The 53,761-nt window shown below is 69.8% G+C and carries 67 protein-coding genes (1 of these 67 cut by a window edge); 32 read left to right on the top strand and 35 right to left on the bottom strand.

Going from position 1 to position 53,761, the window contains the following annotated elements:
- The 9 genes from ABD705_RS06225 to ABD705_RS06185 form a co-directional block, all read right to left on the bottom strand.
- On the bottom strand, positions 1–444 hold the 5' portion of the coding sequence (locus ABD705_RS06225; protein ID WP_344781645.1) for a methyltransferase family protein. The gene continues 27 nt to the left of window position 1, outside the view; the window shows 444 of its 471 coding nt (coding positions 1–444); the start codon lies at positions 442–444; the stop codon falls past the left edge of the window.
- Between the two features lie 17 nt (positions 445–461).
- The gene (locus ABD705_RS06220) at positions 462–848 is read right to left on the bottom strand and encodes a VOC family protein (protein ID WP_344781643.1); all 387 of its coding nucleotides are present in this window, start codon (positions 846–848) and stop codon (positions 462–464) included.
- A gap of 185 nt (positions 849–1,033) precedes the next feature.
- On the bottom strand, positions 1,034–1,861 hold the full coding sequence (locus ABD705_RS06215) for a DNA-formamidopyrimidine glycosylase family protein (protein WP_344781641.1): 828 nt from the start codon (positions 1,859–1,861) through the stop codon (positions 1,034–1,036).
- Between the two features lie 34 nt (positions 1,862–1,895).
- Entirely contained in the window at positions 1,896–2,210 is a 315-nt protein-coding gene (locus tag ABD705_RS06210; protein WP_344781639.1) for a YchJ family protein, read from the bottom strand.
- 5 nt (positions 2,211–2,215) lie between these two features.
- Positions 2,216–2,887 carry an alpha/beta fold hydrolase gene (locus ABD705_RS06205; protein WP_344781637.1) on the bottom strand — a complete coding sequence of 224 codons (672 nt, stop codon included), beginning with the start codon at positions 2,885–2,887 and terminating at the stop codon, positions 2,216–2,218.
- A 579-nt stretch (positions 2,888–3,466) separates the two neighbouring features.
- Positions 3,467–3,787, bottom strand: a complete 321-nt coding sequence (locus tag ABD705_RS06200; protein ID WP_344781635.1) for a HigA family addiction module antitoxin — start codon at positions 3,785–3,787, stop codon at positions 3,467–3,469.
- Positions 3,762–3,953 (bottom strand): type II toxin-antitoxin system RelE/ParE family toxin, encoded by a 192-nt coding sequence (locus ABD705_RS06195; RefSeq protein WP_344781633.1) that lies wholly within the window; start codon positions 3,951–3,953, stop codon positions 3,762–3,764. Before ABD705_RS06195 ends, ABD705_RS06200 begins: the two co-directional genes overlap by 26 nt.
- Positions 3,954–3,957: 4 nt before the next feature.
- Positions 3,958–5,031 carry a redox-regulated ATPase YchF gene (gene ychF / locus ABD705_RS06190; protein ID WP_344781631.1) on the bottom strand — a complete coding sequence of 358 codons (1,074 nt, stop codon included), beginning with the start codon at positions 5,029–5,031 and terminating at the stop codon, positions 3,958–3,960.
- A gap of 41 nt (positions 5,032–5,072) precedes the next feature.
- Entirely contained in the window at positions 5,073–5,819 is a 747-nt protein-coding gene (locus tag ABD705_RS06185) for a class I SAM-dependent methyltransferase (RefSeq protein WP_344781629.1), read from the bottom strand.
- Between the two features lie 138 nt (positions 5,820–5,957).
- On the opposite strand from ABD705_RS06185, the gene ABD705_RS06180 reads away from it, so the two are divergent.
- On the top strand, positions 5,958–6,563 hold the full coding sequence (locus tag ABD705_RS06180) for an exonuclease domain-containing protein (protein ID WP_344781627.1): 606 nt from the start codon (positions 5,958–5,960) through the stop codon (positions 6,561–6,563).
- Between the two features lie 11 nt (positions 6,564–6,574).
- Here the strand turns inward: ABD705_RS06180 and ABD705_RS06175 are convergent, their stop codons facing one another.
- The gene (locus tag ABD705_RS06175; RefSeq protein ID WP_344781625.1) at positions 6,575–7,201 is read right to left on the bottom strand and encodes a LysE family transporter; all 627 of its coding nucleotides are present in this window, start codon (positions 7,199–7,201) and stop codon (positions 6,575–6,577) included.
- Positions 7,202–7,279: 78 nt separating this feature from the next.
- Here ABD705_RS06175 and ABD705_RS06170 point away from each other — a divergent pair, with 78 nt between their 5' ends.
- Positions 7,280–8,560, top strand: coding sequence for a DNA recombination protein RmuC (locus ABD705_RS06170; protein ID WP_344781623.1), 1,281 nt, complete (start codon positions 7,280–7,282; stop codon positions 8,558–8,560).
- Here the strand turns inward: ABD705_RS06170 and ABD705_RS06165 are convergent.
- Positions 8,541–8,783, bottom strand: a complete 243-nt coding sequence (locus tag ABD705_RS06165) for a UDP-N-acetylmuramyl pentapeptide phosphotransferase (RefSeq protein WP_344781621.1) — start codon at positions 8,781–8,783, stop codon at positions 8,541–8,543. The two genes, ABD705_RS06170 and ABD705_RS06165, sit on opposite strands and share 20 nt — an antisense overlap.
- A gap of 153 nt (positions 8,784–8,936) precedes the next feature.
- On the bottom strand, positions 8,937–9,878 hold the full coding sequence (gene glpX / locus ABD705_RS06160; RefSeq protein ID WP_344782017.1) for a class II fructose-bisphosphatase: 942 nt from the start codon (positions 9,876–9,878) through the stop codon (positions 8,937–8,939).
- A 302-nt stretch (positions 9,879–10,180) separates the two neighbouring features.
- Between glpX and fbaA the strand changes: the two genes are divergently transcribed.
- Positions 10,181–11,209, top strand: coding sequence for a class II fructose-bisphosphate aldolase (gene fbaA, locus ABD705_RS06155; RefSeq protein ID WP_344781619.1), 1,029 nt, complete (start codon positions 10,181–10,183; stop codon positions 11,207–11,209).
- Between the two features lie 51 nt (positions 11,210–11,260).
- Here the strand turns inward: fbaA and ABD705_RS06150 are convergent, their stop codons facing one another.
- The 3 genes from ABD705_RS06150 to ABD705_RS06140 are packed head-to-tail and all read right to left on the bottom strand — an operon-like array spanning position 11,261 to position 13,329.
- Positions 11,261–11,719 (bottom strand): COG4315 family predicted lipoprotein, encoded by a 459-nt coding sequence (locus tag ABD705_RS06150; protein WP_344781617.1) that lies wholly within the window; start codon positions 11,717–11,719, stop codon positions 11,261–11,263.
- A gap of 15 nt (positions 11,720–11,734) precedes the next feature.
- Positions 11,735–12,274: a DUF6264 family protein gene (locus ABD705_RS06145; RefSeq protein WP_344781615.1), complete on the bottom strand. Its 540-nt coding sequence runs from the start codon at positions 12,272–12,274 to the stop codon at positions 11,735–11,737.
- Complete coding sequence (locus tag ABD705_RS06140; RefSeq protein WP_344782015.1) at positions 12,271–13,329, bottom strand: 4-hydroxy-3-methylbut-2-enyl diphosphate reductase; 1,059 nt, start codon at positions 13,327–13,329, stop codon at positions 12,271–12,273. The genes ABD705_RS06145 and ABD705_RS06140 overlap by 4 nt, the downstream gene beginning before the upstream one ends.
- A gap of 79 nt (positions 13,330–13,408) precedes the next feature.
- Here ABD705_RS06140 and xseA point away from each other — a divergent pair, with 79 nt between their 5' ends.
- The 7 genes from xseA to ABD705_RS06105 are packed head-to-tail and all read left to right on the top strand — an operon-like array spanning position 13,409 to position 19,880.
- Positions 13,409–14,707, top strand: a complete 1,299-nt coding sequence (gene xseA / locus ABD705_RS06135) for an exodeoxyribonuclease VII large subunit (RefSeq protein WP_344781613.1) — start codon at positions 13,409–13,411, stop codon at positions 14,705–14,707.
- 3 nt (positions 14,708–14,710) lie between these two features.
- Positions 14,711–14,941: an exodeoxyribonuclease VII small subunit gene (locus ABD705_RS06130; protein ID WP_344781611.1), complete on the top strand. Its 231-nt coding sequence runs from the start codon at positions 14,711–14,713 to the stop codon at positions 14,939–14,941.
- Complete coding sequence (locus ABD705_RS06125) at positions 14,941–15,582, top strand: DUF4245 family protein (RefSeq protein WP_344781609.1); 642 nt, start codon at positions 14,941–14,943, stop codon at positions 15,580–15,582. The genes ABD705_RS06130 and ABD705_RS06125 overlap by 1 nt, the downstream gene beginning before the upstream one ends.
- Positions 15,579–16,232 carry a carbonic anhydrase gene (locus tag ABD705_RS06120; RefSeq protein WP_344781607.1) on the top strand — a complete coding sequence of 218 codons (654 nt, stop codon included), beginning with the start codon at positions 15,579–15,581 and terminating at the stop codon, positions 16,230–16,232. Before ABD705_RS06125 ends, ABD705_RS06120 begins: the two co-directional genes overlap by 4 nt.
- Before the next feature lie 32 nt (positions 16,233–16,264).
- Positions 16,265–17,659, top strand: coding sequence for a class II fumarate hydratase (locus tag ABD705_RS06115; protein WP_344781605.1), 1,395 nt, complete (start codon positions 16,265–16,267; stop codon positions 17,657–17,659).
- A gap of 41 nt (positions 17,660–17,700) precedes the next feature.
- Positions 17,701–19,227, top strand: coding sequence for a sensor histidine kinase (locus ABD705_RS06110; RefSeq protein ID WP_344781603.1), 1,527 nt, complete (start codon positions 17,701–17,703; stop codon positions 19,225–19,227).
- Positions 19,224–19,880, top strand: coding sequence for a response regulator transcription factor (locus tag ABD705_RS06105; protein ID WP_344781601.1), 657 nt, complete (start codon positions 19,224–19,226; stop codon positions 19,878–19,880). Before ABD705_RS06110 ends, ABD705_RS06105 begins: the two co-directional genes overlap by 4 nt.
- Positions 19,881–19,944: 64 nt before the next feature.
- Here the strand turns inward: ABD705_RS06105 and ABD705_RS06100 are convergent, their stop codons facing one another.
- From ABD705_RS06100 to ABD705_RS06085, 4 genes are all read right to left on the bottom strand, one after another.
- Positions 19,945–20,571 carry a hypothetical protein gene (locus tag ABD705_RS06100; protein WP_344781599.1) on the bottom strand — a complete coding sequence of 209 codons (627 nt, stop codon included), beginning with the start codon at positions 20,569–20,571 and terminating at the stop codon, positions 19,945–19,947.
- 126 nt (positions 20,572–20,697) lie between these two features.
- The gene (gene phoH2, locus ABD705_RS06095) at positions 20,698–22,014 is read right to left on the bottom strand and encodes an RNA 5'-3' helicase PhoH2 (RefSeq protein WP_344782013.1); all 1,317 of its coding nucleotides are present in this window, start codon (positions 22,012–22,014) and stop codon (positions 20,698–20,700) included.
- Positions 22,015–22,236: 222 nt separating this feature from the next.
- Positions 22,237–23,361 (bottom strand): aminotransferase class V-fold PLP-dependent enzyme, encoded by a 1,125-nt coding sequence (locus ABD705_RS06090; protein WP_344781597.1) that lies wholly within the window; start codon positions 23,359–23,361, stop codon positions 22,237–22,239.
- A gap of 45 nt (positions 23,362–23,406) precedes the next feature.
- Positions 23,407–24,189, bottom strand: a complete 783-nt coding sequence (locus tag ABD705_RS06085; protein WP_344781595.1) for an isoprenyl transferase — start codon at positions 24,187–24,189, stop codon at positions 23,407–23,409.
- A 146-nt stretch (positions 24,190–24,335) separates the two neighbouring features.
- On the opposite strand from ABD705_RS06085, the gene trhA reads away from it, so the two are divergent.
- Complete coding sequence (gene trhA, locus ABD705_RS06080) at positions 24,336–25,028, top strand: PAQR family membrane homeostasis protein TrhA (RefSeq protein WP_344782011.1); 693 nt, start codon at positions 24,336–24,338, stop codon at positions 25,026–25,028.
- An 11-nt stretch (positions 25,029–25,039) separates the two neighbouring features.
- Here the strand turns inward: trhA and ABD705_RS06075 are convergent, their stop codons facing one another.
- A complete protein-coding gene (locus tag ABD705_RS06075) occupies positions 25,040–25,351 on the bottom strand; it encodes a hypothetical protein (protein WP_344781593.1) in 312 nt (103 codons plus the stop codon).
- Positions 25,352–25,416: 65 nt separating this feature from the next.
- On the opposite strand from ABD705_RS06075, the gene ABD705_RS06070 reads away from it, so the two are divergent.
- The gene (locus ABD705_RS06070; RefSeq protein WP_344781592.1) at positions 25,417–25,812 is read left to right on the top strand and encodes a DUF4307 domain-containing protein; all 396 of its coding nucleotides are present in this window, start codon (positions 25,417–25,419) and stop codon (positions 25,810–25,812) included.
- Positions 25,813–25,887: 75 nt separating this feature from the next.
- Complete coding sequence (gene greA / locus ABD705_RS06065; protein ID WP_344781590.1) at positions 25,888–26,376, top strand: transcription elongation factor GreA; 489 nt, start codon at positions 25,888–25,890, stop codon at positions 26,374–26,376.
- A gap of 1 nt (position 26,377) precedes the next feature.
- On the opposite strand, the gene ilvA is transcribed toward greA, so the two are convergent.
- The 10 genes from ilvA to ABD705_RS06020 all read right to left on the bottom strand — a co-directional run bounded on the left by ilvA (position 26,378) and on the right by ABD705_RS06020 (position 36,746).
- Positions 26,378–27,604 (bottom strand): threonine ammonia-lyase, encoded by a 1,227-nt coding sequence (gene ilvA / locus ABD705_RS06060; protein ID WP_344781588.1) that lies wholly within the window; start codon positions 27,602–27,604, stop codon positions 26,378–26,380.
- On the bottom strand, positions 27,601–28,788 hold the full coding sequence (locus tag ABD705_RS06055; protein WP_344781586.1) for an AI-2E family transporter: 1,188 nt from the start codon (positions 28,786–28,788) through the stop codon (positions 27,601–27,603). Before ABD705_RS06055 ends, ilvA begins: the two co-directional genes overlap by 4 nt.
- Before the next feature lie 31 nt (positions 28,789–28,819).
- Positions 28,820–29,713, bottom strand: coding sequence for a M48 family metalloprotease (locus tag ABD705_RS06050; protein WP_344781584.1), 894 nt, complete (start codon positions 29,711–29,713; stop codon positions 28,820–28,822).
- 25 nt (positions 29,714–29,738) lie between these two features.
- Positions 29,739–30,305, bottom strand: a complete 567-nt coding sequence (locus tag ABD705_RS06045) for a LemA family protein (RefSeq protein ID WP_344781581.1) — start codon at positions 30,303–30,305, stop codon at positions 29,739–29,741.
- A gap of 83 nt (positions 30,306–30,388) precedes the next feature.
- The gene (locus ABD705_RS06040) at positions 30,389–31,702 is read right to left on the bottom strand and encodes a D-arabinono-1,4-lactone oxidase (protein WP_344781579.1); all 1,314 of its coding nucleotides are present in this window, start codon (positions 31,700–31,702) and stop codon (positions 30,389–30,391) included.
- A complete protein-coding gene (locus tag ABD705_RS06035) occupies positions 31,699–32,937 on the bottom strand; it encodes an alanine racemase (protein ID WP_344781577.1) in 1,239 nt (412 codons plus the stop codon). Before ABD705_RS06035 ends, ABD705_RS06040 begins: the two co-directional genes overlap by 4 nt.
- A gap of 39 nt (positions 32,938–32,976) precedes the next feature.
- Complete coding sequence (locus ABD705_RS06030) at positions 32,977–33,480, bottom strand: FHA domain-containing protein (RefSeq protein ID WP_344781575.1); 504 nt, start codon at positions 33,478–33,480, stop codon at positions 32,977–32,979.
- Positions 33,481–33,484: 4 nt separating this feature from the next.
- The gene (locus ABD705_RS16075) at positions 33,485–33,793 is read right to left on the bottom strand and encodes a universal stress protein (protein WP_425562036.1); all 309 of its coding nucleotides are present in this window, start codon (positions 33,791–33,793) and stop codon (positions 33,485–33,487) included.
- A 114-nt stretch (positions 33,794–33,907) separates the two neighbouring features.
- Complete coding sequence (locus ABD705_RS06025) at positions 33,908–34,927, bottom strand: SDR family oxidoreductase (RefSeq protein WP_344781573.1); 1,020 nt, start codon at positions 34,925–34,927, stop codon at positions 33,908–33,910.
- 46 nt (positions 34,928–34,973) lie between these two features.
- Entirely contained in the window at positions 34,974–36,746 is a 1,773-nt protein-coding gene (locus ABD705_RS06020) for a glycoside hydrolase family 15 protein (RefSeq protein WP_344781571.1), read from the bottom strand.
- 147 nt (positions 36,747–36,893) lie between these two features.
- Between ABD705_RS06020 and ABD705_RS06015 the strand changes: the two genes are divergently transcribed.
- From ABD705_RS06015 to ABD705_RS05985, 7 genes are read left to right on the top strand one after another with little or no spacing between them, the layout of a single operon-like run.
- Positions 36,894–37,361, top strand: a complete 468-nt coding sequence (locus tag ABD705_RS06015; protein WP_344781570.1) for a hypothetical protein — start codon at positions 36,894–36,896, stop codon at positions 37,359–37,361.
- Complete coding sequence (locus ABD705_RS06010) at positions 37,358–38,014, top strand: gluconate 2-dehydrogenase subunit 3 family protein (RefSeq protein ID WP_344781568.1); 657 nt, start codon at positions 37,358–37,360, stop codon at positions 38,012–38,014. The genes ABD705_RS06015 and ABD705_RS06010 overlap by 4 nt, the downstream gene beginning before the upstream one ends.
- Positions 38,015–38,022: 8 nt before the next feature.
- Positions 38,023–39,663: a GMC family oxidoreductase gene (locus tag ABD705_RS06005; protein WP_344781566.1), complete on the top strand. Its 1,641-nt coding sequence runs from the start codon at positions 38,023–38,025 to the stop codon at positions 39,661–39,663.
- A 13-nt stretch (positions 39,664–39,676) separates the two neighbouring features.
- A complete protein-coding gene (locus ABD705_RS06000) occupies positions 39,677–41,503 on the top strand; it encodes a thiamine pyrophosphate-requiring protein (protein WP_344781564.1) in 1,827 nt (608 codons plus the stop codon).
- Between the two features lie 25 nt (positions 41,504–41,528).
- Positions 41,529–42,962 (top strand): sugar porter family MFS transporter, encoded by a 1,434-nt coding sequence (locus tag ABD705_RS05995; RefSeq protein WP_344781562.1) that lies wholly within the window; start codon positions 41,529–41,531, stop codon positions 42,960–42,962.
- Positions 42,934–44,037, top strand: coding sequence for an enolase C-terminal domain-like protein (locus ABD705_RS05990; RefSeq protein ID WP_344781560.1), 1,104 nt, complete (start codon positions 42,934–42,936; stop codon positions 44,035–44,037). The genes ABD705_RS05995 and ABD705_RS05990 overlap by 29 nt, the downstream gene beginning before the upstream one ends.
- 16 nt (positions 44,038–44,053) lie before the next feature.
- Complete coding sequence (locus tag ABD705_RS05985) at positions 44,054–44,314, top strand: hypothetical protein (RefSeq protein ID WP_344781558.1); 261 nt, start codon at positions 44,054–44,056, stop codon at positions 44,312–44,314.
- Here ABD705_RS05985 and ABD705_RS05980 read toward each other — a convergent pair.
- The gene (locus ABD705_RS05980) at positions 44,308–44,577 is read right to left on the bottom strand and encodes a DUF7218 family protein (protein ID WP_344781556.1); all 270 of its coding nucleotides are present in this window, start codon (positions 44,575–44,577) and stop codon (positions 44,308–44,310) included. The two genes, ABD705_RS05985 and ABD705_RS05980, sit on opposite strands and share 7 nt — an antisense overlap.
- Before the next feature lie 284 nt (positions 44,578–44,861).
- Between ABD705_RS05980 and ABD705_RS05975 the strand changes: the two genes are divergently transcribed.
- From ABD705_RS05975 to ABD705_RS05945, 7 genes are all read left to right on the top strand, one after another.
- Positions 44,862–45,035 carry a CsbD family protein gene (locus tag ABD705_RS05975; protein ID WP_344781554.1) on the top strand — a complete coding sequence of 58 codons (174 nt, stop codon included), beginning with the start codon at positions 44,862–44,864 and terminating at the stop codon, positions 45,033–45,035.
- Positions 45,036–45,102: 67 nt separating this feature from the next.
- Positions 45,103–45,300: a hypothetical protein gene (locus tag ABD705_RS05970; RefSeq protein ID WP_344781552.1), complete on the top strand. Its 198-nt coding sequence runs from the start codon at positions 45,103–45,105 to the stop codon at positions 45,298–45,300.
- 119 nt (positions 45,301–45,419) lie between these two features.
- A complete protein-coding gene (locus ABD705_RS05965) occupies positions 45,420–45,983 on the top strand; it encodes a Dps family protein (protein ID WP_344781550.1) in 564 nt (187 codons plus the stop codon).
- Between the two features lie 188 nt (positions 45,984–46,171).
- Positions 46,172–46,432 (top strand): hypothetical protein, encoded by a 261-nt coding sequence (locus ABD705_RS05960; RefSeq protein ID WP_344781548.1) that lies wholly within the window; start codon positions 46,172–46,174, stop codon positions 46,430–46,432.
- A 6-nt stretch (positions 46,433–46,438) separates the two neighbouring features.
- A complete protein-coding gene (locus tag ABD705_RS05955) occupies positions 46,439–47,413 on the top strand; it encodes a DNA topoisomerase IB (RefSeq protein ID WP_344781546.1) in 975 nt (324 codons plus the stop codon).
- A 25-nt stretch (positions 47,414–47,438) separates the two neighbouring features.
- The gene (locus ABD705_RS05950) at positions 47,439–48,089 is read left to right on the top strand and encodes a response regulator transcription factor (RefSeq protein ID WP_344781544.1); all 651 of its coding nucleotides are present in this window, start codon (positions 47,439–47,441) and stop codon (positions 48,087–48,089) included.
- Between the two features lie 131 nt (positions 48,090–48,220).
- Positions 48,221–48,514 (top strand): hypothetical protein, encoded by a 294-nt coding sequence (locus tag ABD705_RS05945; RefSeq protein WP_344781542.1) that lies wholly within the window; start codon positions 48,221–48,223, stop codon positions 48,512–48,514.
- A 16-nt stretch (positions 48,515–48,530) separates the two neighbouring features.
- Here the strand turns inward: ABD705_RS05945 and ABD705_RS05940 are convergent, their stop codons facing one another.
- Positions 48,531–49,415: an SDR family oxidoreductase gene (locus tag ABD705_RS05940; protein ID WP_344782009.1), complete on the bottom strand. Its 885-nt coding sequence runs from the start codon at positions 49,413–49,415 to the stop codon at positions 48,531–48,533.
- A 203-nt stretch (positions 49,416–49,618) separates the two neighbouring features.
- The gene (locus tag ABD705_RS05935; protein ID WP_344782007.1) at positions 49,619–49,699 is read right to left on the bottom strand and encodes a DUF6766 family protein; all 81 of its coding nucleotides are present in this window, start codon (positions 49,697–49,699) and stop codon (positions 49,619–49,621) included.
- 299 nt (positions 49,700–49,998) lie between these two features.
- Here ABD705_RS05935 and ABD705_RS05930 point away from each other — a divergent pair, with 299 nt between their 5' ends.
- Complete coding sequence (locus ABD705_RS05930) at positions 49,999–50,163, top strand: hypothetical protein (protein ID WP_344781540.1); 165 nt, start codon at positions 49,999–50,001, stop codon at positions 50,161–50,163.
- An 81-nt stretch (positions 50,164–50,244) separates the two neighbouring features.
- On the opposite strand, the gene ABD705_RS05925 is transcribed toward ABD705_RS05930, so the two are convergent.
- The gene (locus tag ABD705_RS05925; protein ID WP_344781538.1) at positions 50,245–50,772 is read right to left on the bottom strand and encodes a DUF6328 family protein; all 528 of its coding nucleotides are present in this window, start codon (positions 50,770–50,772) and stop codon (positions 50,245–50,247) included.
- A 62-nt stretch (positions 50,773–50,834) separates the two neighbouring features.
- Positions 50,835–51,182, bottom strand: coding sequence for a DUF7882 family protein (locus tag ABD705_RS05920; protein ID WP_344782005.1), 348 nt, complete (start codon positions 51,180–51,182; stop codon positions 50,835–50,837).
- A gap of 209 nt (positions 51,183–51,391) precedes the next feature.
- On the opposite strand from ABD705_RS05920, the gene ABD705_RS05915 reads away from it, so the two are divergent.
- From ABD705_RS05915 to ABD705_RS05900, 4 genes are all read left to right on the top strand, one after another.
- Positions 51,392–51,748 carry a DUF7882 family protein gene (locus ABD705_RS05915; protein ID WP_344781536.1) on the top strand — a complete coding sequence of 119 codons (357 nt, stop codon included), beginning with the start codon at positions 51,392–51,394 and terminating at the stop codon, positions 51,746–51,748.
- Between the two features lie 95 nt (positions 51,749–51,843).
- Positions 51,844–52,170 (top strand): DUF7882 family protein, encoded by a 327-nt coding sequence (locus tag ABD705_RS05910; RefSeq protein ID WP_344781534.1) that lies wholly within the window; start codon positions 51,844–51,846, stop codon positions 52,168–52,170.
- A 244-nt stretch (positions 52,171–52,414) separates the two neighbouring features.
- Entirely contained in the window at positions 52,415–52,654 is a 240-nt protein-coding gene (locus ABD705_RS05905) for a hypothetical protein (protein ID WP_344781532.1), read from the top strand.
- A gap of 208 nt (positions 52,655–52,862) precedes the next feature.
- On the top strand, positions 52,863–53,594 hold the full coding sequence (locus ABD705_RS05900) for a hypothetical protein (RefSeq protein ID WP_344781531.1): 732 nt from the start codon (positions 52,863–52,865) through the stop codon (positions 53,592–53,594).
- The last annotated feature ends 167 nt before the right edge of the window (positions 53,595–53,761 follow it).

Raw genomic sequence — 53,761 nt, 5'->3', positions numbered from 1 at the left:
CGGCACGGCCCGGCGATACGCGTCGTAGCGCTTGCCGAAGCGGTGACGCAGCGCCTGCTCCTCGCGCGCGACCTGCGTGCGGTCGATGACGGCGACGAACCCCGCCGCCGGCACCAGCATCGCGAGCGAGCGCCGCAGCACGGCGTGGGCCACGAGCATCCCGGTCAACGCGAGGTAGACCGGGTTGCGGGTGAGGGCGAACGGCCCGTCGGCGACCAGCACCCGGGTGCGCTCGGGATGATCGGGGCTGATCGTGGTGCCGTGGCGGCGCATCGCCGCGACCGACCGGGCAGCGAGGACCGCGCTGCCGCCCGCGATCGCGAACGCAGCCAGACGGGACCCCCTGCTCGGCCGGCAGTGCCTGCCGAGCATGAGCTGCAGTCCTGTGGCCGCGGCCAGCCAGACCGGGGGCGGCGGCGTGGCGCCGACATCCTTGGTTCGCATAGCGTCAGCGTGAGCCCTCAGAGCTGGGCGATCCCGAAGACGTTGCCGTCCGGGTCCCGGAACCAGGCCATCCGGTCCTCGCCCATCTCGGCGATGCCCTTGGCGTTGGTCTTGACCCGACCGGCGTCGAACTGATCGAAGACCACGCCGGCTGCCGTGAGTTCGTCCACGGTCGCTTCCAGATCCTCCACCTCCCACGCGGCGATCGTGCCCTTGGAGGCGCCGGCGTTGGCCGGCGACGGGTAGATGTGAATCTCGCGGCCCGAACCGGCCGGGTAGGTGATGCCGCCGTCGCCGATCGGCCGACCTCCCGTCAGACCGAGCTTGCCCTCGTAGAATTCCTTCGCCTTCTCCATGTCGGACACCGGTATCGCCGGCTCGACCTTGGCGTTCGAAAGACCCATTTCCGCTTCTCCGCTCTTCCCCAGTGGATGACGACCAGACAGATCATCATGCGGCCGAGACTGCGCACCGAAGGCTGCTCGGTGGCGTGCGTTGCCCCAGTCATCGCCCGTCGCGTCGCACACTACCATCCCGGGCGCGACCGCCGACAGGTGCCGTCGGCGCTGATCGCGCCATGGTCACCGGCTCACGTCACAACCACCCCGGGCGTCTGGCAGCTCGGGCAGTACTGCGCGGTCGTGCCGCCGAAGGCGAGATCGTGGATGACGCCCCCGCAGGCCGGGCAGGCCTGCCCGCCGCGCCCGTGCACGACCATCGCGTCGATCTTGGCCTGCTTGAGGGTCTCGATCGGGATGCCGCGGCGCGCGCGGGTCGCGGCACCGAGCACGTCGCGCATCGCGGCGAACAGGCGCGCCCGTTCGCCGTCGGTCAGCAGATCGCCGTGCACGAGGGGCGACAGTCGAGCGCGGTGCAGGATCTCGTCGGAGTAGGCGTTGCCGATGCCGGCGAACGACTCCTGCTCCTGCAGGATCGCCTTCAGCTGCTTGCGCCGGCCGGCCACGGCCCGATCCACGATGTCGCGGGAGAAATCCGGGTCGAGCGGATCCGGGCCGAGCTTGCCGATGGCCGGCACCGCATCGGGGCGGTCTGTGAGCCACACGCCCACCGATACCCAGGAGCCGGCGTCGGTCAGCTCCAGCGTTCCGCAGTCGAAGGTCAGCACGACCAGCGCCGGCGCCACACCGCCGTCCGCCGCCACACCGGCCGCATCCGTCCAGCGCACCCATCCGTGCCGGCCCAGCGAGATCACCACGTGGCCGGACTCGAGCGCGATGTCGAGGTATTTGCCGATCCGGTGCACTCCGGCGATCGAGGCGCCCACCAGGCTCGCCAGCGGTCGGCCGCGCGTCTTCATGGCGCGGAACTCGACGAGATCGACTCCGTGGATGCGGCATCCGGTCACTCGCCGGTCGAGCGTCTCGGCGAGCGACTGCACCTCCGGCGACTCCGGCATGACGCCATCCTGCCATGTTCCGCAGCGGCGCCGGTCACCCGCGGATCTCGCCGTCCAGGTAGAACCAGCGCCCGTCTTGGCGGACGAAGCGGGAGCGCTCGTGCAGGATGCCGATGCCTTCGTCTGCGAAATGGGTGGCCCGGAACTCGACGATGCCGGTATCGTCGCCGGCCCCGCCGTCGACGACGTCGACGATCTGCAGCCCGCGCCACCGGGGGTTGCCGGTCAGGTCGAGCGCGACCGGCCTGGTGGACGGATGCCAGGTGCGCAGCAGCCAGGCGGCGTCGCCGCGGCGGAACGCATCGAACCGCGAGCGCATCAGCTGCTCGGCGGTCTCGGGCTCATCCACGCCGGTCAGTCCCAGTCGAGGTAGTCCTCGATCGCCCAGGCGGCCGCACCCGGGTGGGTGCCGGCGAAGAAGTGCCCGCCCCCATCGACGGCCACCACACTCACCCGGTCGGGCGCCGAGTCGCGCAGGGCCTCGCCGTTGGCCGGAGGGGTGACCGCGTCGTCGCTGCTCTGGATGACGAGCACGGGGACGTGCGGCGCAAGGCCGGCCCACTCCTGCAGCACAGTGGCCGCGAGCGCAGCATCCTGCAGAGCGTCCGCCTGCGCATCGCGTGCACCCTCGAGCGATGCAGGCAGCTCGGCGACTCCCGTCGTCGCGGTCTGCACGCCCAGCAGCAGCACGCCGTCAACCCGGTCGGCGTGATCCAGCGCCACCGTGCGCGCGACGGCGCCGCCGAACGCGTGGCCGCCGATCCACGCGTCGTCGATGCCGAGGTGATCGAGCACGTCGACGACGTCGCGGGCGAGGTCATGCATCGTGAGGGGTGCGTCCGGCGCCGGCCGGCGCGATCCGATGCGCACGACGCGGTGGTCGGCTTCCGTGAGCATCTCGGCGAGGGTCGCAAGGTACGCAGAATTCAGACCCCGCCCCGGAATCAGCACCACTGCCGGTCCCCTGCCCTCGTCGACATAGGGGATGGCACGGCCGCCGGGGTCGAGCACCTGGGTCTGGGCCATCGTCTGTCCTCTCACGAAACGCGTCGCCTTCGACCCTAACGGGTGCCGACGTCGCGACCGACCCCGCCGTGGTGCCGGGCGCCATCGCCGCGACCACAGGAGACGCCGACGGGAGTGCCGTTGCGGATCACACGTTGAACCGGAGCTCCACCGGGTTATGTCAGCGTCAGCGGTCAGTCCACACGATCGGCGAAAGCTGGAAGAAGTGGCGCTCGTGAAGGTCCGGTTTCGACGGCCAGCTCACCGCCCTCCACGACGTACGCCACAACCTTTCCGACCAGTCGACGGTCGGGCCCAGCGCTCAGGAGTTCTTGGTTCATCGGCTACCCCGCTGAGCGCCCGGGGCGACGACGTCAATCCCTATCGCGGCCGCTGCCTGCATCAGCCGAGGATCGTAGCTGAGAATCGCATCCGCGTCGAGGCGAATCGCCGCCTCCAAATGGAGCGCGTCAAGAGTCCGCAGACATGTCGTAGTGCTCCACGCCTGGCGATCGAGTCACGCGTACCCGCAGACCCGTCTCTTCCCACACCTCTCGGACAGCCGCGTCACGCGGACCACGCGACGTGGCAGCAACCCGTTCACGTGACCTCCAGCGGCGTGATCGCCGCGACCTTCTCGCGCAGCGCGCGGCGTTCGCGCCGCAGCTCGTAGTTCGACTGCAGGTTCATCCAGAACTCCTCGGACGTCCCGAAGTAGCGCGCCAAGCGGATCGCCGTGTCGGCCGTGATCCCCCGCTTGCCGTGCACAATCTCATTGATTCGCCGCGGCGGCACCCCGATCGACACTGCCAGCTTGTTCTGCGTGATTCCCAAGCCCTCGATAAAGTCCTCCATCAGGATCTCTCCCGGATGGATCGGCTCGATCAGGTCGGGCTCAGTGGTAGTCGACGAGTTCGACATCTTCCGCACCTCCATCTCGCCAGGCGAAGCAGATCCGCCACTGAGAGTCGACCCGGATACTGTGCTGACCTCGGCAGTCGCCACGCAACTGCTCCCACCGGTTCCCCGGCGGGACACGAAGATCCTCGAGATCCCTGGCCGCGTGAATCAACTCGAGCTTGCGCATAACGCTATACGTTAAATCTGAACTCGACCACATCGCCGTCGTGCATCACGTAGTCCTTGCCCTCCAGGCGCGCCTTGCCGTGCGCGCGGGCCTCGACGATCGACCCGAGCTCCATGAGATCGTCGAACGAGATGACCTCGGCCTTGATGAAGCCCTTCTCGAAGTCGGTGTGGATCACTCCGGCCGCCTGCGGCGCCTTCCAGCCCTTGCCGATCGTCCACGCACGGGCCTCCTTGGGCCCGGCCGTCAGATACGTCTGCAGCCCGAGGGTGTCGAAGCCGATGCGCGCCAGCTGGGCCAGCCCGGACTCCTCCTGCCCCGTGGATGCCAGCAGCTCGGCGGCATCGGCCGGATCGAGGTCGATCAGCTCCGACTCGATCTTGGCGTCCAGGAACACGGCGTGGGCGGGCGCGACCAGCGCCTGAAGCTCCGCCTCGCGCGCGGCATCCGTCAGCACTGCTTCGTCGACGTTGAAGACGAAGATGAACGGCTTGGCCGTCAGCAGCCCGAGTTCGCGGATCGGCTGCAGGTCCAGGCCCGCCGCCGACAGCAGCACGCCGCGCTCCAGGGAGTCCTTGGCCGCGGTCGCCGCCTCGAGCACCGCCGCATCGAGCCGGCGTCCCTTGACCTCTTTCTCATACCGCGGCAGCGCCTTCTCGAGCGTCTGCAGGTCGGCGAGCATGAGCTCCGCGTTGATCGTCTCCAGGTCGCCCTGCGGATTCACGTCACCGTCCACGTGCACGACGTCGGGGTCGGCGAATCCGCGCACGACCTGCGCGATCGCGTCGGCCTCGCGGATGTTTGCCAGGAACTGGTTGCCCAGCCCCTCCCCCTCGCTCGCGCCGCGGACGATGCCGGCGATGTCGACGAACGACACGCTGGCCGGCAGCGTGCGCGCACTGTGGAACAGCTCGGCCAGCCGGTCCAGGCGCTCATCGGGCAGGCTCACGACCCCGATGTTGGGCTCGATCGTCGCGAACGGATAGTTCGCCGCGAGCACCTGGTTGCGGGTCAGTGCGTTGAAGAGGGTGGACTTGCCGACGTTGGGCAGTCCGACGATTCCGATGGTGAGGGCCACGGGCACCCAGTCTACGGGGCGGGATGCCGGGGCCCGCCGCGCTACGGCCGGGCGGCGCGGAACGCCGTCGTCCGGTACGGCAGCTCGATGACGGCGTCGCCGACGGCGCCGATCCGGTCGAAGACGACCTCCAGCTCACGGTCGATGCGCTCCCGCTCGGCGGGTGCGGCGGTGATGATGTAGCTGCGCGAGTGCACCATGTCCCACAGCCGCGCGCGGGTCATCGGACGCGGCCAATCCCAGCTGCGCTGCTCCGGCTGCTCGAAGGGCGCGCGCACCTCGGGCCCGGGACCGGCCATCATGATCTCCGCCGCGCTGCCGTGCATGATCGCCGTCATCTCGGCCACCCACGCCACACGGTTGTCGCGGAGGTTCCAGATCAGGCCGAGCACTCCCTGCGGGCGCAGCACCCGGCCCACTTCGGCGCTCGCCGCAGCCGGCTCGACCCAGTGCCACGCCTGCCCGAACACGACGGCGTCCACCGACCCATCCGGCAGCGGCAGCTTCTCGCCGGTGCCGACGAAGGTCGGCACGCCCGGCACCGCCTGACGCAGCTGCTCGAGCATCGCGGGGTCCGGGTCGATCGCGACCGGCGCAGCGCCTGATTCGGTGAGGACCCGGGTGAGCTTGCCCGTGCCGGCGCCGACATCGGCCACCCGCGGGCGCACGCCGCCGCGCACCGGCTCCAGCATCCACGCCACGGCCTCGGCGGGATACTCCGGCCGCCCGGCGTCGTACACACCGGCGGCGCTGCCGAAGGAACGGGACATCTCATCGCGAGTGGCCATGTCTCGACCCTACGACGTGGCCGAAGCAAGCTGAATGCGCGCCTGGCCACGGTCTGCGCCGGTGCCGGACGGTATCAGCCTGCTTCTGTCACGGCGCGCCTGCCCGCCACGCAGACATCGCGGCGCGAAAGTGGACGCGTGCCACTGGATTTCACCGCGATCGACTTCGAGACCGCGAATTCCAGTTCCGCCTCCGCCTGCGCCGTGGGCCTGGTCCGGGTCCGGGCCGGCCGGGTCGTCGCCCATGCCGGCTGGCTGATCCGTCCGCCGGCCGGTCACGACCGCTTCTTCGACGTCAACATCGGCATCCACGGCATCCACCCAGAGGACGTCGCCGGCGCGAAGGGTTGGAGCGCACAGCTCGACGACATCGCCGCCTTCGCCGGCGCCGACGTGCTGGTCGCGCACAACGCCGGGTTCGACATGGCCGTGCTGCGCCGGGCCTGCCAGGCCACCGGGGACATCTGCCCGCCGTACCGGTACCTGTGCACGCTCCAGCTCGCCCGCCGCGCGTACGCACTGCCCTCGTACCGGTTGCCGGTCGCGGCGGCCGAGGCCGGATTCGGTGATTTCGCCCACCATGAGGCGACGGCCGATGCCGAGGCGTGCGCACACATCGTCATCGACACCGCGCGCCGCGCGGGGGCCGAGGACCTGGATGACCTCGCCCGGCGGCACGGGCTCGCGGTGAAGGTGCTCGACCCCGCCGCCGACGTGCGCGAGCCGGTCTTCACCGCGGCCTGAGCGCGCCGCGCTCAGCGCACGAGCAGCAGGAGCCCCGCGACGGCGATGAACAGTACGCCGAACACGATGTCGAGCCGCTTCTGCCCGCGCGGAGTGCGCACGAAGCGTCGGAAGGGCTCCGCCGCGGCGGCGAAGAAGAACCACATCACGACCACGTCCACGACGATGACGGTGCCGATCAGGATGAGGTACTGCCCGAGCGGCGGCTGATCGAGTCGGATGAACTGCGGCACGAACGCGAGGAAGAAGACGATCGCCTTCGGATTGAGCAGGTTGACCCAGAACCCGCGTCGGATCATCGACGGCGCGCTCTCGCGCCGGCGGGAGGGATCTGCGACGTCGGCCGCGACGACCGGCCGGGTCACGATCATCCGGATGCTGAGGAACACCAGGTAGGCCGCCCCGAGATACCGGATGGTCTCGAACAGCACCTCGGACCGCGCCACGAGCAGGCCGACCCTCGCCGCCACGATCACGACGTGCACGATGAGGGCGAGCTGCTGCCCCATCACTCCCCACAGCGAGCGGCGCCACCCCTCGTTCAGCGCGTTCGACATCGTGTTGATCGCCCCGGCGCCCGGCGTCAGGCTGATCACGACGCACGCGGCGAGAAGGGAGAGCCATACCGTCAACGTCACCGAGTCATCCTATGGGCGCGGCACGCGTCTGCCGTGCGCCGCACGCCCGATGTCGGAGGCCCCGGTCATGCTGAGGACATGGATGCCGCAACCCTGCTGATCGCCGTGCTCGTGCTGGCCACCGGATTCGCCGCCGGGTGGGCGGTCCGCGCCGCCCGCGCCGCGCACGCGCGGGCGGATCTGACCGCACGGACGATCGCCGCCGAGACCGCAGCCCAGGGGCTGCGCGCGCAGCTCGCCCAGCTGCAGGAGCACTACCGCGAGACGGCCGGTCAGTCCCGTGCCGACCAGGCGACGCGCGAGGAGCGCGAGCGGCGCGAGCAGGCGGTGCTGCGCGCCCTCGGGCCGGTGCACGAGACCCTGCAGACGATGCAGCGCAAGGTCGACGAGCTCGAACACGACAGGCACGAGCAGTACGGCGCGCTGAGCGAGCAGCTGCGCCGCACCAACGAGACCGAATCGGCACTCCGTGCCACCGCCGAATCGCTGGCCGGCGCGCTGCGCTCGGGCAGCACCCGGGGGGTATGGGGCGAGACGCAGCTGCGCCGCGTAGTCGAGGCCGCCGGACTCACCCACCACGTGGACTTCGACGTGCAGTCCTCCCTCGAGACCGATGCCGGTGCCGGCCGTCCGGACATGATCATCCGTCTCCCGGGTGCGAAGTCGCTCGCCGTCGACGCCAAGGTCCCGTTGGACGCGTACCTCGAGGCCGCCGCGATCCCGCTGACCGCGACGGGCGATGAGGGCGCCCGGCGACAGGCGCTGCTGCAGCGCCATGTGAAGGCCGTCCGCTCGCACGTGGACGCCCTGGCGAAGAAGACGTACTGGGCGGGGCTCGACTCGAGCCCCGAATTCGTCATCTGCTTCATTCCCAGCGAGTCGCTGCTCGGCGCGGCGCTGGAAGGGGATCCCGCTCTGCTGGAGTACGCGTTCGCAAAACGGGTCGCCCTCGCCTCTCCGGTCAACCTCTGGGCGGTGCTGAAGACCGTGGCCTACACCTGGACGCAGCAGGACGTCTCACAGGAGGCGCGGCGCCTGTTCGACCTCGGCAACGAACTGTACAGCCGCCTGTCCTCGCTGGCGGCCCACGCCGACGATCTGCGCCGTGCGATCGAGCGCACGGTCGACAGCTACAACCGCTTCGCCGGCTCGCTCGAGTCGCGCGTGCTGGTCAGCGCACGCCGCTTTCCCGGAATCGACCAGACCAAGCTGGACGCGCTCGACGAACCCGGCGTGATCGACAAGACCACGAGGCGACTGACCGCTCCAGAGCTGCTCGGCGACTTCGACGAGCACGCCCTTGTCGCGGATGTGGGCGACATGCGCACCCGGATCGCGGTCAGTGACCGCCGGGAATGAAGCTGAGCAACGCGATCACGGCAGAAGAGACGACGACGAAGGCCCCGATCATCCACCAGGCGCTGATCTGCTCGCCGTCTTCATGGCGGACGCGGAACAGCACATCGGGACGGCGGGCGGGGTCCACCTCGATCGGCTTGTGCCCGCCGGTGCGCGAGAGAGCGTCTGCCACGACGGCATGAGCTCCGGTACGCGGGGACAGATCGTGTGCGTCTGCAGCCATGTATGCGTCTCCTCAACGGCCGGGCGCCCTGACGGATCGCTCCGGCCGCGACGATTCTGCCACGACTATCCGGGAATCGGCCGCATTCCGTGCACCCCGTGCGCACCGATCACAGGATTCTCATCTGTCACGTGCGGCCGCTGCCGCGTGTGGTCACAGCCACTTCGAGACGAGGTGCTCCGACGAGATCCGCCGCAGCGTGCCCGATGCGCTGCGCAGCACGACGCTCTCGGTGTAGACGTATCCGCCCTCGCGGCGCACGCCCGCCACGAGCTCGCCGTTGGTGACGCCGGTGGCCACGAACAGCGTGTTGTTGCCGCGCACCAGATCCTCCGCCTCGTAGACGTGGCCGTCCATGCGCAGCCCGGCATCCGCGCCCCGCTGCTTCTCGTCGTCGTCGCGCGGCCACAGCCGGCCCTGGATGTGCCCGCCCAGCGCCTTGATGGCGCACGCCGTGACGATGCCCTCGGGGCTGCCGCCCACGCCCACGCACATGTCGGTGGGCGCGCCGTGCCGGGCCGCATTGATGCCGCCGGCCACGTCGCCGTCGCTCATCAGCCGGGTGCCGGCACCGGCTTCGCGGATCTCGTCGATGAGCTTCTCGTGCCGGGGGCGGTGCAGCACCGAGACGACGATCTCGTCGACGGGCTTGCCCAGCGCCTTCGCCAGCAGCCGGATGTTCTCGCCGATGGGCAGCCGGATGTCGACGATGCCGACGCCGGCGGGTCCGGTGACGAGCTTGTCCATGTAGAACACGCTGGAGGCGTCCAGCATGGTGCCGTGATCGGACACCGCGATCACCGACAGCGCGTTGTTGCGGCCCGCCGCCGTCAGCGAGGTGCCGTCGATCGGGTCGACGGCGATGTCGTACTGCTGACCGTGGCCGTTGCCGACGTGCTCGCCGTTGTACAGCATCGGCGCGTTGTCCTTCTCGCCTTCGCCGATGACGATCGTGCCGTCGAACTCGACCGTGGTCAAAAACGCCCGCATGGCGTCGACGGCCGCGCCGTCTGCCGCTTCCTTCTGCCCGCGACCGATGAACGGCACCGCGCGGATCGCCGCCGCCTCGGTGGCACGCACCAGCTCCAAGGCCATGTTGCGGTCCGGCCGCAGCGGAGCCGCTCGGGTGCCCTCCTGCGAGGCTGCGGGCGTGCTCACGTCTGTTGCAGGAGTGATCATGAGGTCACGATAGCGCCCCGCCCGGCAGGAATCAGGCCGATTCCCAGCGAATTCCGCCGAAGAAACAGCGGTTCTTTCGTCCGTGTCATCCCGACGGCTCCCCCGACGTGCTGCCGGGCCGGAATGACCCGTGCACGCTTCGCTAGAGTTGAAGGCGAAGCACCCTCGACTCCACCCCCCCCCCGCCACGACTTCACCACGACCAAGGAGCGCACGCCATGCCCGTCGCCACCCCCGATCAGTACGCCGACATGCTCGACCGCGCCAAGAGCGGCGGCTTCGCCTACCCGGCCATCAATGCCTCGAGCTCGCAGAGCATCAACGGCATCCTGCAGGGTCTGACCGAGGCCGGCTCGGACGGCATCATCCAGGTCACCACCGGCGGGGCCGACTACTTCGCCGGCCATACCGTGACCGGCCGCGCCTCCGGCGCGCTCGCGTTCGCGAAGTATGCCACCGAGGTCGCCAAGAACTATCCGATCACGATCGCGCTGCACACCGACCACTGCCCCAAGCCGGCACTGGCCGACTTCGTGCTGCCGTTGATCGAGGCATCCGAAGAAGAGGTCAAGGCCGGACGCAACCCGATCTTCCAGTCGCACATGTGGGACGGCTCGGCGGTGCCGCTGGCCGAGAACCTCGAGATCGCGAAGGATCTGCTCCCCCGGCTGAAGAACATCAACGCGATCCTCGAGGTCGAGATCGGCGTCGTCGGCGGCGAAGAGGACGGTGTGAAGCACGAAGGCACCAACGACGCGCTCTACACGACCACCGGTGACGTCGCGAAGGCCGTCGAGGCGCTGGGCCTGGGCGAGGCGGGCCGGTGGATCGCCGCGCTCACCTTCGGCAACGTGCACGGCGTGTACAAGCCCGGCAACGTCAAGCTGCGGCCCGAGCTGCTCGGCGAGATCCAGGCGGGCATCGCCCAGCGCTTCGGCACCGGTCCGCTGCCGCTGGAGCTCGTCTTCCACGGCGGGTCCGGCTCGTCCGACGAAGAGATCGCCACTGCCGTGGCCAACGGCGTCGTGAAGATGAACATCGACACCGACACGCAGTACGCCTTCACCCGCTCGGTCGCCGGTTACATGTTCGAGAACTATGCGGGCGTGCTCAAGCTGGACGGCGAGGTCGGCAACAAGAAGCAGTACGACCCGCGCGCATGGGGCAAGATCGCCGAGACCGCCCTGGCCGCCCGGGTGGTCGAGGCCACTAAGCAGCTCGGCTCATTCGGCAAGAGCCAGTCCTGACCGGTCGCCCGGGCCGGATGTCCCGACCGGGGCGTCCTGCCGGGCGCGGCGTCAGCGGCCGATCTCGGTGACCCGCTCGCCGTTCGGCGACAGCAGCCACCAGACGCCGCCGGCGCCCTGACCCTTGATCGTGTCGGCGACGACGTCGCCGTCGAAGGTGTACAGCGGCCAGCCATTGAACGTCACCTGGTAGTGACCGCCGGACAGCGGGATCTCGCCGACCGTGCCGGACAGGCCCGCGCCGCCGGGCGAGGTCGACGTGGTCGTCACCGCCGGCCAGCTGGCCAGGCACGCGCTGTCGCAGACGCTCTCACCCGAGTTCTGGGTGTCTTTCGCATAGAGGTACACCGCGTGACCGTCGGCGTCGGCCACCACGTCGCCGGCGGTCGAATGCATCACCTTCAGCACGACCTGCGGCCCGGTGGGTGCAGCGCATCCCGACAGCAGCGCGCCCGCGCCCAGGACGGATGTGGCCAGGGCGAGCGCGGTCAGCGCGCGAGGGATCCGCATGGTTCCAGTCTGCCCCTAGTGCGCCTGCAGATAGCCCACGAAGGCCGGATCGTTCATCAGCGGCACCGCGACGCAGATGACGACGCCGATGTAGCTGACCACGGCGCCCACCACCGGTATCCACCAGGACCTTCGCCCGTGGCGGATCGCCCGGACCGACAGCAGCAGCGTGCCCAGATAGCCGACGACCATGACGACGGCCGCGGCGATGCCCCATGCGTGGGCGGCCGCAGTGTCGGTGAAGTGCCCGGGCACCCCCATCATCGTGTAGGTCGTGCCCACCACCTCGGCGAGGTTGACGAACGACATCACCGACAGCAGCACGTTGACGCCGCCATAGGCGAGCAGCGCGATCGTCACGATCCGATCGACCGGATGCCGCGATGCGGCGGCGCGGGCGGGCCTCATCCCCGATGCCGGCGGCGGCGCTGCGGGCGCCGGCCCGACCGGCGGCGCCGGCGACGCGGGCTCCCGGATGCGGGCGCGCTGCTCTTCGGCCGACGCGTATTCGCCGTACTGGGGCCGCGGGCGACCGTTCGGCTGCGGTGCGCTCATCGACGACCTCCTCGGCCCGAGACGCCGTCGGCGTCGTCGCGCAGCTGCTTGGGCAGTGCGAACACCAGATCCTCCTGGGCGGTGTGCACTTCTTCGACATCGCGGTAGCCGGCCTCGGCGAGCTGGGCGAGCACTTCGCGCACCAGCACCTCGGGCACGGATGCCCCGCTGGTCACGCCCACGGTGGTGACGCCGTCCAGCCACTCCTGCCGGATCTCGTCGGCGTAGTCCACGCGCTGCGCCGCCCGGGCGCCGCCCGCGCGCGCCACCTCGACCAGGCGCATGCTGTTCGATGAGTTCGCCGAGCCGACGACGATCACCAGGTCGGCATCGGCCGCGACCTTCTTGATCGCCACCTGCCGGTTCTGCGTCGCGTAGCAGATGTCGTCGGTGGGCGGGTCCGCCAGCAGCGGGAAGCGCTCGCGCAGCCGGCGCACCGTCTGCATGGTCTCATCCACCGACAGCGTCGTCTGCGACAGCCACACCACGTTGGCGGGGTCCCGCACCTGCACGGTATCGGCCGCCGCCGGCGAGTCCACCACGGTGACATGCTCAGGGGCCTCACCCGTGATGCCTTCGATCTCTTCGTGCCGGGCATGGCCGATCAGCAGGATCTCGCGGCCGCCACGGGCGAACCGCACCGCCTCGCGGTGCACCTTGGTCACCAGCGGGCAGGTCGCGTCGATCGCCTGCAGGCCCCGATCCGCCGCCGCCTGCACGACCGCCGGGGCGACTCCGTGCGCGCTGAAGACGACGTGGGCGCCCTCGGGGACCTCGTCGACCTCGTCGACGAACACGGCGCCGGCGGCCTCCAGCTCGGTGACGACATGGACGTTGTGCACGATCTGCTTGCGCACGTACACCGGCGCTCCGAAGCGCTCCAGCGCCTTCTGCACCGCGAGCACCGCCCGGTCCACGCCCGCACAGTACCCGCGCGGCGCGGCCACCAGCACCCGCTTGTGTCCGGACGTCGGGATATCCTGGAGCGGCTCCGCCCGCACCGGTCGCCGCGGCGCCGGCACACGCGGTGTCGGCACCAGCACGGGCACAGCCATGACGGGGTTGCTCACCCCACCGATACTACGGTCGCGACGCTGAAGATGGCCCGGGTGGCGCCGCCGACGGAAGGACACCATGACCACGTTCCGGCCCGAACCGGCCGACCAGGCGCCCCCGCCGGACTCCGTGCACCCGCGTGACTCGAGCAGCCAGGCGCCGACATCGGTGTCGCGGCTGAACGAGACCATCCACGGCTTCGTGCAGCGGTGGGGCGCGGTGTGGGTCGAGGGTGAGCTGACATCGTGGAACGTGCGCGGCGGGGCCGTGTACGGGCGCATGAAGGATGCCGGAGCCGACGCGACGCTGTCGTTCCGGCTGTGGTCCAACGTGCGGGCCCGGCTGCCGGACGACCTGGAGGTCGGTGACCGCGTCATCGCGTGCGTGAAAGCGGACTACTACGCCCGCGGCGGCGACTTCACCTTCACGGTATCGCAGATGCGGCGGGCAGGGCTGGGCGACCAGCTGGAGCGGCTCGAACGGCTGCGCGTGCAGCTGCGCGCGGAGGGCCTGTTCGACCCGGCGCGCAAGAAGCGCCTGCCGTTCCTGCCCCACTGCATCGGCCTGATCACCGGCGAGCGGTCCGACGCCGAGAAGGACGTGCACCGGGGCGCCGAGCTGCGCTGGCCGCAGGTGCGGCTGCGCACCGTGTACGCCGCCGTCCAGGGCGATCGCTGCGTGCCCGAGACGCTGGCCGCCCTGGCGAGCCTGGATGCCGATCCCGACGTGGACGTGATCATCATCGCCCGCGGCGGCGGCGACCCGCAGGCGCTGCTCGGGTTCAGCGACGAACGGCTGCTGCGCGCCGTGGCCGCGGCATCCACCCCCGTCGTCAGCGCGATCGGACACGAGAACGACCGGCCGCTGCTGGACGACGTCGCCGACCTGCGGGCATCCACCCCCACCGATGCCGCCAAGCGGGTGGTGCCGGATGTCGGCGAGCAGCGCGCCCTGGTGGCCCAGCTCAGATCACGCCTGGCCACGCGGCTGACCACCCGCGTCGCGCACGACATCGCCGCGCTCGAGCAGCTGCGCACCCGCCCGGTGCTGCGGGATCCGGACCAGCTGCTGCAGCCGCGCGCGCAGGACGTCTGGCTGCTGACCGCCCGCGGCCGCGACACGGTCGATCGCGCGATGGATGTGCAGTCCCGCCGCGTCGCCGAACTGCGCGCCACCCTCCGGGCGCTCTCCCCCGGCGCGACGCTGGCGCGCGGCTACGCGATCGCTCATCTGGCCGACGGGGTGATCCTGCGCGATGCCGACCAGGCGCCGGCGGGCACGCCGCTGACCGTGACGCTCGCGCGCGGGTCGGTGCGGGCCACGGCGCGGGGCGAGGTCGCCGAATCGGGGCCGGAGGCAACCGGAACTAAGCTGTAGAGCATGACCGAACCGAGCCAGGGCGTCGCCGAGACCGCGTCCCTGACCTTCGAGCAGGCGCGCGACGAGCTCGTGCGCGTGGTGGCCGAACTCGAGCAGGGCGCACCCACGCTGGAGCAATCCCTGGCGCTCTGGGAGCGCGGTGAGGCATTGGCCGCTCGCTGCGAGCAATGGCTGCTCGGCGCCAAACGCCGCCTGGACGACGCCCGCGCGCAGGCCGAGACGGAGGCGTGATGGCCGACCGCCATCGCATCGTCGCCGAACTCGGCAGACCCGAGACGGCGGCCGAGACCAGCGCCCGCAAGGCCGAGTCCTCCCGGGTCTACCGCTCCAGCCAGACCGTGCGGGGCCTCCTGGCCGCGCTGCTGGTCACGCTCGCCGTGGTCGCCGTGGTCGTGCTGATCACGCCGCGGGGCGACTTCAAGTCCGCTCCGGCCATCGACGTGTCCGCCGTCGCGGGCGACGCCGCATCGGCCTATGGCCGCACCGTGATCGTGCCCGAGGTGCCGGCCGGCTGGCGGGTCAACTCAGCAGAGGTCTCGGGTCAGCAGGTGACGACCTGGACCATCGTCTACGCGACCGCCGAAGCCACCGGCTTTCTGCGCGTCGCGCAGGGCTTCGACGCCGACCCGGCCTGGGACGCGCGACTGCTGGCCGGCGCCGGAGCCGACGGCACGGTGCGCATCGACGGCATCGAGTGGACGCGCTATGCGATCTCGAATCCGTCGGCGGCCACCAGCATCGACTATGCGATCGGGACGGTTGCCGGACCTGACCGGATTCTCATCTACGGCGCCACCGACGCGCGCACCGCGGCCGTCGCCGCCGCGGGACTGACCCACCAGATCACCGCCCTCCGGAAGGAAAAGCCATGACCGTACCCCCCTCTCTCACCCCGCAGCAGGCCTGGGATGCGCTCGCTGCCGGAAATGAGCGCTTCGTAGGGGGCACGGTCCAGCATCCGCACCAGGACCCGGCGCGGCGCGACTCGCTGGCCGACGGCCAGCACCCGCACACGGTGTTCTTCGGCTGCTCCGACTCCCGGCCCACCGCCGAGATCATCTTCGATCAGGGCCTGGGCGACATGTTCGTCGTGCGCAACGCCGGCCAGGTGGTCGGTGCTGCCGCTGTCGGCAGCATCGAGTTCGGGGTCGGGATCCTGCAGGCACCGCTGCTGCTGGTGCTCGGGCACGAGTCGTGCGGCGCGGTGCGCGCGGCCATCGACAGCACCCGGGTGGACGCCCCGGCCCTGCCGCCGGCCATCTGGCGGCTGATCGCGACCATCGTGCCCACCGTGCAGCGCGTGATGCGTGCGGACCACACGAGTCCCGACACGGTGGATGCCGCACGCGTCGGCCGCGAGCACGTGCGCGACACCGTCGCCGAACTGCTGGGTTCGTCGGCGATGATCGCGAACGCGGTCGCCGACGGCCGATTGGGGATCGTCGGAGCGGTCTACAATCTCGGCGAGGGCACGGTGGTGCCGCACGTGACCGCAGGCCCGATCACCATCGCCGGACTGTGAAGACCCAGGACCCGTTTTCAAGAGGAGCGAAAGTGACCGACACCGAGTACCGCATCGAACACGACACCATGGGCGAGGTGCGGGTTCCCGCATCCGCGCTGTACGGCGCCCAGACCCAGCGTGCCGTGGAGAACTTCCCGATCTCGGGCTCCGGCCTCGAGCCCGCCCAGATCGCCGCGCTGGCACGCATCAAGAAGGCCGCGGCACTGGCCAACAAGGACCTCGGGGTGTTGCCGGCCGACACCGCCGATGCCATCGCCGCCGCCGCAGACGACGTCGTCTCGGGCCGGTACGACGACCAGTTCCCGGTCGACATCTACCAGACCGGCTCGGGCACGAGCTCGAACATGAACATGAACGAGGTGCTGGCCACCCTCGCAACGCAGCGGCTGGGCACTCCGGTGCACCCGAACGACCACGTGAACGCGTCGCAGTCCTCCAACGACGTGTTCCCGACCTCGGTGCACGTCGCCGTCACCCAGGCCCTCATCGACGATCTGATCCCGGCGCTGGATCACCTCGCGGTCGCCTTCGAGGCCAAGGCCGAGCTGTGGAAGACCGTGGTCAAGTCCGGCCGCACCCACCTGATGGACGCCACCCCGGTGACCCTCGGCCAGGAGTTCGGCGGCTACGGACGCCAGATGCGCCTGGGCATCGAGCGGGTACGCGCGGCGCTCCCCCGCGTCGCCGAAGTGCCGCTGGGCGGCACCGCCGTGGGCACCGGGATCAACACCCCCCTCGGCTTCCCGCAGCAGGTCATCGCGCTGCTGGCGGCCGAGACCGAGCTGCCCATCACCGAGGCCAAGGACCACTTCGAGGCGCAGGCCAACCGCGACGGCCTGGTCGAGGCATCCGGCGCACTGCGCACCATCGCGGTGTCCCTGACCAAGATCAACAACGACCTGCGCTGGATGGGCTCCGGCCCCAACACGGGCCTGGGCGAGCTGCACATCCCCGATCTGCAGCCGGGCTCGTCGATCATGCCGGGCAAGGTCAACCCGGTGATCCCGGAGGCCACCCTCATGGTGTGCGCACGGGTGATCGGCAACGATGCGACCATCGCATGGGCGGGCGCATCCGGCGCCTTCGAGCTGAACGTAGCGATCCCGGTGATGGGCACCGCGCTGCTGGAATCGATCCGGCTGCTGACCAATTCCACGCGCGCCCTGGCGGACAAGGTCGTGGACGGCCTGGAGGCCAACGTCGAGCGCGCGGCTGCCTTCGCCGGAATGTCGCCGTCGATCGTGACACCGCTGAACAAGCTCATCGGCTACGAAGCCGCATCGAAGATCGCCAAGCATGCGATCGCGAAGGGCATCACGATCCGTGACGCCGTCATCGAGCTCGGGTACGTGGAGCGCGGCGAGCTGACCGAGGCGCAGCTGGATGAGAAGCTCGACGTCCTCTCGATGACCCACGCCGGCTGACCCTGTCCCGGCGGGCGCCCACGGCGGGTGATAATTGCCACGTGCACCGCACGCATCGATCGCTCTCCGCCCGCGCCCGGATCCTCGGGGCGATCCTCGCCGTGGCCTGCATCGGACTGTCGATCGTGGGTGGGGTGACCTTCATCGTGCAGCGCGAGCGCGTGCTGACGGCCGTCAGCGAGCGCCTGCAGAACCAGGTCGCGGCACTGCGCACGGTGGCGGGCACCGAAAACCCCGCCACCGGCACGCCATCCTCCGGCACGGCCACGGCCACCGAAGACCTCAGCATCGACGACTATTCGTCGGTCGCCGACTATCTGCACGCGGCTGTGGCGCGCCTGGTGCCCGCACGCAACGAGGGCTCGGTGGCCGCGATCGACGGCGTCGCCCGGTACAAGCCCGAAACCCTCAGCGGATTCGACATCTCCGGCGACACCGCGCTGATCGCGCGTGCGTCGAAAGAGGCACTGCAGGCGGGGACAGCGGTGATGGGCACCGCCACTGCCCGGCACGAATCGCTGCGCTACATCGCCGTTCCCGTGACGATGGCCGGTGACCCCGCGCAGGGCGTCTACATCAGGGCCACCGATCTCGACGAGGAGCTGCAACCGGTCACCGCATCCATGCTCACCTATGCCCTGGCTGCCCTGGCCACACTCGCCGCAATCGGCGGCGTCGGCTGGTTCGTCGCAGGGCGTCTGCTCTCCCCCATCCAAAGCCTGCGGGACACCGCCGATTCGATCACGCTGGCAGATCTGGGCACGCGTGCGCCAGCAGCGGGAAACGACGATATCTCCGATCTCAGCCGCACCGTCAACTCTATGCTCGATCGGCTGGAGGGCTCCGTCGACGTGCAACGGCAGCTGCTGGACGACGTGCGTCATGAGTTGAAGACGCCGATCACGATCGTGCGCGGCCACCTCGAGCTGATGGATGCCGCTGACCCGGCCGACGTGGCCAGCACGCGAGCGCTGGGGATGGCCGAATTGGATCGGATGACGCGCTTGGTCGAGGATATCGATATGCTCGCCACAGTGGAAGGCGGCGAGCATTTCACCATGCTCGAAGTGGACGTGGCGGCGCTCACCCGCCGTGTCGGAGAGTTGGTCGGGGTGATTCCGGGGCATGTCTGGGGCGTGCAGGCGGTCGCTGACGTGCGCGTGCAGGGCGATCCTGATCGCCTGCTGCAGGCGTGGCTGCAACTGGCCGACAACGCGGCCAAATACACGCCCGTCGGTTCGGGCATCGAGTTGGGCAGCATCGCCACGCACGACGAGGTGCGGCTCTGGGTCTGCGACCACGGGCAGGGCATCGAACCGGCCGTGCGTCACCGCATCTTCCGCCGTTTCGACCGCGCCGGCGGCAAGCGCTCAGTGGGCGGCTCGGGCCTCGGTCTGGCGATAGTGGATGCCATCGTGAAGGCGCACAACGGCACCTGCGAAGTCACCGAGACTCCGGGTGGCGGCGCAACCTTCACACTGCGCCTGCCGAGGCGCGACGGCTCGGCCGCACTGCCGCAGCCGGTCCGCGCCGGCGACGTCGTCATGCAGCGAGAGGCCGCCGAATGACCCGCATCCTGATCGCCGAAGATGAGCCCCAGATCGCCGCGTTCATCCGGCGCGGCCTGGAGATGGCCGGCTATGACACGGTGATCGCCGAGGACGGCGAGCAGGCGCTCGAGTCCGCGCAGTCGCCCGATGTCGACTTGCTGCTGCTGGACATCGGGTTGCCGCTGATGGACGGGTTCGAGGTGCTGCGCACCCTGCGCGGCGCGGGCTCGACTCTGCCGGTGATCATGCTGACCGCACGCACCAGCACCCACGACACCGTCGAAGGACTCGAATCCGGTGCCAATGACTACATTCCCAAGCCGTTCACGTTCGAAGAGCTTCTCGCCCGAATCCGCTCCCGGCTCCGTGAGGCCAGACCGCGCGAGGACCATCTGATCTCGGGCCATGGGATCGTCATGGACCTGCTGTCACGGCGTGTGACCGTCGAAGGCGCCGATGTGGAACTGTCCGCGCGCGAGTTCAGCCTCGCCGAGCAGTTCATCCGGCATCCGGGAGAGGTGCTCACCAGAGAGTGGCTGCTGAGAGAAGTGTGGGACCTCACCTTCGACCCGGGCTCGAACGTGGTCGACGTATATGTGCGATATCTCCGCAGCAAGCTCGGGCACGATCGCATCGTGACGGTCCGCGGGTCCGGCTACCGCTGGGAGTGAGCGCAGGCGCCCCCGACGCTGGGGGACGCCGGGGGCGGGGGCGGACACCAATGGTGCCGCCGCCTCAATCGCGGCTGTCTGGGGAACGGCGCGATTGGCTTCTGGGTCCATAATCCGAACGGCGATCGTCCAGCCTGGGGTTGTTCGCGGGCCATTGTGTGTCTTCCTTGGCACGGTCCACGGCACCATCTGCGCCTTCCGCCACCCAGGCCCGCCACTGCGCAATGAGCTCTGCCAGCTTCTCCTTGGTCAGCCGTGAGTCGCCGGGGCGGGGCGGCGTGTAGCGATCCCCCGGGTCTGCCGGTCGGCTCTGCGATGGCCGCGGGGCAGGGGTGATCGATCCGCCGGTCGACGTGCCGGTTTTGGCCGTGTCGCGCGGGGGTGCGGTCGCCGGCGTGTCCGGTGTGGCCCCGGTGTCGGAGGGCGGCACGGGTCGGTCAGGGGCGGGGCGGGGCGGGGCGGGCGTGATCTCTTTCGGCTCAGGTGCGGGGACGGTGACCGGGGCGACCTCCGGCAGCCCTGCGGCGGCGACCTGGGACTGACCCTGCACGACGATCGCCGAACCTGCCAGCGGCGCGCCCGGCCGGTCGGCCAGTGTTGCCGCGCTGCTGAACGCAATGACGGATGCGATCGCTATCACCGATGCGACGGCAGTTCCGCAGCCGACCAGCACCGCCGCCCGTCCGTTCATGACTCTCACTTCCCCCGAGTGACTCGCTCCTCCATCGTGCCGTGAATCGCTGCGAAAGTCGCATCGAGGCGGTGAGACTCTTCTCATCGCGGTCGTGAGGCTCCTCTCATCGCGAGAGGGCTCGCCTCAAGACAGCTCGCCGGACTCCAGCAGGTCGGTCACCAGCGCGGCGATCGCGCTGCGCTCGGACCGCACTAGTGTAACGTGCGCGAACAGGTCGTGGCCCTTGAGCGACTCGATCACCGATGCCACTCCGTCATGTCGCCCGACCCGCAGGTTGTCGCGCTGGCCGACGTCATGCGTGAGCACGACGCGCGAGTTCTGCCCGATCCGGCTGAGCACCGTCAGCAGCACGTTGCGCTCCAGGGACTGCGCCTCATCGACGATCACGAACGCATCGTGCAGTGAGCGCCCGCGGATGTGGGTCAGCGGCAGCACTTCGAGGATGCCCCGGGCCATGACCTCGTCGAGCACGTTGCTCGAGACCACCGAGCCGAGCGTGTCGTATACGGCCTGACCCCAGGGGTTCATCTTCTCCTGCTGGTCGCCGGGCAGATAGCCCAGCTCCTGCCCGCCGACGGCGAACAGCGGCCGGAACACCATGATGCGCCGCTGCTGCTGCCGCTCCAGGACCGACTCCAGGGCCGCGCACAGCGCCAGTGCCGACTTGCCGGTGCCGGCACGTCCGCCCAGCGAGACGATGCCCACGTCGGGGTCGAGCAGCAGGTCGATGGCGATGCGCTGCTCGGCACTGCGCCCGTGCAGGCCGAACACCTCGCGATCCCCGCGCACGAGCTTGTATTCGCCGTCGCCGGTGACCCGGCCCAGCGCCGAGCCCCGCTCCGAGCGGATCACGAGACCGGTGTTCACCGGCAGACCGCGCACCTGGTCGCTGGTGGCGACCTCGCTCTCGTACAGGTCGCTGATGTCGTCGCCGGACACGTCGATCTCGCTCAGCCCGGTCCAGCCCGAGTCCACCGCCTGCTCGGCGCGGTACTCCTCGGCGCTGATGCCCAGCGACGCCGCCTTCACCCGCATCGGCAGGTCCTTGGACACGACGGTGACGTCCTGGCCCTCGTCGAGCAGGTGCCGGGCCACCGCCAGGATGCGGGTGTCGTTGTCGCCCAGGCGCAGACCCGCCGGCAGCACGCTCGCGTCGGTGTTGGCCAGTTCCACGCGCAGCGTGCCGCCCTGCTGCCCGACCGGCACGGCGAAGTCGAGTCGGCCGTGGGCGATGCGCAGCTCATCGAGGTGACGCAGGGCCTGCCGTGCGAAGTACCCGATCTCCGGGTCGTGCCGCTTGCCCTCCAGCTCGGTGATCACGACGACCGGCACCACGACGGAGTGCTCGGCGAATCGGAAGAACGCCCGAGGGTCGCTCAGCAGCACCGAAGTGTCCAGTACGTAGGTGCGCAGATCCTGATCGAGAAGATCCGAGCTCATGTCGCTGCGCTGGTGCTGCTGCTGTGCTGCGTATGTGGTCACAACCCGCTCCCGCCCCGGGACGCGTCCCGGCCGTTTCGAGTCGACCCTTGGCCACGAGTCGCGATCCGATTGGCCGACTCGATCGGACGACTTGTCCGATGCCCCGACCGTACGACGTGCCGGCGGCGCCGCCGCGTCCCGACACGCGGGTCGCGGGTTAACGAATGGTGACGGCTCGGCTCACCATGATCGGGCGGTGGCGAACTCGGCCAGGGCGTCGCCGAGCAGCTGCAGGGTGTCGGCGCCGGTGGCGGCGTGCGCCGCCAGACGGATGTGCCCCGCGCGGGTCGTGAAGGTGACACCGCGGTTGGTCAGCGCCGCCGCCAGCGGCCCGACTTCCGCCGGCGCCGGGGCCAGGGCCACGATCCCGGCACGATGCGCGCGCTCGTGCGGCGTCAGGACGGGCACGTCGTACCGGTCGGCGTAGTAGATCATCTCGTCCGCACGCTCGGCGACCGCGTCCGCGATCGCGGGCACGCCGGCACCGCGCACCTCGTCCAGCGCCGTGACCAGCCGGCCCGAGGCGAGCACGTCGTCGCCGGTGACGGCGAACGCGCGGGCGCCGGATGCCGGAGCCGGCACCACACCCAGCGGCAGCCCCTCGCCGGCGGTGCCGACGAACCCGGACAGCACCGGCGTGATCCGCGCGACGGCCCGGTCGCTGTAGCGGGCCCAGCCAGTGCCCCGTCCGGCGCGCAGCCACTTGTAGCCGTTGCCGCACACGACGTCGGCGGCGGCGAAGTCGGCGTCGACGACGCCGAATCCCTGCACGGCGTCGACGATCAGCAGCCGGTCGCCGATCACCTCGCGCAGCGCGGTCAGATCGGTGGTGTAGCCGGTGCGGAAGTCGACCAGGCTGACGGCGACCGCCGTGGTCTGATCGGTCAGCGCGTCGCGCACCGCCTCCGGCGTCACGAACCCCTCCGGCGGGTCGATCCATGCCACCGACAGCTGGTCGCGCACCTGCGCCGCACGCGTCGCGCACACCGTCAGGCTCGGGAACTCGGCACGCGAGACGATCAACGTGCCGGTCAGTCCGTACACGGCCTGCATCAGACCATAGGTGGTCGACGGCTGCAGCACGATCTCGTCCACCCGGGCGGCCAGCAGCTCGGCCAGGATCTCGCGGGCGCCGTGCGCCCGTGAGGCCACCAGGTCGATGCTCGAGCGGCGCCCGTTGCCCAGCAGTTCGGCGTCGGCCTGGGTCTCGGCACGCACCGCGGCCGACAGCGGCCCGAACGCGGCCCAGTCCAGGTAGCCGGGTTCGGCCTCGAACGAGGCCAGGTACGAATCCAGATCGGTCACGCTGTCATTCTCGCATGCACGCGATCACCGCTCGCGGCCGCGACCTCAGCCCCCGAACCGGCGGTCGCGATCGGCGTAGTCGCGGATCGCCCGCAGGAAGTCGACCTCGCGCAGGTCGGGCCCCAGAGCCTCGACGAAATAGAACTCGCTGTGGGCGGACTGCCACAGCAGGAAGTCGCTCAGCCGCTGCTCCCCCGAGGTGCGGATCACCAGGTCCGGGTCGGGCTGGCCGCCGGTGTACAGGTGCTCGCCGATCTGCTCGGGGGTCAGGCTCGCCGCCAGCTCCTCCAGGGTTCCCCCGCGCTCGTCGTGCTGGGCGATGATGCTGCGAACGGCATCCACGATCTCGCCACGCCCGCCGTAGCCGACCGCGAGGTTCACGTGCAGCCCGGTGTTGTCCTTGGTGCGCTCCTGGACGTCGGCGAGCACGCGTGCCAGTTCCGGCGGCAGCCCCTCCAGCCGCCCGACGTGCTGCACCTGCCAGTCGCGGGTGTGCGAGAGGGTGTCGGCGAGTTCGGCGATGATCTCGATCAGGTCGGACAGCTCCTGCTGAGGACGCTTGCGCAGGTTGTCCAGCGATAGCAGATACAGCGACACGACCCGCACGCCGACCCGATCGCACCACTCCAGGAACTCCCGCATCTTCGCCGCGCCGGCCCGGTGGCCGTCCGCGGGAGTGGCATAGCCGGCCTGCCGGGCCCAGCGCCGGTTGCCGTCGATCATCATCGCCACATGGCCCGGCACCGCCGTCGGCGAGATCTGGCGTCGCAGCCGACCGATGTAGAGCCGATACAGCGGGCCCTGTCCCTGATTCGGCCGCGCGGACATCACATGTCCACGGTACCGCGCAGACACCGCAAGTCCGTGCCGGTGCGTTCGCGTGTGCGCCGGGCCCGCGCGGGCATAGGCTCGGGGGCGTGAGATCGCGCAACCGCCGTCCCCGGCCCGAGGCATCCCCGTCCGAGACGGCTGACCTGCCGCGGCTGCCGCTGCTGGATGCCGCCGGCACGGAAGCCGGCGCCGAGATCACGCCCACCTGGCGAGGCTGGATCCACGCCGGCACATTCCCGGTGGCCATCGCCGCAGGCATCGTGCTGATCGTGCTGGCCCACGGCACGCCGGGCAAATGGGCCGCCGCGGTGTTCATGGCGACATCGCTGCTGCTGTTCGGCAACTCGGCGCTGTATCACCGGTTCGCATGGCAGCCGCGCACCAAGGCGGTGCTCAAGCGCATCGACCATGCGAACATCCTGCTGCTGATCGCCGGCACCTACACGCCGCTGGCGGTGCTGGCCCTGCCCACCCGGCAGACCATGACCCTGCTGATCATCGCCTGGGGCGGCGCCGTCCTCGGCATCGTGTTCCGCGTGTTCTGGATCGGCGCACCGCGCTGGCTGTACGTCGCGCTGTATCTGGCACTGGGCTGGGCGGCGGTGATGTACATCGTGCCGCTCTTCCAGGCGAACGGCGCCATGATGATCCTCGTGATCGTCGGCGGTCTGCTCTACACGGCGGGCGCGGTGGCCTACGCGACGAAGAAGCCCAACCCGTGGCCGGGCCGCTTCGGGTTCCACGAGATCTTCCACGTGTGCACCGTGCTGGCGTTCCTGTGCCACTGGACCGCGTGCCTGCTGATCGCGCTGCGACCGGCGTTCCACGGCGCCTGAGCGCCCCGCTGTCAGTGCTCGTCGTGGTCCGGTGGCGGCGGCTGCTGCTCCCCGCCTTCGCCATGCGGCTCGTCGAGCCCGGCGCCGTCCACGGCGGCGGCCGCCTGGGCCATCTCCTCGTCGAGCTCTTCGCGCACCTGCAGTCGGTAGCGGGCACGCCGGATCCGACGCATCATGTCCCACAGCAGCACGATCACCGCGACGCCCAGCGCCGCGATCGCGAAGAATCCCCACGGTCCGGGAGTGACGGTGTCTGCGGGCGGGGCGGTCGGAGTCGGGGACGGGGTCGCCATGACCACGAGCGCGGCGATCGCAGCGTGCATCATTCCTCATTTCGCGCACAAGCGCATAGCCTGGTAGCCCAGCTTATTCCCCCCACGGAGACCGCATGACAACCCAGCAGGAGCTCGACGCGCGATACGGCCGCAACCGGTCCGTGCGCCGGCGGGTCTGGACGTGGTCGGTCATCGGGACCTTCGCCGTCGTGGCCGTCGGGCTGCTCTCGTGGGCGACGATCGCCAATACGATACATGCGGTGGATGCCGTCGCCACCGGATACGACGTGGTCGACGCCCGCACCGTCACGGTGAGCTTCCAGACCACCGCGCCGGCCGGATCCACCATCGTGTGCGTCCTCGAGGCCGATGACGAGGATCACGGAGTCGTCGGCTGGAAGGTGATCGAGCTGCCGCCGTCGCGCGCGCACACGCAGGCGTTCACCGAGACGATCCCCACCCTGGCCAAAGCCACGACCGGTTTGGTGAACACCTGCTGGGTGTCATAGGCTGACCGCCGAAGTAGGACGCCCTGGCCGGTGCCGGGGCGTCTGGCTTATCCCCCAACGATCAAAGGAGAAGACGTGTCTGACAATGCTCCCGTGACGTTCCTCACCCAGGAGGCTTACGACCGTCTCGCCGCCGAGCTCGAGGACCTGTCGACGACCGGCCGGGTCGAGATCGCCAAACGCATCGAGGCCGCCCGGGAAGAAGGCGATCTGAAGGAGAACGGCGGCTATCACGCCGCGAAGGACGAGCAGGGCAAGCAGGAGGCGCGCATCCGCACGCTGCAGTCGCTGCTGAAGACCGCTGTGGTGGGCGAAGCCCCGCAGAGCAACGGCGTGGTCGAACCGGGCACCGTGGTCACCGCCGTGGTCGCCGGCGGCGAGGAGGTCTTCCTGCTGGGCAGCCGCGAGATCGCGGTCGGCAGCGACATGGACGTCTACAGCGAGGCTTCTCCGCTGGGCAGCGCGATCATCGGCTTGAAGGAGGGCGAGAAGACCTCGTACACCGCGCCGAACGGCCGTGAGATCAGCGTCGAGATCCTGAAGGTCGCCACCTACACCGGCTGACTCAGTCCTCGACGACGGTGGGGTCGAACCCCGCTGTCTGCAGCGTCTCGATCACGCGGGCGCGGTGCTCTGCGCCACGCGTCTCCACACTCAGCTGCAGCACCACCTCGCTGATCTGCAGCCCCTGGCCGTGCCGGGTGTGCATGGCCTCGATGACGTTCGCGCCGGCCTGCGCGAGCAGCTCGGCGACCGCCGCGAGCTGACCGGGGCGGTCGGGCAGCGGGATGCGCAGCGTCATGTAGCGGTCCGAGGCGGCCAGTCCGTGCGCGACCACCCGCTGCAGCAGCAGCGGATCGATGTTGCCGCCGGACAGGATGGCGGCGGTCGTGCCGGAGGCGGTGACCTTGCCTTCCAGGATCGCGGCCACCCCGACCGCACCGGCGGGTTCGACGACCTGCTTGGCGCGCTCGAGCAGCACCAGCAGCGCACGGGCGATGTCGTCCTCGGTGACGGTGACGACCTCGTCGACCAGATCGCGGATGATCTCGAACGGGATGTCACCGGGACGGGCCACCGCGATGCCGTCGGCGATCGTGGGGGTCGTGGCGACCTCGATCGGGTGCCCTGCAGCCAGTGACGGCGGATAGGCGGCCGAGTTGGCCGCCTGCACGCCGATCACCCGCACGACCCGTCCCGCGGCTGCTGCCCGCGCCTTCACCGCCGCGGCGACGCCGGCGATCAGGCCGCCCCCGCCGATGCCCACCACCAGCGTGTCCAGGTCGGGGATGGCGTCCCACATCTCCAGGCCCAGCGTGCCCTGCCCGACGATGATGTCGTGGTGGTCGTACGGGTGGATCAGCACGGCCCCGGTGCGCTCGGCGAACTCCGCGGCCAGGCGCAGCGGCGTCTCGACCGTGGCGCCCTCCAGGATCACATCGGCGCCGTACCCGCGGGTGGCCAGGAGCTTGGGCACCGGTACGCCCAGCGGCATGAAGATCGTCGCGGCGATGCCCAGCTGCTGGGCCGCCAGCGCGACGCCCTGGGCGTGGTTGCCGGCCGATGCCGCGACCACTCCGCGCGCCCGCTCGGCGGCGGTCAGCTTCGACAGCCGGTAGCTGGCGCCGCGGATCTTGAACGACCCGGTGCGCTGCAGATTCTCCAGCTTCAGATACACCGGCACGCCGAGCAGATCCGACAGGTGCAGGGACTTGTCGATCGGGGTCTCGGTGATCACGCCCCGCAGCATTGCCGCGGCGGCTTCGAATTCGGCGAGCGTGGGGGCGGTCATGCATTGCCTTTCCTGGTGCGGGGCACGGTATTCCAGATGAGGTCGGCGTCGGCGAGCGCATCGGGGCCGTACGAGCCCCGGCGGCTCAGATACACTCCCACGACGTTGACGAACGCGGCCAGCGGCACGGCGAACAGCGCACCGGGGATCCCCCCGATCATCGCGCCGCCGGCGACGACGAGCACGACCGCCAGCGGATGCACCTTGACGGCCGAGCCCATCAGCAGCGGCTGCAGGATGTGGCCCTCCAGCTGCTGCACACCGAGCACGACCACCAGCATCCACAGCGCGATCAGCCAGCCGTTGTAGACCAGGGCGAGGAAGACCGCGACGGCCCCGGTGAGCACGGCGCCCACGATCGGGATGAACGAGCCGAGGAAGACCAGGACGGCCACCGGGATGGCCAGCGGCACGCCGAGGAAGAACGCGCCCACGCCGATGCCGACGGCGTCGATGGTGGCCACCAGCAGCTGGGTGCGCGCGTAGTTGACGACGGTGCGCCAGCCGGCGCGCGCCGCCCCGTCCACCGCCGCGCGGGCGGCCCGCGGGAACAGTCGCACCGTCCAGCGCCAGATGCCGGCGCCGTCGGTGAGCAGGCAGAGCAGGATGAACACGGCAAGCAGCGTCCCCGCCACGACGTGTCCGAGCGTGCTGCCCAGGGCCAGCGCCCCCGACCACAGCAGCTGGGCCTGCTGCTGCAGGACGGTCCACACTTGGCCCAGCACGCCGTCGATCTGCGCTTCGGTCAGCTGCAGCGGCCCGCTGACGAGGTAGTGCCGCAACCCGTCGACGGCCTCGACGGTGCGGGCCCGCACAGAGGGCCACTGCTGGCCGATCTGCCAGATCGCCAGCCACAGCAGGCCGGTGACGACGGCAAGGGTGCCGACCACCGAGATCACGATCGCGATCCACCGCGGCAGGCGATGACGCAGCATCCAGGCGAACGTCGGCCAGAGCAGAGCCGTGACCAGGATCCCGACCAGCAGCGGGATGACCAGCAGCTGCAGCTGGATGATCAGCCAGATCGCCACCGCGATCGCGCCGGCAACCACCAGCATCCGCCAGGAGTAGGCAGTTGCGACCCGCAGGCCGGGGGGAATTGTGGCGCCGAGTTCGGTGTCCACCGTGCGCCGGGTCACGAGCTCTCGGAACGAGGCTCGCGGCTTGTCGTCGGAGTCTGCCACCCGGCCAGTCTAGAACCGCGTGCGCCGCGACCTAGAACGAGCCGCCCATGGCGTGCAGCCGCTCGATGCGGTCGGGGATCGGCGGGTGGGTCGAGAACATCCGCTCCAGCGCGTTCGGGCGCAGCGGGTCGGCGATCCACAGGTGGGCCATCGACGTGTTGGCCCGCCGCAGCGGCCGGCCGCTGGTCTGCAGTTTCGCCAGCGCCGAGGCCAGTCCGTCCGGGTCGCGCGTGGTCAGCGCGCTGGTGGCGTCGGCCAGGTATTCCCGCTGGCGGGAGATCGCGGCCTGCACGACACCGGCCAGCAGCGGCGCGACGATGGCCGCCACGATGCCGAACAGCAGGAACACCAGCTGCGCCTGCCCACCGCCGTTGTTCGACCGGCGGCCACCGCCGAAGAACGCGACCCGCAGGAAGACGTCGGCGAGGATGCCGACGGCCACGACGAGCCCGAACACGATCATCGAGACGCGGATGTCGTAGTTGCGGATGTGGCCGAGCTCGTGGCCGAGCACGCCCTCCAGCTCGCGATCGGTCATGATCTCGAACAGCCCGGTGGTCACGGTGATCGCCGCCTGGTCGGGTCGCCGCCCGGTCGCGAAGGCGTTCGGGGCTTCGTCGGTGACCACGAAGAGCCGCGGCATCGGCGTGCCGGTGGTGATGCACAGGTTCTCGACGAGCCGGAAGTACCGCGGCGCATCTTCCTTCGTGACCTCGAACGCTCCGGACAGCGCCAGCGCCTGCCGGTCGGCGAAGAAGTACTGCACGGTCGCGTAGCCGAAGGCGAAGATCAGGATGAACGCGGTGATCCACCAGTTGTTGCCCGCCAGCCAGCCGGCGACTGCGCCGACCGCGCCCAGCAGCAGGATGAATGCGGTGAGGATGAACCAGGTGTTGCGCTTATTGCGCGCGATCGCGGAGTACATCAGTCACCCGCGCGGCCGGCTCGGGTCAAAACTGCACGCGCGGAGGCTCCGCGATGGCGGCGCCGTCGACGACCTCGAAGAACTCGCGCTCGGTGAAGCCGAGGTTGCGCGCGAACAGGTTGTTCGGGAACACCTTGATCTTGGTGTTCAGCTCGCGCACGCCGCCGTTGTAGAAGCGGCGGGATGCCTGGATCTTGTCCTCGGTGTCGACGATGGCCTGCTGCAGCTGCAGGAAGTTCTGGCTCGCCTGCAGCTGCGGGTATGCCTCGGCCACGGCGAACAGCGACTTCAGCGCCTGCTGCATGTGTCCCTCGGCCACACCTGCCGCGGCGGGGCCACCGGCACTCAGTGTCTCAGCCCGCGCCTGGGTGACGTTCTCGAACACGGCCTTCTCGTGCGCCGCATAGCCCTTGACCGATTCGATGAGGTTCGGCAGCAGGTCGGCGCGCCGCTTGAGCTGGACGGTGATGTCGCTCCACGCCTCGTCCACGCGCACGTTCAGCTGCACGAGCGAGTTGTAGGTCGCCCACAGGTAGATCCCGATGATCAGGATCAGCGCGACGACGACTACTACCGGGATCAACCATTCCATTGCACGGGACTCCGTTCGGTTCGCTCAACATTCTAACGGTGCACTGCCCCCGCTCCCCCGGCCCGGCGCCTGACTCTCAGCCGTTACCCACCGAGCACGCGGCGCAGATAGGCGTTCTCGAAGCGCCGGTCCGGGTCGAGCCGGTCGCGCAGCCGGACGAAGTCGTCGAAGCGCGGATACCGCTCACGCAAGGCCGCGGCATCCAGCGTGTGCATCTTGCCCCAGTGCGGACGGCCGCCGTGCGCGAGCATGATCTGCTCGACGGCCTGGAAGTACTCGGTCGGATTCTCGCGCCAGTACCGGTGCACCGCGATGTAGGCGGACGCACGGCCGTACGCCGTGGACAGCCACAGGTCATCGGCGGCGGCGAAGCGCACCTCGACGGGGAAGGAGATGCGCCAGCCGCGCTCCTCGATCAGCGCCCGCAGCGCGTCGAAGGCCGGACGGAGGTTGTCGGCCGGCAGCGCGTACTCCATCTCGCGGAAGCGCACGCCGCGGTGCTGGGTGAACACCCGGTGCGAGAAGTCGGTGTACTCGCGGTCGCCGGTCAGCCGGACCGCCAAGCGCGAGACCGACGGCACGACCGCCGGCACGGCGGAGCCGACCGCGCAGGTCAGCGCATACACGCCGTTGGAGAGCAGCTCCTCGTCGACCCACCGGCCGGCCGTCGGCAGCGGGTGGCGCGGCGCATCGGCGGGCAGCCGCATGTTCGTCTTCGACAGCGCCACGTCGGTGTGCGGGAACCAGTAGAACTCGAAGTGGTCCGCTTCGGCGGCGCGCCGGGTGACGATCTGCAGCAGCGCGGCCAGCGGGCCCGGCGAATCGACGGCGTGCAGGACGAACGCCGGCACGCACTGGATCGTCAGCTCGACGAGGATGCCCAGGGCTCCGAGTCCCAGCGCCACGGCCGGCAGCAGCTCGGTGTTCTTCTCGTCGTCGACGGTGAGCAGCTCGCCGTCCGCGGTGACCAGCACCGCCCCGACGACCTGCGCCGCCAGACCCCGGTAGCGCGCGCCGGTGCCGTGCGTGCCGGTCGAGACGGCGCCGGCGATCGTCTGCCGGTCGATGTCGCCCAGGTTCGTCATCGCGAGCCCGTACGGGGCCAGCAGGCCGGGTACGGCGTGCAGCGGGGTGCCGGCGCGCAGCGTGACCCGGGACCGCTCCCGGTCGACGCGGACCACGCCGGTCAGCTCGCGCAGGTCCAGCTGCACACCCGGCGCGACGGCGATGCCGCTGAAGCTGTGTCCGGCGCCGACCGCCTTGATCGGCAGCCCGCGCCGGGCGGCCGCCTGCACGGCACGCCGCACGGCGTCGGTGCCGGTGGGCACCTCCACGCGCTGGGGCCGGGCCGTCGCCGACCGCCCCCAGTTGCGCCATTGCCCGCCCGGCCGGGTCATAGGAACGCCATCCCTTCGCCGCGGTACGTGGGCGCCTGGCCCACGACGGCCCCATCGTCGATGAGCAGAGCCGTGTTGACCCGCTCCGCGAGCTCACCGCTCTTGGCGTGGCGGAACCAGACCCGGTCACCGATGCGCAAGCTGTGTGCCGCGTCGCCCTGCAGCGGCGTCTGCACCTCCCCCGCGCCCTCGCGGGCCAGGGTGTGCAGGCCCTCGGGCCACACCGGCATCGGCTGGCGCGACGCGACCGCCGGACCCGACGCGACCCACCCACCGCCGAGCACCGTGACGATGTCGGCGGCCGGCTTGCGCACGACTTCGAGCGCGAATGCGGCCGCCGGCGCGGGTTCGAAGATGCGGTAGCGGTCGAACAGATGCCCGGCGAGCAGGCCGCTGCCGGCGGTGACCTCGGTGACGGATTGATCGGATGCCGTCAGCTCGAGCGATCCGGTGCCGCCGCCGTTGACGAATTCGAGCGGGGCGATCTCGCGCAGTGCGCCGACGATGCCGGCCCGCCGCACCAGCAGCTCCTGCCCGGACCGGCTCTGCATCCAGCGGATCATCGGGTCGCCGATGCCTTCGTGGTCGGGCGTGCCGGCGATCTGCGCCTCGTACATCATGAGTCCGACCAGGGTGAATCCGGCGCGTGCGGTGATCGCGCGGGCCAGATTCGCGACCTCGCCGACGTCGTGGACGGGTGAGCGGCGCACGCCGAGATGGCCGAGCACCGGCACGCGCCACGAGGCGTCGGCGTCGATGCACAGCCGCAGTCGGGCACGGCGGCCGGGGGCGGCGACGGCGTCGACGATGTCGAGCTGGTCGATGCTGTCGACCATGATCGCGATGCGCGCCGCGGCATCCTCATCGGCGGCCAGGCGGCCGATCGCGTCGCGGTCGACGCTCGGGTACCCCACGACGATGTCGTCGTCGCCGTGCGCGGCCAGCCACAGGGCCTCGGGCAGCGTGAAGGCGAGGACGCCCTGATAGCCGGGCAGCGCGAGGGCCCCGCCGATGACCTCGCGGATGCGGACGGACTTGCTGGCGACCCGGATGGGCACGCCGCCGGCACGCACCAGCATGTCGAGGGCGTTGTAGCGCAGCGCCGCCAGGTTCACGGCGGCCACCGGCCCGGACCGGTCGGCGATGGCCTCGGTCATCGCGGGCCAGTAGGCGGCCGGGTCACGCCCCGGGCGGTCCGCATCGGGCTGCGTTCGAGACAGCAGGTCGAGGCTCATCGGTTCGGGCTCCTTCGCGCATCGACGACTGCCCTCAGCTTATGCCGGTGCCGATCGGTCGGTGTGCGAGCCCCGCACGTCGTCGGCCGCGTCGCCCGAGTAGTCCGGTCGCGGCTCCTGCGGGGATTGGATGCCGCTGGACCCCTCACCGCCTTCGATCCCGCCGTGCGGGCGACCATGGTCGGCGAACTCCTCGCGCATGTAGACGAAGCTCCAGCTGCCGAGCGTGAAGCGCGCACCCATGCGCAGCACCTCGCCCAACGCGCCGTCCACGCTCTGAATCGGCTCCAGCCGTGCGCTGGTCTGGCCCGCCGCGTGCGGAACGTACACGAACTCGTCACCCTCGTCGTGGATGATCTCGGCCGCGATCGGGTCGAGCCCCTTGAGCCGGATGTCGGCGTCGGCCCCCGAGCCGATGCGGGTCACCGCCGCCGTCAGGCGGATCGTCCGACGCGTGTCTTCGCCGGTGAGGATCACGCGCGGATCGCCGGCACCCCAGTCCGCGTGCGTGGTCAGATTCTCGATGTCCTTCTCTGTGCTCACGATGTCAGTCCTCCGTCATTCGTCCGCCGACGGGGCCGCCGGCGGCATGATCAGGATGGGGCACGATGCGGCATAGATCAACCGATGCGCGAGCACCGGCGACCTCATGCTCTCCTGTGTGCGCGGAGCGTCCAGCACCAGCAGGGCGGCTCCCGCCGACTCGGTCAGGAGCACCGAGCGGGGCGCGCCGCGGAGGCCGCCACGCCTGCAGGGCGATCAGGTCCGCGCTCCGCGCCCGCGCCTCGGCCGCGGCGGCGGTCAGCGCCTGCGGCGACCCGCTCGAGGCGCTCACTGCTGCGATCACGTGTGCCATGTCGATCCCTCGATTCTGTTCACCGCCGGATCACCCGTCGGCGCCGCCGCGACCGGCGCCGCTCCGCCATCTCTCCTTCCCTGCGGGCCGCACCGGGTGCGGCATCCCATCGATTCAGCGCCGCTTCTTCCCATACACGGCCAGGGCACCGACGACGGCCGCGGCTCCGGCGGAGGCGAGCAGCCCGTGACGCTGCGATGCCCACACCTGGATGCTGCGGGTGACCGCACGATCGTCGAAGCTGCCGTGCAGTCCGTAGTCGCGCCCGCCAGGCCCGTCGGCGGGCTCCCACAGGTTCGTGGGTCTGTCCTGCGGCTGCGGTCGGTCGACCTGCTGGGAGGAGTAGCCGGTGCGGGCCAGATAGCGATCCATCAGGCCCGGCGCGATCGCATTGACCGCCAGGGTCATCGCGGTGCTCCCCCCGACCCAGTACTCGCGCCGCCGCGGATGGTCGGCGGCATACAGCACGGCGCGGGCGGCCAGCTCGGTCTGGTAGATCGGCGGCACCGGCTGAGCCGGCTGCGGCAGCCGGTTGATCACCCAGTCGAACTGCGGGGTGTTCACCGCCGGCATCTGCGGCATCGTGACGCGAACATGGCTCCTGTTGTGGCGCAGCTCGCAGCGCAGTGATTCATGGAACCCCTGGATGGCATGCTTCGACCCGCAGTAGGCGGTCTGCAGCGGGATGCCCCGGTATGCCAGCGCCGAGCCGACCTGCACGATCGTGCCGTGATCGCGCGGCAGCATCCGCTTCAGCGCGGCCATCGTGGCGTAGACGTACCCGAGATAGTTCACCTCGGTCACCCGCTTGTATTCGGCGGGAGTGATGTCGGTGAACTCGGCGAACACCGACGTGAACGCGACGTTGACCCACACGTCGATCGGGCCCAAGGCCTCCTCGATCGCTTCGGCCGCCGCCTCGACCTGCTCCGGCGACGACACGTCCGTCGGGACGGCCAGCGCCGTTCCTCCGGCCGCTTCGATCTCGCGCGCCGCGCCGGAAAGGCCGGCGTCTCCCCGAGCCAGCAACGCCACCCGGTCACCCCGGGCGCCGAACGCCTGCGCGCTGGCCCGTCCAATGCCGCCGCTCGCCCCCGTGACGACGACGACCTGACCTGCATGCGGTGCGTTCATGATGACCTCCTCTGCGATGGGTGGGTGGGGATGCCGGTGGGCTCGCTCACGGTGCCGACCATGGAGCCGCCAGAGTGTGGGCGGTCTCCAGCATCAGCGCATGCACGAACGCCTGCGGAAGGTTGCCGCGCATCTGCCGCTGCGCGGTGTCGTACTCCTCGGAGAAGAGTCCCGGCGGGCCGCACGCCGCGCGGTTGCGTTCGAACCACCGATTCGCCTCGACGTCGCGGCCCTGCTGGTGGAGGGCGAGACTCGTCACGAATCCGCACAGCAGGAATGCGCCCTCCGCTTCGCCGAGGTCGCGGTCATCGTGGCGGAAGCGATACATGAACAGGTCCCTTCCGAGCTCATCCAGCGTCGCGTCCAGCGTCGCCAGGGTCCGCGGATCGTCCGGGGGTACCGCGCCGCGCAGCGCGGGGATCAGCAGGGCGCAATCCACCCGCGCGTCGTCGGGGCTGCGCTGCCAGCGCCCGCTGGGGTGCAGGCAGTCGGCGGATGTCTCGGCCAGGATACTGTCGGCGAGCGCGTTCCATCGCGCGCCGTCAGCCGCCGGGGCGTGCGCGGCGATCGCGCGCAGGCCTGCCGCGCAGGCCAGCCGCGAATGCGCCCACCGGGCGTCGGCGAGCTCCCAGATGCCGGCGTCGGGCTCGGTCCGCCGCCGCTCGATCGCGGCGACCGCCTGCAGGGCCGCCTGCCACTGCTGCCCGTCGAGCCGATCGGCAGCAGCGGCGGCCGCGAACAGCGAGAGCGCCTCGCCGAACGCGTCCAGCTGGAACTGCGAGTTCACCCAGTTGCCAACTTTGTCCGAGCCGCCCGGATAGCCCGCCAGATCGAGGGTGCGCTCGGCGGGGACGCTCTGGCCCGTGATCGTGTATGCCGGCCGCAGTGCCGGCCCGTCCTCCAGCAGCCGCTCCGCCACGAAGCGCACCGCGTCGTCCAGGAGCGCGAACCTGCCGCACGCGGCCGCTGCTTGCCCGGCATAGCACTGATCGCGGATCCAGGCGTACCGGTAGTCGTAATTGCGATCCCGGCCGGCGTGCTCGGGGAGGGACATCGTGGCGCCGGCCACCATGCCTCCGCCGGCAGAGGTGAGACCTCGCAGCACCGCATAGGAATGGCGCGCGTCGGCGTCGGCGATCGTGTCCGAGAACGGTGGCACAGCACGCTCCCAGCTGGCCCGAGTCGCCGCCCAGGCGCGGTCGACGTCGGCCGGCGGGCCGTTCAGCGGGGCATCCGAGACCTCCAGCACGAGGTCATGGTGCCCGCCGGCGTCGACGGCCACCGAGAAGCGGAACCCGTCCTGGTGGGCGGCGCCGGCTGGTGCCCCGCGGAAGCGGAGGTGCAGCGGCCCGCACTGCGCAGTGAACACGCCGCCGTGGCGGGAGATGTCGCTCATCCCGTCGTCGCCGAAGCGCGCCCGCGGGTCCAGGACGACGTCGACGCGAGCGTCACCGTCCACCGCATTGATCCGCCGCAGCAGCGTCGCCGTGTGCGCATCACCGGGGAACGCCAGCGCCTCGCAGCACTCGATGGTCTGCGACGTGGTCACCCAACGGCTGTGCCAGATCAGGCTGCCGGGCTCGTAATAGCCTCCCCACACGTATGGCTGAGCGCTGGGCGTGACCGCGTACGCCCCGTCGCCCCCGATCAGGGTGGAGAAGACCGCGTCGGAGTCCCAGCGGGGTGCACACATCCATACGATGTCGCCGCGCGGACCGACCAGCCCCGCCCGCTGCCCGTCCGCGATCAGGGCGTACTCGCGCAGCAAGTGCAGCGGGAACCGCTGCGCACCCAGGTGTCCGGGACTGCTCGATGGCATCGAAAACCCTCCGCCCGTGTCAGACGATGGATGCCGGTGTACACCCGGATCGACGAATTGGCTACCCCCTTGTCCGACGCCTTCGACGGCGCGCACGCTCGCCAATACGCCGCGGCACGAAGGGTGCCGCGGGGATTGTGAGGCACCATGTTCGTACGCCGCCCGGCCGCCGGAGTGGAGGATGTCGTCTACGGCATCGATCGGATCGTGCGTGATGTGCGCTCCGGCCGATTCGAGCGGAGCCTGGCCGCGCTGACGGCGGGCGGGGCCCTCGTGACGGCCGCCGAGATCTTCTTCGAGCACGACAAGGCGAGCTTCGGGAACCGCTGGATGTGGGTGCCCGTCGTGCTCGGGCCGGTCGGTGCCGCCGCCGGGGTGGCGGGGGTGTGCAGTCGGCGCGCCGCGAAGACGGTGCTGCCGCTGGTCTCGGCGACGATCGTCGTCAACGGCCTGCAGGGGCTGTGGCTGCACGCCCGCGGGATCCGGCAGAAGCCGGGCGGATGGCGCAACTTCCGCTACAACATGGAGATGGGGCCGCCGCTGATGGCCCCGCTGCTGGTCACCCTCGTCGGTGGCATGGGCGTGCTGGCGGCGATCCTGAGGCGAGAGAAGTGAGCGCGCTGCCCCTGGAGCCGCACGACGGCGGCGGCCGCTTCCCCGGGTTCGACGTCGCCGCGCGGGCGCGCCATTGGGACGACGCGACCCGTGCGGTCGTGCAGGGCCGTCTGGGCCGGCAGCCGGCGATGCGGTTCTTCACCCAGACCGAAGAGGCGGCCGCCTGCGCCCTGTTCGATCAGCTGCTCCACCAGCGCAGCGAGCCGCGGATCCCGGTCGTGCAGATGGTGGACGTGCGGCTGGCCGAAGACCAGACCGACGGCTGGCACTACCGCACGATGCCCCCGGACGGGCAGGCCTGGCGCGATTCTCTGGCCGGCTTGGACACCGACGCTCGCGCCGCCCATGACCTGACGTTCGTCCAGTGCCGGTGGGCGCAGCAGCATGACATGCTGCAGCGGATCCAGGACCTCGCCACGGACCGCTGGCACGGGATGGTCGCGGCGCAGGTCTGGAGCCTCTGGACGCGCTACGCCTGCACGGCGTTCTATTCACACCCGTGGGCCTGGAACGAGATCGGGTTCGACGGACCGGCCTATCCGCGCGGCTACAAGAACCTGGGTGTGGGCAAGCGGGAGTCGTTCGAGGTGGCCGATGCGCATCCGCACCACGATCCGGTCGCCTCCCGGCGCCGGACGCGGGGCGCGTCATGAGCCGCGTCATGAGCACGGTGCGCGCCCGGAATGACTCCGCCTGGCTGCTGAGCCCGGACGGGTCCGCACTGGCGCCCGGACTGCGTGAGGGCATGCGCACCTTCGCCGACGAAGACGAGGTCGATCTCGTGATCGTCGGCTGCGGGGCCGGCGGGGCGACGTTCCTGCAGCGCGTGGCGCGGGCGGGGATGTCGGTCGTGGGCATGGACGCAGGTCCCTTCTGGGATCCCGAGACGGACTGGGTCAGTGACGAGGCCGGCTCGCACGACCTGTACTGGACCGAGCCGCGCGAGCTCGGCGGTGACGACCCGGTCCCCCTCGGCTCGAACAACTCCGGCCGCGGCGTCGGCGGCTCCATGGTCCACTACGCCGGCTATACGCCGCGGTTCCATCCGAGCGACTTCCGCACGCAGTCCTGCGACGGCGTCGGCGCCGACTGGCCGATCGCCTACTCGGACCTGAAGCCGTTCTACGAGCAGATCGAGGGCGAGCTGCCGGTCTCGGGTCAATCCTGGCCGTGGGGCGACCCGCATTCCTATCCCTACAGTCCGCATCCGGTCTCGGGCAACGGCGAGGTCTTCCAGCGCGGCGCCGAGGCTGCGGGCATCACCACCCGGGTCGGCCCGGTGGCCATCACCAGCGGCCGCTTCGGCAATCGGCCGCACTGCATCTACCGCGGCTTCTGCCTGCAGGGGTGCAAGGTCAACGCGAAGGCGTCGCCGCTGATCACGCACGTCCCCGACGCGCTCGCGCACGGCGCCGAGGTGCGGCCCGACTCGATGGTCACGCGGGTCGAGATCGATCAGCGCACCGGCCGGGCCACCGGCGTGCACTATGTGCGCGACGGGGTGCAGCGCTTTCAGCGCGCCCGCACCGTCGCCGTGGCCGGCTATTCCATCGAGACCCCGCGGCTGCTGCTGAACTCGGCGTCGGCCCGCTTCCCCGACGGACTGTGCAACGATTTCGACCAGGTCGGGCGCTACCTCATGGTGCAGGGCGCACCGCAGACGGCCGGTCGCTTCGCCGACGAGGTGCGGATGTGGAAGGGCCCGCCGCCCGAGGTCAGCACCGAGCAGTTCTACGAGACCGATCCGACCAAGCCCTACCAGCGCGGCTTCTCGGTGCAGACCGTCTCACCGCTGCCGATCACCTGGGCCGAGCACGTCGCGGCGCAGGGCCATTGGGGCGCGACGCTGCGCGACTACATGAGCGACTACGTCCACTGGGCGTGCCTGGGTGCGCTGTGCGAGTTCCTGCCGCGCCGGCAGAACCGGGTGACGCTGGCCGAGCAGAAGGACCGGCACGGGATGCCGATCGCCCGGTTCGACTACACCCAGGGCGAGAACGACAAGGCGCTCGTCGGCGCCGCGACGGCCGTGATGGAGGACATCCTCACCGCAGCCGGTGCCCAGGAGGTCATCACGATCGACCGCTACGCGCATCTGGTCGGGGGCGCCCGAATGGCCGCGACCGAGCACGACGGGGTCGTCGACGCCGACTGCCGCAGCTTCGCAGTGCCCAACCTGCTGATCGTGGACGGGAGCGTGCTGCCCACCCAGGGCAGCGCGAACCCGGCCCTGACGATCATGGCGATCGCCGCCCGTGCCGCGGCGCGATTCATCGATGAGCCGGATGGCACCGGCCGCTAGAGAAGGGACAGTCATGACAACCGTGAGCGACTTCGTGATCCAGCGGATCAGGCAGTGGGGGGTCAGCCGGGTCTTCGCCTTCCCCGGCGACGGGATCGGCGAGTTCGACGGGGCTCTGGGCGCGGCGCAGCGTGCAGGCGATGGATTGCAGTACGTGCGTCCGACGCACGAGGAGATCTGCGCGCTGATGGCGACCGCCCACGCGAAGTTCACCGGTGAGGTCGGCGTCTGCATCGCGACCTCGAGCCCGGGCGCCTTCCATCTGCTCAACGGCCTCTACGACGCCCAGATGGACAACCAGCCGGTCGTCGCGATCATCGGGCAGCAGGGTCTGGACGCGCTGGGCACGTTCACCCAGCAGGAGAGCAATCTGGAGCGGATGCTGGCCGATGTCGCCGTCTACGTGCAGACCGTCGTCTCCCCCGCGCAGGCCCAGGCCGTGCTCGACACGGCGTTCCGCACTGCGCGGGTCCGGCTCGGGCCTGCCGTCGTGGTGCTGCCGCACGACGTGCAGGGCATGGCGATGCCCGAGCTGGCACCGCAGAACTGGGTGTCCCGGTCGAGCGCGGTCGCCCCGTCGATCGCGATCACGCCGCCGGAGACCGACATCCGGCAGGCGGCATCCATCATCAACGCCGGCAACCGGGTGACGTTCCTGGTCGGGCACGGCGCGACCGGCGCGACCGACGAGGTGCTCAAGGCCGCCGAGCTGTGCGGCGCGGGCATCATCACGACGCTGCGGGCCAAGCAGGTGGTGCCCTCCGACGTCGCGCATCACTCACAGCAGCTGGGACTGCTCGGGTCGCTGCCCAGCGTGCACCAGATGAGCGGATGCGACACCCTGGTGCTACTCGGCACCAACTATCCGTACGGCCAGTTCCTGCCGCCGACAGGACAGGCACGGGCCATCCAGGTCGATCTCAAGCCGGAGCAGATGGGACTGCGCTACCCGACCGAGCTGAACCTGTGGGGCGACGTGAAAGCCACCCTGACGGCGCTCATCCCGCACCTCGATGCCAAGCGCGACCACAGCTGGCAGACCGCTGTCGCCGATGAGATGGTCGAGTGGGAGAGCGAGATGGAGGCGCAGGCGCTCGTCGGCTATGAGGACGGCGTCAATCCGCGGCGGGTCTACCACGAGCTCAACAAGCGCCTCCCGCCCCAGGCGATCGTGACGGCCGATGCTGGCTCGACCGCTGACTGGTACGGCCATCACATCCGGCTGCGCCGCGGCATGCGGGGCGACCTGTCCGGCCGGCTTGCGAGCATGCTGGCCGCCATGCCGTATGCGACCGCGGCGAAGTTCGCCTACCCGGATCGCTGTGTGATCTGCACGATCGGTGACGGCGCGTTCCAGATGCTGGGCCTGAACGAGCTGATCACGATCAAGAAGTACGCGCAGGAATGGGAGAACCCGCAGCTGATCATCATGGTGCTGCACAACGACGACCTCACCCAGGTGTCGTGGGAGATGCGCACCGAGGACGCCAACCCGGTATGGCCCGAATCGCAGGATGTCGAATCCGTCGACTACGCCGGATGGGCGCAGCTGCTCGGGTTCACCGGCATCCAGGTGCGCACCGATGACGAGGTCGGCGCCGCCTGGGACGCGGCGTTCGCCAATCACGGCGTCACCCTCATCGACGCCTATACGAGCAAGAACGTGCCGCCCCTTCCACCGCACATCACGCTCGAGTTCGCCAAGAACACGGCCGAGGCGCTGCTGAAGGGCGACCCGGAAGAACCGGCGGTGCTGGTGGATTCGGCGAAGGCCCTGGTCACGGAAGGCATCGAGCGCATCAAGGACACGCTTCATCACGACAAGAAGCGGGACGACTGACGCCGCCCCGACAAGGGAGCAGATCATGAGTGACTTCGTCAGCGGGATGCGCGCGAGTGGGAACGGCCTGCTGTTGCGCATCTCGATCATCGCCGCGATCGGCGGACTGCTGTTCGGCTTCGACACCGGGATAATCTCGGGGGCTCTGCTGTTCGTGAAGAAGGATCTGCACGCGAACTCGGTGGCGCAGGAGTGGATCGTCTCGGTGCTGCTGCTCGGCGCGATCCTCGGTGCTATCGTGTCCGGCTACCTGGCCGACAAGCTCAGCCGCAAATGGACCAAGGTGATCTCCGGTTGCGTCTATGTGGTCGGTGCACTCGGCTGCGCGTTCGCCGTCACGATCCCGATGCTGATCGCGTTCCGCTTCGTGCTCGGCCTGTCGGTGGGGACGGCGTCCTTCGTCGCCCCGTTGTACATCGCCGAGGTCTCGCCGCCGCGCGTGCGCGGCGGGCTGGTCTCCTTCAATCAGCTGCTGGTCACCCTGGGCATCCTGCTGGCCTATCTGGTCAACTTCGCGTTCTCGAATGTGCCCGACGGATGGCGGTGGATGCTGGGGGTCGGTGCGATTCCCGGCGCCGCCCTGGCGGTCGGCATGCTCACGGTGCCGCACACCCCGCGGTGGCTGATGGAGCAGGGTCGTGAGGATGACGCGCGCGACGTGCTGACCAGGCTGCGCGGCTCGGATCCGGATGCCGACATCGACAAGGAGATCCGGGGCATCCAGGAGGCGAAGCAGAAGGAGGAATCGACGACGTTGCGCGACCTGCTGCGGCCGAACATCCGGCCGCTGATCTGGATCGGCATCGGCCTGGCCGTCTTCCAGCAGTTCGTCGGCATCAACACCGTGATCTACTACGCGCCCACGATCTTGTCCAAGACCGGCCTGACCGACAACGCCGCGATCACGCAGACGGTCTTCGTCGGGGTCACCAACGTCGTGTTCACGATCGTCGCGGTCCTGCTGCTGGACAAGGTGGGACGACGGATGCTGCTGCTGATCGGCACCGCGGGCCTCACCGTCGCCATCGTGTTCCTGGGTGTCTTCTTCGCCTCCCCCGCGCTGCAGCATGACGCGAGCTACCTCGCGCTGATCGCGCTGCTGGTCTACATCGCCTCGTTCGCGGTCGGTCTGGGACCAGTGTTCTGGCTGATGATCTCCGAGATCTATCCCACCGGCGTCCGCAGCAAGGCCATGTCGGTGGCGACCGTGTTCAATTGGGCCGCGAACTTCGTGGTCGCCGGGACGTTCCTGACGCTGATCTCGCTGATCAGTCGGCAGGGCACGTTCTTCCTCTTCGGCGGGCTCGGCGTCTTTGCGTTCCTGTTCTTCGCCTGGAAGGTGCCGGAGACCAAGGACAAGTCTCTGGAACAGATCCAGGACGAGCTGGTCGGTGCGCGCGCCGGGGGTTCGCGAGACGAAGGAGCAGGCGATGACGGATCCGCAGATCGATCGTCTTGACGTGCAGGCGTACACGGTCCCGACCGATGGGCCCGAGGCAGACGGCACTATCGCCTGGGACTCGACGACGATGGTGCTCGTGCAGCTGCATTCCGGCGGGGTCGTCGGCACCGGGTGGACGTACGGCGCGACCGAGTGCGCCGCGGTGATCCGGACCACCCTGGCGCCGCTGGTGGTCGGGAACAGTGCGCTGGAGACCGGCCGCTGCTTCGAGAAGATGGTCAAGGCCGTGCGCAACAGCGGTCGGCAGGGGGCGATCGGCTACGCGATCTCGGCGGTCGACACGGCGCTGTGGGATCTGAAGGCGCGCCTGTTCGATATGCCCCTGTACCGGCTGCTCGGTGCCGTGCACGACGCGGTCCCGGTGTACGGCAGCGGCGGCTTCACGACCTACTCGGATCAGCGGCTCGCGCAGCAGCTGGGCGGCTGGGTGCACGACGAGGGCATCCCGCGCGTGAAGATCAAGATCGGTCAGTCCTGGGGCACGGCGGTGCCTCGGGACCTGGAGCGGATGCGGCGGGCGCGGAGCGTCATCGGTCCGGACGCCGAGCTGTACGTGGATGCGAACGGCGCATACACGCGCAAGCAGGCCATCCGCCTCGCGCGCGCCGCCGCAGACCTCGACCTGCGATGGTTCGAAGAGCCGGTGTCCTCCGACGATCTCGACGGTCTGCGGGAAGTCCGCGACGCGGTCGACACCGATGTCACGGCGGGTGAATACGGGTTCGACCTCGTCTACTTCCGCCGGATGTGCCAGGCGCAGGCCGTGGACTGTCTGCAGATCGACGCCTCACGCTGCGGCGGCATCACGGAATGGATGCGCGCTGCTGCCGTGGCCGCCTCATACGGTCTCGACGTGTCCGCCCACTGCAGCCCGCACCTGCATGCCCACGTCGCCGCGGCGACACCGAACCTGCGTCACCTGGAGTGGTTCCACGACCACGTCCGGATCGAAACGCGCTTCTTCGACGGCGCGCTGGATCCGCAGGGCGGGACGCTGACGCTGGACGCGGCGGCACCCGGCACCGGTCTGACCCTGCGCGCCGGTGACGTCGCACCATATCGGACCGGCTAGCGGGAAGGAGCCGCACGTGAGTTGGCAGAACGAGGTCGAGCGGCCCTGGATCGGCATGACGGACGAGTCGATGACCGATGTCGAACAGGCGCGCGCAGATCTCGCCGAGGACGTGATCGCGCTGAAGACGAAGCTGCATCGCGCCGCCCGACTGCGTCACCGCCTCATACCGGTCGTGGGCACAGTCCGCATCCGGCGGATCGCGATCGCCGCGGCGGTTGCGATCGGTGCGGTGGTGCTCGTCCGCGCGCTCGAGCGCAGCCGGGCGCGTCAGTGATTGCGGAGCATGTCGATGAGCTGCGCCTTGGTCTTGCCCGAGTACCCGTGCAGCCCCAGCTCCTTCGCGCGTGCCCGCAGCTGCGCCACGGTGCGGTCCGCATAGTCGGCAGCTTCGCCGCCGCGGCGCCCGACTCGGCTGCGGCCCTGGGCTGCCGCCGCGTTGGAGATGCGAGCCGCCTTGCTCTTGGAGGCGCCGTCGTCGCGCAGCTCTTCGTACAGTTCGGGGTCCTTCAGGCTGTTGGGTGTGGATGTGCGCGGCATCGTCACTTTCCTTCGTCTCGTGGGAGTCCGTCTCGTGCGTGGCACCCACGCTAGGTTCGGAACTTCCGGGTGGAAAGGGCATTGACAACCTCGCCGCAGATGCGTACCGGCCCGCCACGCGGGAGTTCACGCCGACAACGCCCCCACCAGGACGATCGACACTCCTGCCCCGCCGCTATCTCACGCGGGCGCAATAGTCAAGCCGGTCGCGGTGTGCCGCCCCACCGCACACGATGGAAGCTCAACGCGATACATCACGACCGGATGAGAAGGGGAATGAACCGATGGGTGCAGACGACAAGATCAAGGCCGCGACCGAGAAGGGCACCGGAAAGGTGAAGGAGTCCGTCGGACACGTGTCGGACGACGAGAAGCTCGTCGCGGAGGGCAAGGCCGACCAGGCCAAGGGCCACCTGCGCGATGCCGCTGAGAACATCAAGGACGCATTCAAGAAGTAGTCGACCGGGTGCGGGGCAGGCCCCCAGCGGCCTGCCCCGCACCATCTGGATGGAAAGGGCTTCGCTCATGAGTGAGCAGCAGCCGTCACACCTGGACCTGCGGACGGCCACCGTTCGCGAGCTTCTCGTCGAACTCGACACCGTCGAGAAGGCCCGCGCACTCGGGGACTGCCACCGGCTCCGATCGCAGGAGCGCGGAGTCTGCGTCGAGTTGGCGCGGCGCCGAAAGTCCGACCGCCATCAGTCGATCTTCGACAGCGTGTGACACCTGCCGGCGCGCGGCGACGGTGCCCGAGGTCTGCACCGCCTTAGCACCGCACGCCAGGCGGTGCAATCCCCGCGTGAATGCCGGGATGTGTTCGTATCGTGGCGCCAGGAGGAATCATGAGCATCGACACGAAGAAGACCAGCCCGAAGAAGTCGAAGGCCCGCCGCGGTCAGTCGGACGGGATCGAAGACCGGCTGACCGCCGAACAGAACGCGGAGTCGGGCTTCGCCGCGTCGCAGAAGCTGAGCGGACACCTGCAGGCCGTACTGGTCGACCTGATCGAACTCGCGCTGCAGGGCAAACAGGCGCATTGGAACGTCGTCGGCCCGAACTTCCGCGACACGCATCTGCAGCTGGATGAGATCGTCGTGGCCGCCCGAGTGTTCGCCGACACGATCGCCGAGCGGATGCGCTCGCTGCATGCGCTGCCCGATGGCCGCAGCGACATCGTGTCCACGACCACGACCCTGCCGACCATCGAGCAGGGCGAACTCGCGACGCCGGTCGTGATCGGGGTGATGACCAAGCGGCTCGACGCCGTCGCCGACACGTGCCGCCGGGTGCACGACGACGTGGACGCAGAGGACCCGACCAGCGCCGACATCCTGCACACGATTCTGGAGCGCATCGAACAGCTCTCCTGGATGGTGAGCGCGGAGAACCGCGAACCACGAGGCTGAGCGGGCTGGGCGTCGCTGCGGCGGGCCACCTAGCACCGCGCGCCCACCGAAGTCAACCCCGCACGCGTTCTCGAAAGGGGATGCCAGGATTCTGGCCGAGGGGCAAGGAGGTCCCGCGACCACTCGGGTTGCGTCGCGGGACCGACCCTCGCAGACGAAGCAGGTGCTTCAGAATCGGAGCGGGTCTGATGGGTGAGTCATCGGGTGAGCTGGCCAGGGACCTGAGCCAGGCCACCATTCGCGAGTTGCTGATCGCTCTCGAGCAGGTCGAGAAGCGGCGCGAGAGCGGGGACTGCTTCTCGCTCCGCTCACGAGAGCGGGCGCTGACCGCCGAACTCGCACGGCGCCGCCAGAACATGAACGCCTGCCCACGCCCGGCCAGCGGCCGTCCCGTGTCGCCTGCCGGCGCGCCGCAGAAGGACACGCCGCTCCCCAGCTCGGTGGAGTGAACCGCCATGGCCAGGCTCGCGCGGGTCCGGCCACGCGTCGACGCCGGCTACCGGCGGGTACGTGCCGGGTCCGGCTTCCGCTATCTCGACGAGAGCGGCCGCGATGTGGCCCGCGCAGACCGGCGGCGCATCCGGGGGCTCGCCATCCCGCCGGCATGGGAAGACGTGTGGATCTCGGCTGCACCGCTGGGCCATATCCAGGCGGTCGGCACCGATGAGGCCGGCCGTACCCAGTACCTCTATCACCCCCGCTGGCGAGCCTGCCAAGACCGCGGCAAGTTCGCCCGCGCGCTGGCGCTGGCCGAAGCCCTGCCCCGTGCCCGGGGCCACGTCACCTCGGCACTGCGCCGAGGAACGCTCGACCGCGATCACGCCTTGGCGGTCGCCTTCCGGCTACTCGACGAGGCGGCGCCGCGCGTTGGTTCCGATCGGTACCTTGCGCGCCACGGCAGTCGGGGGCTGACCACCCTGCGGCGGCGCGACGCCGTGATCGCGGCATCCACCGTGACGCTGTCGTTCCCGGCCAAGAGCGGACGCCGTGCGCTCCTGGAGATCGACGACGCCGACCTCGCGGCCGCACTGCAGGCACTGACTGTCGGGGCCCCGCGCGCTCCGTTGCTGTGGTACCTGGTCGGGCGCCGACACGTCCGGCTGACGCCCGCCGACGTGAACGCGCATATCCGCGAGATCACGGGCGGCGACTTCACCGCGAAGGACTTCCGCACCCTGCACGGCACGATCCTCGCCGCCGACGCGCTCGCGCAGATCGGCCCAGCGGACGACGCCCGCATGCGAAAGCACGCCGAGGCGCTGGCCGTGCGGGCGGTGGCGCAGTCGCTGGGCAATACCCCGGCGGTCGCCCGCGGCAGCTACATAGCTCCGGGCGTCTTCACGGCCTACCGGACGGGGCGTCTTCTCGAACTCGGGCCACGTCCGGAGTCGGCGATCCGCCGCCTCCTGATCGACGGCCGGTCAGGATGAGGGTGCGTGCGCTACAGTGACGCACGTGGACCAGATCCGGATCGCGGTGGTCAACGACTATCAGGTCGTCGTCGAGGGAGTGGCGGCGATGCTGCGCAGCTACAGCGATCTCGTGCGGGTGGTCGAGCTCGATGCGAACGAGGATGTCGAGCAGACGGTGGACATCGCCCTCTACGACACATTCGCCGCGTTCCCCGGTGATCACCGCGACGTCCGCCGCCTGGTCGAGAACCGCCGCGCACGACGCGTGGCCGTGTACACATGGAACCTCGACGGAGACCTCATCCAGGCCTCACTCGACCACGGCGCGGATGCGTATCTGTCCAAAGCGCTGCCGGCGGCCAAGCTGGTGGAAGCGCTGATCGCGGTGCACGCCGGAGGCCAGCCGGATGATGGGCGGCCGCGCCGGTTCGCCGCACCCGTCGGCAACGACTGGCCGGGTCGCGAGGAAGGCATGACGCTGCGCGAAAGCGAGGTCCTCGCTCTCATCACGCAGGGATTCTCCAACGACGAGATCGCCGAGCGGATGCATCTCTCGGTCAACTCGGTCAAGACGCACATCCGCACCTGCTACCGCCGGATCGGGGTCGGTGATCGGGCCAATGCGGTGCTCTGGGGCGTCGACCACGGCTTCCGTCCGGCCAAGGCGGCGGCCACCGCGCATCCACCGCGCTAGCACGGCACGCGCTGTCCTGCAATCCCCGTGCGTCGGGCGGGAGCGGCCCGTAACGTTGTGCACGGAGACCCGATGAGCAGTGACACAGACACATCGACCGGCACAGGCCGTGACGGGCCGACGGAGACGCCATGAGGGACCTCGTCGTCGCGGGCGGGCGCTTCCACACCACCAACGACGTCGCGGACGCCGTTCTCCTTTACGAGCATGCGCTCCGCGACGCGGGCACCTCCGACGTCGTGACGATCCCGATCGCCGCCGGCGGACGTCTGCGCAGCTGTTCGGTCGTGCTGGGCGGGACGGATGTCGCGAGCGAGGATTCGCCCCCCGATGCGGATGTCCTGACCGGAGCATCCGAGGCCGCCGCGCGGATCAAGGATCTGGCGCGGCGGCTGCTGGGCGCGTCCGCAGAGGAAGTCCCCTGACGGGAGGCGCCCCCGGTCACAGCGGTTTTCCCCCGGTCACCGGCAGTACGGCACCGGAGACATACGAGGCCTCCTCCGAGGCGAGGTAGACGTAGGCACCCGCCACCTCCGCGGGCTGCCCGGCACGCCCCAGAGGCGTGTCCTGGCCGAATGCGTTCAGCTTCTGGTCGTCCCAGCCGGTCGCCGGGATGAGAGGCGTCCAGATCGGCCCCGGTGCCACCGCGTTCACCCGCACGCCTGCGGGACCGAGCTCCTCGGCCAGGGCTCGGACGAACGCGACCTGCGCGGCCTTGGTCATGGCGTAGTCGATCAGGGTCGGCGACGGCTGGAACGCCTGGATCGACGCCGTCACGATGATCGACGCCCCGGCCTCCAGGTGTGGCACGGCCGCCCGCGCCGTGAACATGAGACCGTAGAGATTGGTCCGCAGCACCCGATCGAATTCAGCCGTCTCCAGGGTCGCGAGGCCGGCCCGGTCCTTCTGATACCCGGCATTGAGCACCAGGATGTCGAGGCCGCCCAGTCCGGTGCGGGTCCGGTCGACGATCTGCGCGGCGAACGCCTCGTCCCGCACATCGCCGGGCAGGCTGAGCCCCTCGCGTCCGGCGTCACGGATGAGGCGGACGGTCTCATCGGCGTCCCCTTGCTCCTCCGGCAGATGAGCGATCGCGACGTCGGCCCCCTCACGGGCGAAGGCTATCGCGACCGCACGGCCGATGCCGGAGTCGCCTCCTGTGACGAGCGCCTTGCGTCCCCGCAGCCGCCCATGGCCGCGGTAGCTCTGCTCACCATGATCGGGTCGGGGCCATGTCTGATCGAGCTGGCCGGGTTGATCCTGCCCCTGGCCGGGATAGCCCTCCTCCCGATACTCGTCGCGCGGATCATCGGCATTGTTCGGCATGCTCATGACCGTCCTCTTCCTCACGTCCTCACGTGGTCGCTTCCTCGTCAGGCTACGGACGACGCCGTCCCACGACGAGGCCCTTGACAAGGGGCGGCTCGCGCGGGCCCGCCCTCCGCGTCGACGCGGACTGGTCCTCGCCGCGGCGATCTCGCAGGACTGTCGGAGCGCGAGCCCGGCGGCAGCGACACCGGAGACCGCCGTCACTCCGATTCGACCGACGTCTCGTGGTGCGGCGTGCCGACGGGCTTGGACTCGGCCGAGCCACGCTGACGCAGGAAGATCGCCCGAAGAGGATGCTGAGGGCGTTGTCCCGTAGGTGCCGCATGTCAGCGTCCCATCAGCGGGATGATGATCATGACGGCCCGGCCGGTGTGGCCCGCGTCCCGATCACTCGTCATGTCGGGTTTGGCCGCGCGCGCACGGGGCGTGACACGAGGCCCGGGCACGACAGGCGCCACGTCCGCGTGCCGTGCTAGCACGCCTGCCGAGGATGTTCAACCGGGTGTGCCGCCGCCTGCTGGACTGGCAGATTGGGGTACCGGACGTCGGCGCCACGGCTCGACGCAGAAGAGGAGTCGCCATGAATATCGTACTCGCCATCATCGTCGTCATCGCCATCATCGTGGCCATCTTCAGCGGGCTCAACGCCGCCCTGTCATGGTTGCTGTGGGTGGCGATCATCGTCGGCATCATCGCGCTGATCGCGTTCCTGTTCCGACTGGTCGGCGGACGCAACCGCGTATGACGCGCATGATCTGCGGCGCCGCGCGGCCGGCCGGCCACGCGGCGCCGCAGTTCGCAATGCGCAGGACGATCGCGGCGCTCCTCAGCGGCGGGTCGTCTGCGATGCCCGGCGCTCCAGGGCCGGCACGAGCCACAGCAACATGGCCAGCACGACCGCCCCGCAGACCCAGCCGAGCACACTGCTGCTCCACACCACGTCTGCGATCAGCAGCACGATGCCCGACGTGAGCAGCGCGGTCAGGCCGACGTTCACGCGCAGGAGCTTGTCGCCCGTGGCCACCAGGAGTGGTTTTCGGTGTCGACGGAAGAGACCGCGGTGCAACGCGACGGCCGCCAGACCGATCCCCGTCGCGAATGCGGCGAGAAATACAAGCACGATGTAGATCACCAGTTGCAGGGTCCCCAGCTCGGTGAAGCGCTGTTGAAACGGCAGTGTCAGCAGGAATCCCGCGATCAGCTGTGTTCCGGTCTGGGTGACCCGGAGTTCTTGCAGCAGGTCGCTCCAGTTCCGGTCCGCTCGTTCTGCCGCTGTCTCGTTCCGGTCACGGGCCTCGCCGCGCATGCCCCCGGTCGATTCCTCGGATCCGGCCGAGGACCTCGTGTCGTCCATCTCGCCAGGATCGCACCGCATGCCCGAGCCGTCCACGGGCTTGTCTTCTCCGACGGCAGCGGCTATTCCTGCGGCGATCGGGCGGCATCGGCCGCGGCGGCCGGCGCGATGTCGATGTGCTCGGCGATCAGCTGGATCCCACCGGAGGTATTGGCCGAGTTCGCCAGGTCGCGCAGGAACTCCCGGTTCAGTTCCGGCGGCTGCGGTTCATCGAACACGAACCGCAGCGGTATCGACGGATGCAGCCACACGGTGGAGCGACCACGCGGCTCACCGTCCGGGTGCTGCCATGACAGGGTGAAGCTCTCGCCGCGCCGCAGCTTGGTCGCGATGACGACCTTCAAGTGTGCCAGCGCACGGTCCTCGATATGGATCGCTGTGTCGGGACCGCCGTAATACATCGTGCCCATGGTGCTGCCGCTCCGCTTCATCAGGTCGCCTGGACGGTGAGCAATAAACTCCCCGGCCAAGTATGGGCCCATTCGCGAGCTCGACGGCGTTGCACCGGCACAGTGGTCTGCACGATATTGTGAGGCAGAGCGAGGCGGAACGAAGCGAATGCCCAGAACTGAGGCGCAAAAGCGGTGCGACGTCGTAAAACCGGAGGAGAAGCTGCACCATGGGCCAATTCATCTACGAGGAATCCGTCAAGACCGAGATCGAGGATCGTGCCCTCTTCCACCTGCAATTCGTGATCGTCGACAAGCTGCGCCGCAACGAGGCGTTCCCGTTCACCTGGTTCGATGATCCGTCCTACGGGCAAGGGCGCACGACGGTGTGGCTGAGCTCGCAGTCGAACATAGTGTTCAAGTACTACGGCAGTCGCCAGCCGGAACTGAACCGGGTGTGGCTGGAGGCGCTGGCCGTCGAGGCCAATTCCCTCTCCGGCCTTCGGCTCAGTCGGGAACCGACCGCCGCCGAGCCGCTCGCAGGGATGGCAGAGCGGGAGGAGCCGCTTCCCTCGGCGGCCGAGTGAACCGTCCTCGCGAAGACCCTTCGCGGCGGGAATTTCACCCCGAAGGGTGAGGCCGCCAAAGCTACAGTGACGACTGTGGATGACTTCCGAACCGCATGCAGATGGGGTACCTGAGCTATGAGGGCCGGGTCAAGATGGATATCGATGACCGGCCCCTCGCCCATCTCCAGATCATCATCTCCGACAAGCTGCGCCGCCGCGAACCCGTCACCTTCACCTGGTACGAGGAGCCGAGCGTAGGCGGCGGCCGCGTCACGATATGGATCAATCAAAGCTCGTCACTCGTGTTCAAGTACCACGGCAGCCGGCCGCCGAGCATCAACCGGGCCTGGCTCGAGCTGCTCGCTGAGGCGGCGAATGCGGTCGGCGGACTGCGGCTGGTGCAGGAACCCGCCGGCGTCGCGAGTGAATCCGCCGGTTGAGCATGCGCGCTCGTATCGCCTATACGCCAACCGACAGCCGGGATCAATCCCCTTCTACGTCGACCCGGCCCTCGCCGATGATTCCACCATGGGGTTGCTTCGTTCCGTCGGTCGGCCTGCATGCGCGCCCACACCGGATGTCCCCATCCGGCGTCGCAGAGGCGCGAGCACCGCTGATGCGGTGATCGCGGGCGCGATCGACGGAACGACAGCAGGCCAACACCCGAGAGGAAGGGAAGACACCATGAGCGACGCGAGGGACCCACGAGGTCAGGGCGACGTTGCGGAGCAGGACCCGGCGCCGGCGCTTTTCCACGACCCTCCCCCGGATCAGGAGCGAACCGACCTCCAGGACGCCGATCTGCTGACGGCAGATCTCGGCCCCGACGGCCAGGGCGACCTCGCACCCGAGGATGACGTCGACAGCGAGGATCTCGGCGCCGACGACGGGCCCGACGGCCTGCGCATCGCCGACGAGCCATGATGCGCCACCCGGTCGCCCGCGCGGCCGCGTGAATCAGGAGCGGCCGGCATGCTGCTGTCGGGTGATGCACCGGGCACGGCGACGCACCGGCCCTGACAGATGCGCCGGGGCCCGTCAAGCCCCTTCCCGCCCACGCCTGTCCGCGGGATCGTGGTGTCGAGGACCAGGGCTCGCCGCCTCGCTGCCTCGACACCAGGAGTGTGAGCTAATGGCAGACCATGCCGAGCCATCGAGCCAAGACGCCGAGGAGGGCGGGGCCGGTGAGAGGCGGACCGCACGGCCCGAGCACCGCTGGCCCGTGGTCGTCGGCGTGCTCATCGCCCTCGCCCTGTACACCTTCCTGCCGAGCGGTCTGTTCGCCGCGCAGCGCTATGTCGTGGTGGCGATCGGGCTGCTGCTCCTGATCCCCTTGATCGCGATCAACCCGCACCACTATGTGAAAGAGACGCGACTGTCCCGGCTCGGCGAGCTCGGTCTGGCGCTGGTGATCGTCGCCGCGAACCAGCTCACACTCGTGCTGCTGATCATGCAGCTCGTGCAGAAGTCGACGGGAGGCAGCGGCTTGCTGCTGGCCGCACTGCAGGTGTGGGTGACGAATGTCATCGGCTTCGCGCTGGTGTTCTGGTGCATCGACCGTGCGGGCCCGGTCGCGCGCACCACGGTGCCGCGCTCGAAGATGCGGGCCGCGGACTTCCGCTTTCCCCAGGACGAGGATGAGGACACCATCGACGAGGTGGCGAAGGGCTCCTCGGCCATGAGCGATTGGGTGCCGGCCTTCGTCGACTACCTCTACTTTTCGCTGAGCAACTCGATGGCCTTCAGCGCGACCGACACGATGCCCTTGTCGACGCGGGCGAAGGCCTTGATGGCACTCGAGTCCTTCGCCGGTTTCGTCCTGCTGGCCGTCGTGATAGCGCAGGCCGTCTCACAGATCGGGTGATGCCCGCGAAATGCGGGCACGCCATGGGCGAAGCACCGGGCCCATCGGTGCCGGTTGTGCGATACCCTGTCGCTGGTCGACACCTTTCGGCGCGTCGAGTCCCCAGCTCGATCAGTGCCTGTTCCCCAGACGTGGCCGCGTCGGGAGATGCTCAACCCATGGTGGGT

It is taken from the genome of Microbacterium kribbense (assembly GCF_039537285.1).
Taxonomy (GTDB): domain Bacteria; phylum Actinomycetota; class Actinomycetes; order Actinomycetales; family Microbacteriaceae; genus Microbacterium; species Microbacterium kribbense.
Note: the sequence above shows the minus strand (reverse complement) of the source record. Positions and strands in the feature narration are given on the sequence as shown.

Bases quoted from the DNA above. Each gene is read 5' to 3' on its own strand.
- ABD705_RS06220 (WP_344781643.1), bottom strand. From the start codon at position 848: ATGGGTCTTTCGAACGCCAAGGTCGAGCCGGCGATACCGGTGTCCGAC.
- ABD705_RS06215 (WP_344781641.1), bottom strand. From the start codon at position 1,861: ATGCCGGAGTCGCCGGAGGTGCAGTCGCTCGCCGAGACGCTCGACCGG.
- ABD705_RS06205 (WP_344781637.1), bottom strand. From the start codon at position 2,887: ATGGCCCAGACCCAGGTGCTCGACCCCGGCGGCCGTGCCATCCCCTAT.
- ABD705_RS06200 (WP_344781635.1), bottom strand. From the start codon at position 3,787: ATGTCGAACTCGTCGACTACCACTGAGCCCGACCTGATCGAGCCGATC.
- ABD705_RS06195 (WP_344781633.1), bottom strand. From the start codon at position 3,953: ATGCGCAAGCTCGAGTTGATTCACGCGGCCAGGGATCTCGAGGATCTT.
- ABD705_RS06185 (WP_344781629.1), bottom strand. From the start codon at position 5,819: ATGGCCACTCGCGATGAGATGTCCCGTTCCTTCGGCAGCGCCGCCGGT.
- ABD705_RS06170 (WP_344781623.1), top strand. From the start codon at position 7,280: ATGGATGCCGCAACCCTGCTGATCGCCGTGCTCGTGCTGGCCACCGGA.
- ABD705_RS06165 (WP_344781621.1), bottom strand. From the start codon at position 8,783: ATGGCTGCAGACGCACACGATCTGTCCCCGCGTACCGGAGCTCATGCC.
- glpX (WP_344782017.1), bottom strand. From the start codon at position 9,878: ATGGCCTTGGAGCTGGTGCGTGCCACCGAGGCGGCGGCGATCCGCGCG.
- fbaA (WP_344781619.1), top strand. From the start codon at position 10,181: ATGCCCGTCGCCACCCCCGATCAGTACGCCGACATGCTCGACCGCGCC.
- ABD705_RS06150 (WP_344781617.1), bottom strand. From the start codon at position 11,719: ATGCGGATCCCTCGCGCGCTGACCGCGCTCGCCCTGGCCACATCCGTC.
- ABD705_RS06145 (WP_344781615.1), bottom strand. From the start codon at position 12,274: ATGAGCGCACCGCAGCCGAACGGTCGCCCGCGGCCCCAGTACGGCGAA.
- ABD705_RS06140 (WP_344782015.1), bottom strand. From the start codon at position 13,329: ATGGCTGTGCCCGTGCTGGTGCCGACACCGCGTGTGCCGGCGCCGCGG.
- xseA (WP_344781613.1), top strand. From the start codon at position 13,409: ATGACCACGTTCCGGCCCGAACCGGCCGACCAGGCGCCCCCGCCGGAC.
- ABD705_RS06130 (WP_344781611.1), top strand. From the start codon at position 14,711: ATGACCGAACCGAGCCAGGGCGTCGCCGAGACCGCGTCCCTGACCTTC.
- ABD705_RS06125 (WP_344781609.1), top strand. From the start codon at position 14,941: ATGGCCGACCGCCATCGCATCGTCGCCGAACTCGGCAGACCCGAGACG.
- ABD705_RS06120 (WP_344781607.1), top strand. From the start codon at position 15,579: ATGACCGTACCCCCCTCTCTCACCCCGCAGCAGGCCTGGGATGCGCTC.
- ABD705_RS06105 (WP_344781601.1), top strand. From the start codon at position 19,224: ATGACCCGCATCCTGATCGCCGAAGATGAGCCCCAGATCGCCGCGTTC.
- ABD705_RS06100 (WP_344781599.1), bottom strand. From the start codon at position 20,571: ATGAACGGACGGGCGGCGGTGCTGGTCGGCTGCGGAACTGCCGTCGCA.
- phoH2 (WP_344782013.1), bottom strand. From the start codon at position 22,014: ATGAGCTCGGATCTTCTCGATCAGGATCTGCGCACCTACGTACTGGAC.
- ABD705_RS06085 (WP_344781595.1), bottom strand. From the start codon at position 24,189: ATGTCCGCGCGGCCGAATCAGGGACAGGGCCCGCTGTATCGGCTCTAC.
- ABD705_RS06075 (WP_344781593.1), bottom strand. From the start codon at position 25,351: ATGCACGCTGCGATCGCCGCGCTCGTGGTCATGGCGACCCCGTCCCCG.
- ABD705_RS06070 (WP_344781592.1), top strand. From the start codon at position 25,417: ATGACAACCCAGCAGGAGCTCGACGCGCGATACGGCCGCAACCGGTCC.
- ilvA (WP_344781588.1), bottom strand. From the start codon at position 27,604: ATGACCGCCCCCACGCTCGCCGAATTCGAAGCCGCCGCGGCAATGCTG.
- ABD705_RS06050 (WP_344781584.1), bottom strand. From the start codon at position 29,713: ATGTACTCCGCGATCGCGCGCAATAAGCGCAACACCTGGTTCATCCTC.
- ABD705_RS06045 (WP_344781581.1), bottom strand. From the start codon at position 30,305: ATGGAATGGTTGATCCCGGTAGTAGTCGTCGTCGCGCTGATCCTGATC.
- ABD705_RS06040 (WP_344781579.1), bottom strand. From the start codon at position 31,702: ATGACCCGGCCGGGCGGGCAATGGCGCAACTGGGGGCGGTCGGCGACG.
- ABD705_RS06035 (WP_344781577.1), bottom strand. From the start codon at position 32,937: ATGAGCCTCGACCTGCTGTCTCGAACGCAGCCCGATGCGGACCGCCCG.
- ABD705_RS16075 (WP_425562036.1), bottom strand. From the start codon at position 33,793: ATGGCACACGTGATCGCAGCAGTGAGCGCCTCGAGCGGGTCGCCGCAG.
- ABD705_RS06025 (WP_344781573.1), bottom strand. From the start codon at position 34,927: ATGAACGCACCGCATGCAGGTCAGGTCGTCGTCGTCACGGGGGCGAGC.
- ABD705_RS06020 (WP_344781571.1), bottom strand. From the start codon at position 36,746: ATGCCATCGAGCAGTCCCGGACACCTGGGTGCGCAGCGGTTCCCGCTG.
- ABD705_RS06015 (WP_344781570.1), top strand. From the start codon at position 36,894: ATGTTCGTACGCCGCCCGGCCGCCGGAGTGGAGGATGTCGTCTACGGC.
- ABD705_RS06005 (WP_344781566.1), top strand. From the start codon at position 38,023: ATGAGCACGGTGCGCGCCCGGAATGACTCCGCCTGGCTGCTGAGCCCG.
- ABD705_RS06000 (WP_344781564.1), top strand. From the start codon at position 39,677: ATGACAACCGTGAGCGACTTCGTGATCCAGCGGATCAGGCAGTGGGGG.
- ABD705_RS05995 (WP_344781562.1), top strand. From the start codon at position 41,529: ATGAGTGACTTCGTCAGCGGGATGCGCGCGAGTGGGAACGGCCTGCTG.
- ABD705_RS05990 (WP_344781560.1), top strand. From the start codon at position 42,934: ATGACGGATCCGCAGATCGATCGTCTTGACGTGCAGGCGTACACGGTC.
- ABD705_RS05980 (WP_344781556.1), bottom strand. From the start codon at position 44,577: ATGCCGCGCACATCCACACCCAACAGCCTGAAGGACCCCGAACTGTAC.
- ABD705_RS05975 (WP_344781554.1), top strand. From the start codon at position 44,862: ATGGGTGCAGACGACAAGATCAAGGCCGCGACCGAGAAGGGCACCGGA.
- ABD705_RS05970 (WP_344781552.1), top strand. From the start codon at position 45,103: ATGAGTGAGCAGCAGCCGTCACACCTGGACCTGCGGACGGCCACCGTT.
- ABD705_RS05965 (WP_344781550.1), top strand. From the start codon at position 45,420: ATGAGCATCGACACGAAGAAGACCAGCCCGAAGAAGTCGAAGGCCCGC.
- ABD705_RS05960 (WP_344781548.1), top strand. From the start codon at position 46,172: ATGGGTGAGTCATCGGGTGAGCTGGCCAGGGACCTGAGCCAGGCCACC.
- ABD705_RS05955 (WP_344781546.1), top strand. From the start codon at position 46,439: ATGGCCAGGCTCGCGCGGGTCCGGCCACGCGTCGACGCCGGCTACCGG.
- ABD705_RS05945 (WP_344781542.1), top strand. From the start codon at position 48,221: ATGAGGGACCTCGTCGTCGCGGGCGGGCGCTTCCACACCACCAACGAC.
- ABD705_RS05940 (WP_344782009.1), bottom strand. From the start codon at position 49,415: ATGCCGAACAATGCCGATGATCCGCGCGACGAGTATCGGGAGGAGGGC.
- ABD705_RS05930 (WP_344781540.1), top strand. From the start codon at position 49,999: ATGAATATCGTACTCGCCATCATCGTCGTCATCGCCATCATCGTGGCC.
- ABD705_RS05925 (WP_344781538.1), bottom strand. From the start codon at position 50,772: ATGGACGACACGAGGTCCTCGGCCGGATCCGAGGAATCGACCGGGGGC.
- ABD705_RS05920 (WP_344782005.1), bottom strand. From the start codon at position 51,182: ATGGGCACGATGTATTACGGCGGTCCCGACACAGCGATCCATATCGAG.
- ABD705_RS05915 (WP_344781536.1), top strand. From the start codon at position 51,392: ATGGGCCAATTCATCTACGAGGAATCCGTCAAGACCGAGATCGAGGAT.
- ABD705_RS05910 (WP_344781534.1), top strand. From the start codon at position 51,844: ATGCAGATGGGGTACCTGAGCTATGAGGGCCGGGTCAAGATGGATATC.
- ABD705_RS05905 (WP_344781532.1), top strand. From the start codon at position 52,415: ATGAGCGACGCGAGGGACCCACGAGGTCAGGGCGACGTTGCGGAGCAG.
- ABD705_RS05900 (WP_344781531.1), top strand. From the start codon at position 52,863: ATGGCAGACCATGCCGAGCCATCGAGCCAAGACGCCGAGGAGGGCGGG.